This is a genomic window from Siminovitchia jepli (assembly GCF_047228825.1).
In the GTDB taxonomy this organism is placed as follows: domain Bacteria; phylum Bacillota; class Bacilli; order Bacillales; family Bacillaceae_C; genus Siminovitchia.
Genome location: NZ_JBFEGN010000003.1, coordinates 56,727 through 114,397 on the forward strand (window position 1 = coordinate 56,727; position 57,671 = coordinate 114,397).

Here is a 57,671-nt window from a genome sequence, read left to right on the forward strand (position 1 = left end):
CAAAACATCTCCTTTTCAATTGTAAAAAACAAGGAATTTCGCACGAATATCGGACTGGTGCTTGCTTATCCTTACGCCATCGACAAGGAAAATATTTATATCAGCAAAAAATCATCAAAAAAAGCCCCCAGTCAGCCAAAGAAGAAAAAAAGATTTTTTCTTTCCCTCCTTAAAAAATGGTTTAAAAGAAGCAAATCATGAATCTTTTTTTGCTTGATCCACACCCATTCTTATACTGGAAGGTCCATATTTTTTCGTAATTTCATCGATCGCATCATAGAGGGGCTCTTTTTTCGCTTCTTTTTTGTAGGAAAACAGATCAAGCTGTTCAAATGCTTGATCTGCCTTGATGATTTCCTGGCCGGTAATTCCCAACAGCCTGACCGGCTGTCCGCTCCAATGTTTGATGAACAAGGTTTTTGCCGCCAGATAAATATCCCCGGCTGCAGAGACCGGTTTTGCCTGCATACTGCTTCTTGTGACAGTATCCCAACTGTTGTAGCGAATCATAATCGCTATATTGTTGGCCACGTATGCTTTTCTTTTTAACCGGCCTGCCACTTTGTCCGCGAGTTCCTTCAGAACATGCAGCAGTTCCTCCTGGTTGGATATATCCCGGGGCAGCGTAATGGAGCTTCCGATGCTTTTGTTAACGTTTGCTGCCTCCGGGTCCACCTTTCTCATGTCATTTCCGTTTGCCCGTTCTTTTAACTTGATTCCCTGAATGCCGATGGCTGCCTGCAATTGGATGTCGTTGGCATGGGCAAGGTCTTTGATGGTAAAAATATTAATGGCTGCCAGTTTTTCCGCAGTTTTTTCGCCAATCCCGTGCATTTCAATTACCGGTAAAGGCCAAAGAACGCCCGGTATATCCCTTTTCCGGAGTACAGTAATGCCGAGCGGCTTTTTCATGCCTGAGGCCATTTTGGCCAAAAACTTATTGGGGGCAATCCCGATGCTGCACGGCAAATCCAATTGTTTCATGATCTCCGTTTGAACCTTTTCGGCTATTTGAACGGGGCTCCCCAATTCATGGCCATTGGTAATATCGATATATCCTTCATCGATCGATACGGGCTCTACAAGCCTGCTGAATGTACGCAAAATATCAAACATCGCCTTTGATACGATCCTGTATCTGTCAAAGTTCGGTTTTCTCACAATCAAGTGCGGGCAAAGCTTTTTCGCCTGCCAAACCGGCATCGTCGCTTTGACGCCATGTTTACGGGCCTCATAGCTGCACGTTACAATAATGCCCTTCCGCTGTTTCGCGTCTCCGGCAATGGCGAGCGGCTTGCCTTTAAGGGAAGGGTCGTATGCCATTTCCACTGATGCATAAAAACTGTTCATATCAACATGCAAAATGACGCGCCCGTTTTTCGGATAAAACGTCTTCATTTCCATCAGCTTTTTAACGATCTTCGGCCACGACTTGAACGATTGCCACGACCATTTCGGCAAGCTTCACGAGTTCCTCAATGGGCATCCGCTCATTTGTCGTATGAATTTCCTCGTAGCCCACAGCCAAGTTAACAGTCGGAATGCCAAATCCGGCAATCACATTGGCATCGCTTCCGCCGCCGCTCGTCAACAGTTTGGGCTCCCTGCCAATATTTACAGCCGCCTTTTTGGCCACTTCCACCACGTGATCCCCGTCTGAATATTTAAACCCGGGATACATAACTTCAATTTCAACATCCGCTTTTCCGCCCATTTTTTCGGCAGTTGCTTCAAAGGCGGTTTTCATTTTTTCCGTTTGGGCAAGCATTTTTTCTTCCACAAGCGACCTCGCTTCGGCCAAAATATCTACTCGGTCCGCGACAATATTCGTCGCTTTTCCGCCTTCAAACCGTCCGATATTGGCGGTTGTTTCCTCGTCAATGCGCCCGAGCGGCATATTGGCGATTGCTTTTGCCGCGATCGTTATGGCCGATACCCCTTTTTCAGGCGCCACTCCGGCATGGGCGGTTTTTCCGTGGATAACCGCTTTGATTTTTGCCTGGGTAGGCGCTGCAACGATAATATTGCCGACTTTTTCATCACTGTCCAGAGCAAAGCCGTATTTTGCCCGGATACGGTTCGGGTCCAGCACTTTTGCTCCGACAAGGCCGGATTCTTCCCCAACTGTAATAACGAACTGGATGTCCCCGTGTGATATGCTGTTTTCTTTCAGAATCCGGATGGCTTCAAACATCGCTGCCAGGCCGGCTTTATCGTCCGCTCCAAGAATGGTCGTTCCATCAGTGACCACATAACCGTCTTGAATGGACGGTTTTACACCATTACCCGGCACGACTGTATCCATATGTGAAGTAAAATAGATCGGGTCTGCTTCGTTCTTTGTTCCCGGCAATGTACAAATCAGATTCCCGGCTCCATGGCCCGTCACCTTTGCCGCATCGTCCTCAAACACCTCCAGGCCCAGGTCCTGAAATTTTTCAGTGAGCGCTTTTGCAATTGCAGATTCATTTTTTGTTTCCGAATCAATTTGCACCAATTCAAGAAAATCATCGAGCAGCCGTTTTTCATTCACTTTTGTCATATAAATAACCCTCCATTCATTAAGATTTGAATTATAAAGGTATATTGCCGTGTTTTTTCTTTGGCCTCTCTTCCCGTTTATGGCGGAGCATTTCCAGGGCCTGCACGATCTTGATGCGTGTTTCGCGCGGATCGATGACATCATCGACCATTCCCCTTGCCGCAGCAACATACGGGTTGGCAAATTTTTCCCGATATTCTTCAATCTTCTGGTTTCTCGTTTCTTCCGGGTTTGCACTTTGCTCAATTTCCTTGGAAAAGATAATATTTGCCGCTCCTTGGGGACCCATGACCGCTATTTCTGCGTTCGGCCATGCAAAGACCAGATCGGCGCCAATGGACTTGCTGTTTAATGCCACATAAGCCCCGCCGTAAGCTTTTCGAAGAATCACGGTAATTTTGGGTACTGTCGCTTCGGAATAGGCGTATAAAATTTTGGCGCCGTGCCTGATGATCCCGCCGTGTTCCTGCTTTACCCCCGGGAAGAAGCCTGTTACATCTTCAAAGGTGATGATCGGAATGTTGAATGAATCACAAAAGCGGATGAACCGCGCCGCCTTGTCCGATGAGTCAATATCAAGCCCGCCGGCAAGAAACTTGGGCTGGTTGCAAACAAGGCCGACCGCTTCACCGCGGATGCGGGCAAAACCGATCACAATATTTTTGGCAAACTCTTCCTGCACTTCAAAAAAAGACCCCTCATCAACAACCTGATTGACGACATTCCGGACGTCATAAGGCCTGATGGCATCATAGGGGACGGCATCGGCCAAATCGGGGCAAAAATCATCCTTTTCTTCCCAAGCGCTATGAAGAGGGGCTGCTTCATTGTTTTGCGGCAAATAGGAAAGAAGCTTCCTGACCATGGATAAGACTTCCTCTTCGCTTTTTCCCCGAAAATGCGCATTTCCGCTAACGGTATTATGTATTTTTGAGCCGCCCAAATCCTCTGAAGTGATTTTTTCACCCGTCACCGTTTCGATTACCTTCGGTCCGGTAATAAACATCTGGCTCGTCTTATCGACCATGAACACAAAATCGGTAATGGCCGGTGAATAAACAGCACCGCCGGCACAAGGACCCATAATAACGGAAATTTGCGGAATCACCCCGGAATAAATGGCATTTCGGTAAAAAACATGCCCATAGCCATCAAGCGATACGACACCTTCCTGGATGCGCGCGCCTCCCGAATCGTTTAACCCGATGAACGGTGCCCCGTTTTGGGCAGCCAAATCCATTGCCTTGGCAATTTTTTCGGCGTGCATCTCACCCAACGCTCCGCCGAAAACCGTAAAATCCTGGGAAAAAAGATAAACGGGCCGGCCGTTGATTTTTCCATAACCGGTAACGACCCCATCTCCCGGATATTTTGTCTTTTCCAGGCCAAAATCAGATGAACGATGTTCCGTAAATGGGTTTAACTCTACGAACGTTCCGGGATCCAATAAAAGCTCAATCCTTTCCCGGGCCGTCAATTTCCCTTTCTCATGCTGCTTGGCGATCCGTTCATCACCCCCGCCAAGCTGGGCTGCCATGCGCCGGTCATACAATTCATTTATTTTTTCGTATATATCTGTCATTTACTTTTCCCCCTGCTCCTCTTTTTCACAAAGTTCATACAGGACGCCATGCGCCGATTTTGGATGCATAAAGGCAACGAGAGCTCCGCCGGCTCCCCTTCTGGGGGACTCGTCTATCATCCGAATTCCCTTCTCCTTCAGATCATTGATTCGCTCCTGAATCGAACGGACGCCAAATGCGATGTGATGAATTCCTTCACCGCGCTTTTCAAGAAACGCGGCAATGGGGCCGGCGTTTCGAAGCGGTTCCAATAATTCAATCTTAACATTATGGGCATCAATAAATGCAACTCTTACCTGCTGCGCTGCCACTTCTTCGATGGCCATGCATTTGAGGCCTAGCTGTTCCGTGTAAAAAGGGAGGATAGCTTCGATCGACTGAACGGCTATTCCAATGTGATCCACTTTATTCATTTTGCAACCCCTACAATCATATTTTTTCCGGCCTGGGCTTACTTTGGAAAAAACCAAGCATGCTTGTCTCATTCAAACATTGGATATAAAATAAAGTTAAAGAATCGGGATTCAAGGAGTGAAAACATTTGTCGAATAAAAAAATCCAGCGTGTCATCATTTATCTCATGCTGTTTGCCATGCTTGCCACCACCGTTATGGCCGGATTGTCATTCATGCTCTAATGAAAAACAAGGCCTGCACCTGGGGAGGCCTTGTTTTTTCTATATTGCCCCACTTTCGCGGACCAGTTGTTCCATCGTCTTGCCGGAATGAACGACCCAAATTTTTGTACCGATCGGCACCCTTTCGTACAATTCCTCAAGCGTGCCCGCCGGCATTCGAATACAGCCTTGTGAAACATACATGCCGATTGAAAATGGATCGTTTGTGCCATGTATGCCGTACATTCTGCCATCCGTACCTTTGGCATCAAATCCAATCCATCGCGATCCGAGCGGATTGCGGGGATCTCCCCCTGGAATGTTCTTTTTCCGGTAATACGGGTTGACCGCTTTTACTTTTATCGTAAAAAATCCTTCGGGAGTCAGTTCATTCCTTGCACCTGTTGCCACTTTGGAAGCCAACACAATTTGTCCGTGATCTATTAAAACAAGTTCATTCGTTCTTTTGTTGACAATAATGAGCGTGTCCCCGGGCAACACTTCTGTTCCGAAAGGCCAGAAAACGGACCCGGCCAGCAAACATAAAACAAAGACCGTACGCAAAAGCCTTCACCCTTTTTTGTTAGCTTGTGCGAAAGATGAAGACTCATACTCTTCTAAGGCAATTAAACTTCAGCACAATATTGGTCAAAATAGCGTTGAAGCTTGTTGACAACAGACATCGGATCATGGCCTTCAATTTCGTGGCGCTCAACCATCGTGCAAATTTCCCCGTCCTTCAGCAAGGCAAAAGATGGAGAAGAAGGCGGATAATTGGTGAAATAACTTCTTGCTTTTGCAGTGGCTTCTTTATCTTGTCCGGCAAAAACCGTTACAAGATGGTCAGGACGTTTGTCATAATGGATGGCATGGGCAGCTGCCGGACGAGCCACCCCTCCGGCGCATCCGCATACGGAATTAATCATCACCAAAGTGGTGCCCTTTCTGCCCAGTGCTTTTTCCACGTCTTCAGGGGTTCTTAGCTGTTCATAACCTGCCTGTTCCATTTCTTCACGTGCTCTTTGAACTACATCGTTCATAAATATATTAAAATCCATGCTCATTTTTGTCGCTCCTTTTTGCGGGTTTCTATTGCTATCATAACAATTCGCCCAATATTATTTCAACTTCTGGACCTTTTGGTTTAACTTCTTGTAAAACGGGTATGATATAAATACATCTAGATCCATACCCCTAAACTCCCTAGATGTCTTTTGGACGGCAAGCTGCTGTCCCTTTTTTATGGAGGAGCGAATCTAGTTTCTGTTAAAAACGGAAAAAAGTTGATCACAGGCTCCTTTTACAGTTAACTCTTCATTCATGACTTGATGCTCCATCTTCGGCATCAGTTTTTTTATTTCTGCATGCTCAAAGAAGAGCTTTTGCAGCCGTTCATGAATCAGTGCGTGCAGCCAATCTTTTGCCTGTTTTTTTCGCCTGCTTTCAAACACCCCCGACAACTTCGTCTCTGTTGCAAATTGCTGAATCATTTCCCATACTTCTTTTATTCCCGTGCCTTTCAATGACGAGCAGGGAAGCGCCCGTGGCGTCCAGCCGTCGGTCGGCGATTGTACGAAATGCAAAATTTGCTTAAACTCCCTTGCTGTTTTTTTGGCAAGTTCCACATTACTCCCGTCTGCTTTATTGATAATGATGGCATCAACAAGCTCCATAATGCCTTTTTTCATCCCTTGGAGCTCATCCCCCGCCCCTGTGATCGCAAGCATCATGAAAAAATCAACCATTCCGCGGACGACCCCTTCACTTTGCCCGACACCAACTGTCTCAACAAGGATGACATCATAGCCTGCCGCTTCACAGGCTAGGATCGTTTCCCGGGTTTTTCGGTGGACACCGCCAAGCGTCCCTCCCGATGGAGAAGGACGAATAAAGGCATTGGGATGTTTTGACAGCTGTTCCATCCTCGTTTTATCCCCCAGAATGCTTCCGCCCCTGACAGTGGAACTCGGATCCACTGCCAGCACGGCTACACGATGGCCAAGGTTGCACAGCATTAGGCCAAATGTTTCAATAAAGGTGCTTTTCCCTGCCCCCGGCACACCCGTAATCCCGATTCTGATCGAGTTCCCGGTGTGGGGAAGCAGGCGCTGCATCAGTTCTCCCGCCGCTTTTTCATGACGGGGTGCATTGCTTTCGATGAACGTAATCGCCTTTGAAAGAAACATTCTGTCACCGTCAAGCACCCTCTTAAAAAGTTCATCCACATTTGGTTCCTGCTGGCTTCGTTTAATAAATTTCCTGTATTTCTGCTCACCCATCGATCTCGACCACTTCCTCATATCCAAGGCGCCTGTAAATTTCCTCGATTACCTTTTGGGCAGCAACAGGAATGACTGTACCGGGCCCAAAAATGGCGGAAGCCCCATGTTTTTTGAGAAACTCGTAATCTCCGGGCGGGATTACCCCGCCAATCACCACTACGATGTCTCCTCTTCCCAGTTTATTTAATTCCCCTACCAATTTGGGAAGGAGTGTTTTATGGCCGGCAGCCAATGAACTGAAGCCAATGACGTGGACATCGTTTTCCACAGCCTGTTTGGCTGTTTCTTCGGGTGTTTGGAACAATGGGCCGATATCTACATCAAATCCGAGATCCGCAAAGGCGGTGGCAATCACTTTTGCTCCGCGGTCATGGCCGTCCTGCCCCATTTTGGCAATCAGGATGCGGGGTCTCCTTCCTTCATTTTCGAGGAATTCATCCGCCATTTCCTTGACCATTGCCATTTCTTCTTCATTGGTATAATGGGAGCTGTATACGCCCGATACGGAGCGGATCATCGCTTTATGCCTCCCGCATGCTTTTTCAATGGCCCCCGATATTTCACCGAGCGTCGCTCTTGCCCTGGCCGCTTCAACGGCAAGCTCAAGCAGGTTGCCATTGTTTTGTTCTGCGCATTCGGTTAACGCCTGCAAAGCGGCCTGGACTTGTTCTTCAGAACGGTTTTGCTTTAATTGCTGAATCCGCTCAACCTGCCTTCTTCGCACCTCTTCATTATCAATGTCCAAAATGTCAATGTCTTCTTCTTCATCGACTTGATATCGGTTCACGCCGATAATCGTTTCTTGTTTCGAATCAATGAGCGCCTGCCTTCTTGCAGCGGCTTCTTCAATTCTCATTTTTGGAAGGCCGGTTTCAATCGCTTTCGTCATTCCGCCCAATTCTTCGATTTCGTTGATATGTTTCCACGCGCGGTCCATCAGCTCCTGAGTAAGCGATTCGACGTAATAGGAACCGCCCCAGGGATCAATGACATTCGTAATGCCCGTTTCCTCCTGCAAAAACAATTGCGTATTGCGGGCAATCCGCGCCGAAAAATCGGTCGGCAGAGCGATGGCCTCATCAAGGGCATTTGTGTGGAGAGATTGGGTGTGCCCCATCGCGGCGGCGTGGGCTTCAATAAGCGTCCGGACGACATTGTTAAAAGGATCCTGCTCCGTCAAGCTCCATCCGGATGTTTGGCTGTGCGTTCTCAACGCCAGCGATTTGGGATTTTTCGGCTTGAAGGGACTCATCAGCTGTGCCCACATCGTCCTGGCAGCCCGCAGCTTTGCCACTTCCATAAAATAATTCATCCCAATGCCCCAGAAAAATGATAGACGCGGCGCAAAGGAATCAATATCCAGGCCGGCTTGCAGGCCGGTTCTGACGTACTCCAAACCATCTGCAAGCGTATAGGCCAGTTCAATGTCCGCGGGAGCGCCTGCCTCCTGCATATGGTAGCCGGAAATCGAAATGCTGTTGAATTTAGGCATATTCTTTGAGGTATATTCAAAAATGTCGCCGATGATCCTCATGGACATTTCCGGCGGATAAATATACGTGTTCCGTACCATATATTCTTTTAAAATATCATTTTGGATTGTCCCGGCAAGCTGCTCTTTTTTGACGCCCTGCTCCTCCGCCGTTACGATATAAAAGGCCATGATCGGCAAAACGGCGCCGTTCATCGTCATCGATACCGACATTTGATCAAGCGGAATGCCGTCGAACAATATTTTCATATCGAGAATGGAATCAATGGCAACTCCCGCTTTTCCAACGTCGCCTTCCACCCGCGGATGGTCTGAATCATATCCGCGGTGAGTAGCCAGGTCGAATGCCACTGATAACCCTTTTTGGCCCATGGCCAAATTACGGCGGTAAAAGGCGTTGCTCTCTTCTGCGGTGGAAAAGCCGGCATATTGCCTGACAGTCCAAGGGCGATTGACGTACATTGTCGGATAAGGCCCCCGTGTATATGGGGGGATGCCCGGCAGCGTGTCAACAAACCGCAAGCCGTCAAGATCGTCTCTTGTATATAAAGATTTTACTTTTATTTGTTCATTCGTTTCGTAGCCATTTTCAAAGCTTGATTTGGAACCCGTGCTTTTTTCGCCAAATGTTGGTCGAATCGTTTGGAAATCTGGTTTTTTATGCATTGATCTCATCCTCCCAGCTGTCCAGAATCCCGGCCAGTTTCTTGTAAATGTTTTGCCCGGAGTACAGCGTGCCATCCAGTCCATATTCCGCCAATTCTTCAGCTGAAAAGCGGCCGGCGATATCGATATGGACGTCCGGAACGTTCTCCTTTATCCATCGCCCGATAGGGGCGGCCAACTGATCGTACAAGGCATCCGGACCACAAAGGCAATAATATTTATACGACTTTCTTTTTATAAAAGACTTTACATCAGAAAGCGAATGGCATTCACCGCTCCATTCTGATTGAATGCCCGCCGTGGCCAGCACTCCGGCCGCAAAGTCGGCACGCGGCTTAAATTCCTTTAATTTCCCAAGGCAAATAAGAGCGGCTTCCGGCATAAATCCGGTTTCAGCCAGATTCATCGATCTTTTCCTTAAGCTTTCAAACTGTTGTGCAAGACGCAGCCTGGGAAGCGGCTCTATCTGTCTTTTGTCAAATTCCGTTGGCTTTTTGGCCTTTAAAAGCGGCTCATCCGCTGTTTCCGAACTTAAAGCATATACATTTACACCAATGATCGATTGTTTTCGCGTCTCGGAATCTCTCATTCTTGCAAGGGCGGTTTCTTTTATTTGATGTTGCAGCCAGCCGGATGCAAGAGATTGCAGAATGCCCCCATGTTTGTCAATCTCCAAAAAGAACGCCCACCCTTTTTCAGCCAATTCTTTCGTTAACGACTCAATATAAAAGGAGCCGCCTGCAGGATCCATCACTTTATCTATATAGGATTCATCCTTGAGCAGCAGCTGCGTATTTCTGGCGATTCTTTCGGAAAAAGCGTTCCCTTCCACTGTCAAGTGATCAAAAGGAGTGACGTGAAGAAAATCTATGCCGCCAACAACAGCTGAAAACGCTTCACTTCCGGCACGAAGCATATTGACATACGGATCAATGACCGATTTTGTGAATTCCGAAGTCTCAGCGCTGACGAGAACTTTATTTTGATCATTCGGGATGCCATATGCATCTGCAACCGTCTTCCACAGCATCCGAAATGCGCGGAGCTTTGCGATTTCGGTAAAGAATTGGCTGCCAATCGCAAAATTAAATATGAATTTACCAGCTGTTTTTTCCGGCGGCCAGCCCATTTCCTTCATCTTTTCCACATAAAACACAGCGCCGGCCAAAGCGGCTCCCAGTTCGTGTCCGGCATGACCGCCACCGGCATTGAACGGCTCCAGATCAATCAGAATCGTTTTAAGCTCAGGGTATTGCGAATCCAATGCTTTCAGAACATCCAGCCAGCTTTTCATTTCTTCGCCGTGCTCATCAACAATGAGTCCGGCTTCAAGATGGGAACTGATCATGTCAGTGGCTGCGGCTCCGAAAATGCCGCTTGCATGAGCTTCCAACAGCTTTTTGGCGATTGCAGGATAATTTGATTTTGAAAAAATACATAATGGGACCTTGTTTAAAGCAGCAATCCCGTTTAATTCCGTAAAACTGAGTTCTGCCATATCGTTTAATCGGTCAGGATCAAAAGAGAGCGCATCCTGCCCCCGCTGAAGCGATAAACCGATTTGTTTTTTCAGCTCATTCCAGTCGGGATGGACCAGCCTTTGGGCAATGCGCCACCCTGGACGTTCAGTGCCATAAAAGCCCCGCAAATAAGAACCTTCTCCCGGGAATTGATCTGCAGGTACAGAATCTGCTTCCGTGTACAGAGGGCTTAGTGTAATGCCTTCATACGTTTTTCTGTACAAATGGCCGATCGTATCTTTGCGAAGCGATTTTTTGGCCGCCTCGGCCCACTCCTCCCGGCCGGCTCTCTGAAATGTCGTATTTCTCGCCTGTTCAGTATTCATGCAGCTCTTCCTTTCCCATGCCATCATTGATTACTGCCCGAAAATCATATTGTATATTATCTATATTAGTATAGTTGACACAATGAGACAACTCGCTAATTTTTGTTGTATAACAGATTTATTTTTTACATAAATATTCTAATAGTTACATAGTAACATTTACTTTAACTTCAATAAATGTTTTGTTTTCATACAAAAATGCAGGAAAAAATAAACAGCCTGTGTACTCATGAACACAGGCTACAGCGGATTTAATAAACCGGCGTATTTTCCTTTGACATACTTTCCAAGATTTCTTTCACACGTTTTAAAAAGCGGCCGCAAATGAGTCCGTCAAGGATCCGGTGATCCAAAGACAAACACATATTGACCATATCGCGAATGGCAATGGCGTTATCGCTTGTGACGATCGGCCGTTTGACAATCGACTCGATTTGCAAAATGGCTGCCTGGGGATGATTAATGATACCCATGGACTGGACAGAGCCGAACGCCCCTGTATTATTGACTGTAAAGGTGCCGCCTTCAACGTCTTCTTTCTTGAGTTTGCCTGTTCTCGCCTTATTGGCCAGCTCATAAATATTTTTGGCGATTCCCTTTATGGATTGTTCGTCGGCATGTTTAATCACCGGGACAAAAAGGGAATCTTCGCTCGCCACTGCAATGGAGATGTTTATCTCTTTTTTCTGGACAATCTTGTCTCCTGCCCACATGGAATTCATCACCGGGAATTCTTTTAACGCCTGGGCAACCGCTTTGACAAAAAAGGCAAAATACGTCAGGTTAAACCCTTCCTGCCGTTTAAAATCCTCCTTGATGGAATCCCGGTATTTGACAAGATTCGTCACGTCCGCTTCAATCATCATCCAGGCATGCGGAATTTCTTGTTTACTCCGGACCATATTGGCCGCAATGGCCTTTCTGATGCCGGCAACCGGAATTTCAACGTCCCCGGATGCAAGCGGAATAGCAGCGGTTTGTACTGATGCTGTTTGTGGACCGGTTCTTGTTGATGCGGCTTCTTTTTGTTCATCTTTGGCCGTTGGAATGTTGCCGGAATCAATCAGCATTTGCAAATTCTTGCGGGTAATCCTGCCATCTTTTCCGGTCCCTGCCACTTGGGACAAGTCAATGTTATATTCCTGGGACAGCCGGACGACAGCCGGAGAATAGCGGGCTTTTGCCGTCTGCTTTTTTGATTTTTTTTCGTCTGCCGTGTTTTTGGGAGAAGGAATGTCCTGCTTGGCAACTGGAGCAGCATTTTGGCCTTCCGTTTTGCTTACAGCCCCATCGCCTTCTGTTTCAATCGTGCAAATGATTTCTCCGACAGCCAGTGTTTCATCCTCTTCAGCGATCAGTTCCTTAATCGTTCCTGTAAAAGAAGAAGGGATTTCGGCATTCACTTTATCCGTCAGCACCTCGGCGATAGGATCATATTTATGGACGTGATCCCCCGGTTTGACGAGCCATTTGCTGATTGTTCCCTCCGTGACGCTTTCACCCAGCTGCGGCATTGTAATATTTTCTATTGCCAAAGATTCAGCCCCCTTTAAGCTTGATTTGAAAGCCTATTAATATTCGGCAAGCTCCCGCATTGCTTTTTCAACCTTGTCCGGGTTCACCATAAAATATTTTTCCATTGTCGGCGCATAAGGCATGGCTGGAATATCCGGGCCGGCAAGCCTTTTGATCGGTGCATCCAAGTCAAACAGGCAATGTTCGGAGATGATCGCCGCCACTTCGCTCATGATGCTGCCTTCTTTATTATCTTCCGTTACAAGCAGCACTTTCCCTGTTTTGGATGCAGCCTCCATGATGGCTTGCTGATCAAGCGGATAAATCGTCCGTAAATCCAAAATATGGGCTTCAATGCCGTCTTGTGCCAAACGTTCGGCAGCCTGAAGCGCAAAATGTACACACAGTCCGTATGTAATGACCGTTATGTCGTCTCCCTCGCGTTTCACATCTGCTTTTCCGATCGGCAGGACATACTCCTCTTCCGGTACATGCCCTTTAATCAGCCGGTACGCCCGCTTATGTTCAAAAAACATTACCGGGTCCTCGTCGCGTATCGCTGCTTTCAACAGACCTTTCACGTCGTATGGAGTCGAGGGCATGACGATCTTCAGTCCCGGCTGATTCGCAAAAATGGCTTCAACGGATTGAGAATGATAAAGTGCTCCGTGCACTCCGCCCCCATATGGAGCACGGATCACGATGGGACAGTTCCAATCATTATTGGACCTGTACCGGATACGGGCTGCTTCGGAAATAATTTGATTGACTGCAGGCATAATAAAATCGGCAAACTGCATCTCTGCAACCGGCCGATAGCCGTACAATGCAGCCCCTATTCCAACGCCGGCGATCGCTGATTCGGCTAGAGGCGTATCAATGACCCGTTCTTCCCCGAACTGCTCATATAATCCTTGGGTTGCTTTAAACACCCCGCCCTTCCTGCCTACATCTTCACCAAGCACAAATACCTTCTCATCACGCTCCATCTCTTCTTTAAGCGCACTCGTCACTGCTTCAATATAAGAGATTACTGCCATAAAAGTTCCCCCTGCTCCCCTTCGTGATACACATGTTTCAAGGCGTCTTCCGGGGCTGCATACGGAGCTTCTTCCGCATATTCCGTCGCCTCGTTAACTTGTTTCATGACCCGTTCATTGATTTCTTTTTCCATTTCGTCTGTCATTACGCCGCTTTCTTTCAAGTAGGCGCCAAATAAAATAATCGGATCTTCGCTTTTCGCCTTGGCCACCTCATCCGGAGACCGATAAAAACGGTCGTCGTCATCCGATGAATGTGCCGTAAGCCTGTTGCACATCGTTTCAATTAGTGTCGGCCCTTCCCCTCTCAAGCACCGCTCTCTTGCTTCCTTGATGACTTTGTACACTTCAAGCGGGTCTTTGCCATCTACGGTAATTCCCGGCATGCCGTAGCCGATGGCACGGTCTGATACCTTTTCACAGGCAAGCTGTTTTTCAACCGGAACGGAAATGGCATATTTGTTGTTTTCACACATGAAAATAACAGGGAGTTTATGAACTCCGGCGAAGTTGGCGCCTTCATGAAAATCACCCTGGTTCGACGACCCTTCCCCAAATGTGACAAAAGCAACAAGATCTTTCTTGTCCATTCGTGCGGCGAGCGCCACACCAACGGCGTGGGGAACTTGTGTTGTAACCGGCGATGAGCCTGTCACGATCCTGTTCTTCTTTTGGCCGAAATGTCCCGGCATTTGACGTCCGCCCGAATTTGGATCATCCGCTTTCGCAAAAGCGGAAAGAAGCACTTCCTTCGGCGTCATGCCGAACGATAAAACGACAGCGAGATCCCGATAATAAGGAAGTATGTAGTCTTGATTTCGATCAAGCGCGAAAGCCGCACCCACCTGAGCGGCTTCCTGGCCCTGGCAGGAAATGACAAACGGAATCTTTCCGGATCGGTTTAAAAGCCACATCCGCTCATCAATTCGCCGGGCGAGTATCATGGTCTCATACATGCTCACTACTTCCTGATCGCTCAATCCGAGCTCTTTATGACGATTTTTTGCCATTTATTTCTCCTCCCGTAATTTCCTTTTTATGAATGGATCGCCCGGCCATCAACAGCAAGTGCAGCTTCACCGATCGCTTCGCTTAATGACGGGTGTGGATGAATGGAGTTTGCAACTTCCCACGGTGTCGCATCAAGGACTCGTGCAAGTCCGGCTTCCGATATCATGTCCGTTGCATGAGGGCCAATGATATGTATTCCAAGAATATCATTCGTTTCCCCGTCGGCGATGATTTTTACAAAGCCGTCCGTTTCGCCGTAAACGAGAGCCTTTCCGATTGCTTTGAATGAAAAATTACCTGTTTTGACTTGATGTCCGAGTTCTTTCGCCTCTGCCTCCGTTAAACCGACACTTGCTATTTCCGGGTTGCTGTAGACGCACCTCGGTACATCTTTATATATGATCGGCGTTGGGTCTTGGCGCGCAATATGCTCGACTGCCTTCATTCCTTCATAAGAGGCTACATGGGCAAGCTGGAGGCCCCCGATCACATCTCCAATCGCATAAATATGCGCTTCCTTCGTTTGATAGTTTTCATTGACTTTAATGAAGCCGCGGTCAAGCTCAATATCCGTATTTTGCAGTCCAAGGTTTTCGGTGTTTGGCTGGCGCCCTACCGAAACGAGTATTTTTTCGGCCGCAAAAGTCTGTTCCTCCCCTTTAACAACGGAAGAAATGGAGGCCGATTCACCTGTTTTTTGAATTGATTCAGGCAGGACTTTAGCATTCGCAACAACCTTGACCTTCTTTTTCTTTAAAATTCTTTCCATTTCTTTGGAAATGTCACGATCCTCCGCAGGCAAAATCCGGTCTGCATATTCCAAAATGGTTACTTCCACGCCAAAATCCGATAACATGGAAGCCCATTCGATGCCGATTACTCCTCCGCCAATAATCAAAACCGACTTGGGTAGCTGCTCCATTTCCAGCGCTTCATCCGAGGTTAAAACAGTTGTACCGTCGATATCCAGCCCCGGCAGGGATTTTGGCCGGGAGCCGGAAGCAAGGATGACATTTTTTGGAATAAGCATTTCATTTTCTTCGCCACTGTCCATTTCCACAGAGACAGTGCCCGGCATTGGCGAAAAAATGGAAGGTCCCAAAATTCTGCCGATACCGTAATAAACGTCGATTTTCCCTTTTTTCATCAAATGCTGGACGCCTTGGTGCAGCTTTTGGATAATCCCGTTTTTCCGTTCCTGCGCTTTTGAAAAATTCAAGTGGACATTTTCGGAGGAAACTCCGAATTCAGCACTCCGTTTGGCCGTCGAATACACTTCTGCGGTACGAAGCAGCGCTTTGCTTGGAATGCAGCCTTTATGCAGGCATGTGCCGCCAAGCTGTTCTTTCTCCACAAGCGCCGTTTTCAAGCCTAACTGTGACGCGCGGATGGCGGCAACATACCCGCCCGTACCCCCACCGATGATAACGAGGTCATACTCTTTTGCCATTTTTTGTCCTCCTCATACCCCATTCACATTCAAATGCGGCGCTCCATTGGTTCCGATCCACGATTGGGTGCTCGGCACCGCGACCTTTTGGGAAGTTTGTCTATATACGATTATGGAGAATGTGCTTGTTATTCAATAAAAACTGGCTTCGGGAATTTTTGATCTTTTCTATTCTTTCTTCAGCCATGCGGTCTGCCGCCATATATGTAGGAATGTGATCCCGTTTTGAGATCATGATCACTTTCTCGACATTATTGTATATTGTTTCCACTTTCTTTAACGCCCGCTCTTTGTTATAACCGTAAAGTTCATCTGCTACATTGATGACTCCCCCGGCGTTGATGACATAGTCAGGGGCGTATACGATGCCCATTTCATGAATGATGTCTCCATGCCTATTTTCCTTTAGCTGGTTGTTTGCTGAACCCGCAATGACTTTCACTTTAAGCTGGGGAATCGTTTCATCATTGATCACGGCTCCGAGTGCACAAGGAGAAAAGATGTCAGCCTTTACGGCATAAATATCCCCCGGATCCACGACCTTTGCGCCAAAAGCTTCTTCCGCCCTGTTTACGGCATCTTTATTAATGTCCGTTACAATCAGGTGCGCGCCTTCTTCGGACAAATAGCGGCAAAGTTCAAAGGCAACGTTTCCCACTCCTTGAACCGCTACTGTTTTTCCTTCTAATGAATCAGTGCCGAATGCCTCTTTTGCGGCGGCTTTCATTCCGACATAGCAGCCATAGGCGGTGACCGGGGAAGGATTCCCGGAAGAGCCAAAGGCCGGGGAAATTCCGGTTACAAAATTCGTCTCTTCGTGGATTAGATCCATATCGTGTACGGTTGTCCCTACATCTTCAGCAGTAATGTAGCGTCCGTTCAACCCCTGTATATATCTGCCGAATGCCCTGAACATTTCTTCATTTTTGTCTTTTTTCGGATCACCCATGATAACGGCTTTTCCTCCGCCCAGGTTTAAACCGGCTGCCGCATTTTTATAAGTCATTCCCCTGGCAAGCCGCAGGGCGTCTTGAATGGCTGCTTCTTCACTGTCGTACGTCCACATTCTTGTTCCGCCGAGTGCAGGTCCCAACGTGGTGTCATGGATGGCTATAATTGCCTTTAATCCAGACTGCTCATCGTGACAAAATACCAATTGTTCATAGTCATGATCTGCCAGGCTTTTGAATACGTTCACAGAACAACCCCCAATATTCAAGTTTTGTTAAAAATAAGCTGTCTGCCGGTAAATAATACTTGTCACAATTGATTGTAACGAAAAGCTCCTTGCTTGACAAATGTTACCGATAGGATATGATTTTTTTGAAGTATTTTTTCAAGGAGATTTATATGGCACGGATTATTGCGCTTATTATATTATTGCTCCCAGGGCTTTTGGCGGGTTATGGCATTAAATTGATGAGGGATATGCTGTTCGGGATTTTACAGTCGCCTTATCCGGGTTTGGGGATTCAATTTCTTGCCGGGCTCGTTTATTTTATTGTCGGGTTCAGTTTTATCGGAGGTTTCATTTTGCACCGGGACCGAAAAAGAAACAAGGTACAGGACCGTTTTAAAAAAAGATAAAGTGAAGCTTCAAACAGTGGGGGATGAAAATCCCCCACTGTTTGTTTCGGTGCCCCCAGCCGGTCTCACAAATGAATATACCCAAGAAAAAGATCTGCGCAATATGCAGACCTTTTATGAGTATTGATTCCTGATTCGAAACGCTTTTCCCGGATAATCGGTTATAATGGCTGAACAATTGATGGCAAATAGTTTCTTCATGTCCCTTTCTTTATTGACCGTAAAGGGCCGAACCGCAATCCCGCAATCCATGGCCACCTGTATTGCTTCGGCGGAAATGGATTTCAGTTTGGGATGAATGCCGCTTGCCTGAAGTGATCTTGCATATTCCCAAGGCCGGAACAGAACTTCATTATACAGCGGGGCCGTTTGGATTTCAGGCGCCAAATGCACACAATGAACAAGTGAATAATGTTTAAACGAAGAAATGATTGTCCGCCTTTCAAAACAAAATTCCCTGACTAGATCAATCACTTTCTCTTCCAATCCTTTATACGCCTTTACGGCATTTTTCAGCTCGATATTGCATAGAAGGCCATTCCCTTCAAGCCACTCGAAAACTTCCCGCAAAGAAGGAATGCGTGTGGTTTTCTTAAAAAAATGGGTAGCATGGAAATTCGCTTTCAATTTTCGGATCTGTTCAAAAGTAAAATCTTCCACGTATCCGCTGCCGTTTGTCGTCCTGTCAACGGTAATATCATGGATGACGACGATCTCCCCATCCGCCGTTAATTGAACATCCAGCTCAATCCCGTCGGCTCCCGCTTTTTCCGCCGCAACAAAAGCCTCCATCGTATTTTCCGGGTGAGTGCCCGCAGATCCCCGATGTGCCAGTATATATGTCATCTGCCCACCACCTCAAAGGGTATTTAATTATTGATACCCTTATATATTCAAAACTCCCTTGTATGGGGTTTTATTCATCCCCCCTTTTGGTAAAAGCAATCGCATCCTGCACCCTGCCTCTCCGATTTTTTGAGGGCGGGAGTCTTGCGGCCAGCGAATATTAGGATGCTTTATGCTCCAGTCTTAATTTATCCGCAACCATGGCAATGAATTCCGAATTTGTAGGCTTGGCTTTGGACATGCTGATCGTATAGCCGAACAAGGATGAAATCGCATCAATATTTCCCCGGCTCCATGCCACTTCAATCGCATGGCGAATGGCTCTTTCAACACGGCTGGCTGTCGTGTTGTATTTTTTTGCGATGTCCGGATAAAGAACTTTTGTAATCGCACCAAGCAATTCAATATCATGATATACCATTGAAATCGCTTCCCTTAAGTACAGATAGCCTTTAATATGGGCAGGAACGCCGATTTCGTGGATAACGGTTGTAATGCTCGCTTCGAGATTTCTTGCTTTATCCTCGCCTTGCTTTTTCGTTTGGGATGATGCGGATTTTACGGTCCGGTTTCCTTTCCCGCTTACATTTCTTATATGGTTTGCTAAATATTCCATATCAAACGGTTTCAGAATAAAGTAGGATGCACCGAGTTCCACTGCTTTTGTTGTTACATCTTCCTGACCGAACGCGGTCAGCATGATGACATTCGGAAACGGAATTGTTTCTGATTCCCTGATTCTCTCCAAAACGCCAAGACCATCCAAATGAGGCATAATAATGTCCAGGATAAGAACATCAACATCGACTTTCTCCAGCAGGTTTAGGCAATCTTGCCCATTATGCGCTGTTCCTACAATTTCGATGTCGCTTTGGGTGGACATATATTCCACAAGCAAAGAAATTAATTCGCGGTTATCATCTACAAGTGCAACTTTTATTTTCGCCAATTTTAGTTCCTCCCTAAATCTTCACGGTTTATTATGAGTATATTTTTATTCTAACAGACAAATACGCCAAGAAAAGGTAAAATCCTTTTTATATTTCAAAAATAAGATAAAAAGACAAGGAAGGCTTTTATTTGCCAATTTTCTCTACTGTTTTCGACATAAATCGATAAGAATTTTCCTTAAAAGAAAAACGCTCCGCGTCTTTCTTAGAAGTAAGTGGCGGGAGGTTGGCTGGAATAGAATTTGATCGTATATTCCGTCAAACCCGATCGGGGGTTCCGGATCGTCTTTGTGTAAATACCGTTCGTATTTTTTACAAAAAAAAAGGGGGCATATGGCCCCCTAACCGGCTTTTTCCATTTTTTCTTGTTCATAAATATTGATGCCGGCTTCATGCAGCATCCATTCAATATGGACGCCATACCCGGAAGTTGGATCATTGACAAATACATGGGTTACCGCCCCGACAAGCTTGTTGTTTTGAATAATCGGGCTCCCGCTCATTCCCTGAACAATTCCACCGGTTTTGTTCAACAATCTTTTATCGGTTACCTTAATGACCATTCCTTTGGTAGCCGGGAATTTTTGCGGGATGGTACTAACAATTTCGATGTCATACGCCTCTACATCATTGCCGTTTGTAACAGTTAAAATTTTGGCAGGCCCTTCTTTTACTTGATGGGACAGGCCAATGGAAAGCGGCTTGTCCATCACGCCGTTCTTGATGTCTTTTTTTAACGTTCCAAAAATGCCAAATGGACTGTTTAACGTAATGTTCCCAATGATTTCTTTATTTCCGGAAAAGCGGGCCAGTTTTTCCCCGGGAGTTCCGTGCTTTCCTTTTTCAATGGCTGTTACCGTTGATTTCACAATTTGCCCATCTTCCACAACAATGGGTTTTTTCGTGTCCATATCAGATATAACATGCCCGAGGGCACCGTATTTTTTCGATTTTGGATCATAAAAAGTCATTGTTCCGATCCCTGCGGCAGAGTCTCTAATATACAGGCCCAATTTAAAGGTCTTTTCCTTTTCGTCCTTTATTGGGAGGAGTTTTGTCTCAAATTGCTCCTGTTCCCGGCGAATCACCATATTGAGCGGTTTTCCGTCCTTGCCGGCTCTTTCAACATAATTGGCTATTTCGTCCATGCTTTTAATTTTGTTCCCGTCGATCTCTGTTATCATATCGCCAACCTTGATCCCGGCATCTTCACCAGGGGAAACTTTTCCGTCCTTGTTGGTCACAAGATGATGTCCGACAACGAGAACACCCAATGTGTTCAATTTGACACCGATGGATTGGCCGCCTGGGAGTACCTTGAAATTTTTCAGTACGTTGACGTCCACCTTCTTCACGGGCAAACCGGCAAGTTGAAGGATCATTTCATCTTTGCCGCTGTTTTCCCCCGTTAATGAGACGGCATCATTCTGATCCTTAAGTGTGAACGTGTTCACCGCTTCAGTGGCTGCAGCAACAGCAGTTGACTTTGGAAAAACCTGCTTCTCCCCTTCGAACATCGTGATGCTTTGCGGAATGTGAACATATTGTTGGAACGGCTTGGAAAAGCCGATCATGAATAGAGATACAAGGAGAATTACACCTGTTAACTTTCTTAGTCGCTCTTTCATCAGTTTCTTTTTCACTCTCCTCGCCTTCTAGTCCACAGTTATAATGTGACCTCCGGAACGTGCAATTATAACTGGGGGCGAGAAAAAAAGATGTCCAATGGAGGATAGCTTTTCATTTTTTTTAAGACTTTTTCAGGGTATAGGCAGTTTGGAGCAATTCCTTTGCATGTCTTTTTGTAATTTCAGTTATCTCTGTTCCGGATATCAAGCGGCCAATTTCTTTTATTTTTTCTTTTTCATTCAGGCTTTTGATCGTTGTTCTCGTTCTTCCTTCAATGATTTCTTTGGAAATGAGCATATGATGATCCGCCATTGCAGCGACTTGGGGCAAATGAGAAATACATAAAACTTGCGAATTGACGGATATCTTATAAATTTTCTCGGCCATCGCCTGTGCGACCCGGCCGCTTACACCCGTATCCACTTCATCAAAAATGACGGAAGTGACCCTTGTGGAAAATATTGTTTTAAGCGCAAGCATCATGCGTGACAGCTCCCCGCCGGAAGCTACTTTAGACAAGGGTTTTAATGGCTCTCCGGGATTTGTTGAAATGTAAAATTGAATGCTTTCCAACCCGTGTCCATTTGGGGGCTGCTCATTAAAAATAACCGCAAAAACGGTCTGGTCCATATACAGTTCTTTTAATTCCCGGTGAATCGCGCTTGTTAACTTGTTTGCCCATTTTTTCCGGATTTCAGTCAATTGCCTGCCCTTTTCCATTAATTGTATTTTTAGCCTGTCAAGTTGTTTTTGCAACTCTTCGATGCGGTCTTCCTTGTTAAGGATCGATTCGATTTCTTCCTTGATTTTCTTATGGTAATCCAAAATGTTTTGTACCGAATAACCGTATTTCCTTTTTAGCTGGCTGATTTCATTCAGACGCGATTCAATTTCATTTAACCGCATGGGATCGTATTCAAGCAGATCAAGCTCGGTTCTGATCGTTGAAACGGCATCCTCCAGCATATAATAACTGTTGGATACAGTCTCGATGATGGATTGGTATTTATGGTCGATTTCCGCCGCTGTTTCCAATATGCTCATCGCATGGCCGATATAGTCAAGGCCGCGCTGGTCTCCCTGCAGCTGTTCGTAGCCGTCTTTTAAGGAGGCGAACAACTTTTCAAAATTGGCAAGCCGCTTCCTTTCTTCTTCCAGCAGCTCATCTTCATCCGCTTGAAGGTTTGCTTTTTCAATTTCCTGCACTTGAAATTGAAGCAAATCGAGGCGATGGGCCATTTGCTGCTCGTTTTTGCTTAGCTCATCAATTTTATTTTGTACATCCACATATTTTTCATAAACTTTGGCGTAACGCTCCCTTGCAGGCATGATTTCCTCTTTGCCGTATTGATCCAAAAGCAATAAATGCAAAGCGTCATTCATCAATTCCTGGTGCTCATGTTGCCCATGGATATCGATTAACGAACTGCCGATCTCACGCATGGCGGAGATCGTGACAAGCTTTCCGTTAATCCGGCACACGCTTTTGCCGGTATTTGAAATTTCCCGGCGCAATACAACCATCCCTTCTTCTGCGTCAATTCCAATTTCCTTTGCTTTCTCCATACAGGAATGTTCGTCATGGATATAAAACAGGCCTTCGATTTCCGCCTTTTTTTCCCCATGCCGCACAAACTCCGCTGATCCGCGCCCTCCGACCAACAAATGGACCGCGTCAATGATTATCGATTTGCCGGCCCCTGTTTCACCGGTTAAAACAGTCAATCCTTCCGAAAATGAAATGGATATTTTGTCAATGATGGCAAAGTTTCTAATCGACAATTCCTGTAACAAAGAATTCCTCCCCTTAAAGCATGTTGATAAACTTTTCATTGATTGTTTCCGCATATTCGGGTGCCCTGCAAATAATCAAGCACGTGTCATCTCCACAAATCGTACCCATAATTTCTTCCCAATCAAGGTTATCGATCAATGCGCCAATAGCCTGCGCATTTCCCGGGAGTGTTTTTAAAACAATAAAGTTATCCGTATGATCGATTCCAATAAAAGAATCCGTTAACAACCGTTTTAACTTTTGAAGCGGATTAAACCGCTGATCGGCTGGAAGGCTATATTTATACCGCCCGTCCGGAAGAGGAACTTTCACGAGATGCAATTCCTTGATGTCCCGTGACACGGTTGCCTGCGTAACGTTAAAGCCTTGATTTTTCAAGTAATCGACCAGTTCATCCTGGGTTTCGATTTCCCTTTTTCCGATCACTTCACGGATTTTCAAATGACGCCGTCCCTTGCTCATATTTTCCACCTCTTGCATTTGCATTAAATTGCATTTTTATGCTGTCCATCATTATTAGTATTATAATTTTTCATTGAAAAAAGGGCAATCTGGAACAGATTGCCCTTCGTTACTTGTTGAATTGATGATGCGCCTGTTGAACAATATCCGCCACCTTCACGCTTGTTTCGTCGCTGCCCGTTTCCTTTTTGCCTTCATACCGCAAATGAATGAGAAACTCAATATTCCCTTCACCGCCGGTAATCGGGGAAAAATCAAGGTTTTTGACATCGTAACCTTCGGAGATGGCAAACTCTTTTATTTTCATAATGACTTGTTCATGAGTTTTCGGTTCCCGTACGATCCCCTTTTTGCCAACCTGGTCTTTGCCGGCCTCAAACTGCGGCTTGATTAACGCAATGACATCACCACCGGGAACAAGTATGTTTTTTAAAACAGGCAAGATCAAGGTTAACGAGATAAAAGAGACATCTATCACTGCCATATCCGGCTTGACCGGAAATTCATCAGGCGTTACATGGCGAAAATTCGTCCTTTCCATTACGACGACACGTTCATCCTGCCTCAGTTTCCAGGCAAGCTGATTATACCCAACATCGAGGGCATAGGACATTTTTGCCCCGTGCTGAAGTGCACAGTCTGTAAAGCCGCCGGTCGAAGCACCGATATCAAGCACGGTTTTATCTTTCAAATGTAATTGGAAACGGCGAATCGCTTTTTCCAATTTCAAGCCGCCCCTGCTTACATAGGGAATGACATTCCCCTTCACGGTAAGAGGAATGTCTATGCCCACTTTCTCACCGGGTTTGTCGAGCCGCATTTCGTTCGTATACACGATTCCAGCCATAATCGCCCTTTTCGCTTTTTCCCTTGTTTCCATCAAGCCCCTTTCAACCAGGAGCAGGTCCAGCCTCATTTTTTTTGTTTTCATGTATTATGCCCTTTTTTGTTTTTTCGGCATCAGCGCCTTTATTTTCATGACAACATTCTCGGGTGTCATCCCGATTTCCTTCAGCAGCTCTTTGACGCTGCCATGCTCTATAAAGCGATCGGGGACGCCGAGCCTGTCAATGAAGGCATGGCGGTATCCGTGTTCACTGGCAAACTCAAGAACGGCACTGCCGAAGCCCCCCTGCAATACGGCCTCCTCAATCGTCAAGATCGGCATATTTCTCCGCAAAAGGCCGTGCAGGAGCTGATCATCAAGCGGTTTGATAAAACGGGCGTTGACCACTTGGACGGAAATGCCCTGTTTTTCAAGCCTGCTTGCGGCTTCAAGCGCCATGGGGATCGTCGTGCCAAATGTCAATATGGCAGCATCTGTCCCCTGCCTTAACACCTCCCACGAACCGATCGGGATTTGTTTCAGGTCCGAATCCATTGAAACACCGTAGCCATTTCCCCGCGGAAAACGCAGTGCGATCGGTCCGTCATCATATTTAATCGCCGTATTGACCATATGCTGGCCTTCATTTTCGTCTTTCGGCATCATGATCACCATATTCGGCAAATGCCGCAAAAAAGCAATATCGAATACGCCCTGGTGAGTTTCTCCGTCTGCACCAACGAGACCGGCCCTGTCTATCCCGATAAAAACATTTACATTTTGCCGGCAAATATCATGAAGTACTTGATCATACGCCCTTTGCAGAAAAGTGGAGTAGATCGCCAGGAAGGGCTTCATTTTTTGGGTAGCCAGACCGGCAGCCATTGTTGCGGCATGCTGCTCGGCAATTCCCACATCAAACATCCGGTCCGGAAATTCTTCGGCAAAACTTTCCAGCTTGGAGCCGACCGGCATGGCCGGGGTAATGGCGACAATACGCTCGTCGGTGCGGGCAAGTTTTCTGACCGTTTCACTGACCAATGAACTCCACGAAGGAGGGGCATTGACAGGTTTGATAATATCTCCCGTTTCTATTTTATATTGGCCCGTTCCGTGCCAGGTTCCGATCCTGTCATGCTCTGCCGGTTCATACCCTTTTCCTTTTTTTGTGATGACATGCAATAAAACAGGACCTTTTGTTTTCTTTGCGTACGACAGGTTTTCAAATAACGAACCAAAGTCGTGGCCATCCACGGGGCCCAGATAGGTAAATCCGAGTTCTTCAAAAAAAACGCCGGAAACCAGCATATATTTGAGGCTGTCTTTTACTTTTTCCGCTGTCGCTGCCAATTTTCCGCCAACAGCCGGAATCTTTTTCAATAAGTAATCAAGCTCTTCCTTGACCCACTGATACTTTCCTGCCGTTCTGAGCCTTCCGAGCACGTTGTGCAATGCACCGACATTGGGCGCTATGGACATCTCATTGTCATTAAGGACAACGATCATGTCCTTTTGCTCATGGCCGATATGGTTCAAGGCTTCAAGGGCCATGCCGCCGGTCAGTGCCCCGTCGCCAATAACCGGGATCACAAAATGGTTTTCCTTTTTTACATCGCGGGCAATGACCATGCCCATCGCCGCGGACAATGACGTGGAACTGTGCCCGGTCTCCCAAACGTCATGTTCACTTTCCGACATTTTGGGAAACCCGCATAACCCTTTATATTGGCGGAGGGTATCAAATTGGGACGCTCTCCCCGTTAAAATCTTGTGTACGTATGACTGATGGCCGACATCCCAAATAATTTTATCTTTCGGGCTGTCAAAGCATTGATGAAGGGCAATGGTCAGCTCTACTACCCCCAAATTCGGACCGATATGGCCTCCTGTCCTGGATAATGTTTCAATCAGGAAACGCCGGATTTCCGAGCTGAGTTCTTCCAGCTGCTGTATGTTAAGATCCTTTAAAAAAGAGGGGTTTTTAATTGACATGAGATCCAAACGGATCACTCACTTTCGTTTCTTGGATTTTTGCTTCGGCCTTTTTTTCTTTTTGTTTTTTATAATCGTGATATGGATTTTATCTTCCAGGAACTGCAATATTTTTCCTACATGAAAAATAATATCACGTGAGTATGTAATTGCAAAGGACTTGCCCAACGCCTTTCCTCCAACGGTCAAAGCGGCAATGAGACTCGTCAGGCCCACATTGATCGCATATTCGGCAGGTGATGCAGCCGGCAGGCGGACGGACTGGGCAATTTGAATGACGACAAGGGCGGACGCTGTTCCGCTTATGATTCCGGAAATATCGCCAATGACATCATTGCAAAAACTTGCCACCCTGTCCGCATTTCTTAATATCAAAATCGAATGCTTTGCCCCGTGAACCTTCCTTGCCGCCATTGAATGAAAGGGCGTTTCTATGGCAGCGGCCGCAGCAATCCCGATCATATCAAATAAAATTCCTATTAATACAATAATAAGAACAACAAGAAGGCCCAATGTCCAAGGTACTCCAATTAAAATGCCGTTTGAAGCAATTGAAAAAACAGCCGCTAACACAAAAGTGATAACGGCAATGCTTATACTCCATTTTATAGAATTTTTAATCAAATCATTCATAATCAGTTTTCATTCACCGTTTATCAGAATTAAGGCCGGATGGCCATCATAAGAGTAAAAATTACGGCTTAGGTCCAGTAGGTTTTCCCAAGCGGGTACCGCATGTCGCCATGGCGGCGGTTTCCCTTTAAACCCGCTTTGGCAGTGTCGCCATCTGCCAGACTGGATTGCCACTCAGTCCGCACTATAATCCTCTTATCATGTCCTTGGGAACAGTCTAGGAGATTTCCTCAACAACCTTTAACCAAGTTCTTAGCCTCTTTTGCAAAGCTGATTTCATATGGACGAAAAGAAACGGGACGATGGCCAACCGTTCCGTTTTCTTATAACCATAATCCCCTCAAGCTTCACGCAAGGCAGGCTACGCTGCTAGTGATGCCCCACATCACGTCGCAGGTCTATACTCCGCGTTCGTTCATATGCGCTTGTTAAGCCGGACGAACATGGCGAAGCCTCCGCGGTAAAGGGTCTACGCCCACATGCCTTTGTGGATCGCCCTTAAACCTTTACTCCCAGCTCCGACCCAAGGCTGGGCTCCTCAAGCCGGAACAAGGAACTTCATCGATGTGCCCTTTAGTGAATTTTTAGGCTCACCTTCAGAACCGGTAGGCTGACTAGAATACTGCACCATCCGATAATCTGCAAAAAATTATAACATAATCGCCTTGCCATATCAAATGATACAAAATTTTCCTAAAAAGTGCGGACCGCGATCAGGTCGGTGATTTGCTCCAGCAAACCGGTCGACAGCTTCGTCTCCCTTAACGCGGATTTTGCTTCGTCGATGTGGTACTCAAGCTGCTTTTTGGCTCCCTCCATCGAAAGTAAAGCAGGATACGTACTTTTATGTTTGCCCGTATCGCTTCCCACCGGTTTCCCCAGTAAATCTTCATCGCCTTCAACATCCAAAATGTCATCACTGATTTGAAACCCTAGGCCAAGATGATAGGAAAACTTTTGGAATGATCTGATTTGATCTTCCCGGGCTCCGCCGATTTGAGCTCCGGCCAAAATGGCGAACGATAATAATTTGCCTGTTTTACGATGGTGAATATGCTCAAGTTCATTGATTGCAAGAGCTTGATTTTCCCCTTCGAGATCGGCCACTTGGCCGCCTACCATCCCTTCGGGGCCGGCACATTGGGCCAATAGGCGAATCATATGGATGCGCGTGGCCGGATCTAACGAAGAATCAGCGGCGATCAGCTCAAAACCGTATGTCAGCAAACCGTCTCCGGCCAAAATGGCCATCGCTTCTCCATACACCTTATGGTTGGTGGGCAGCCCCCTTCTTAAATCATCGTTATCCATGCTCGGAAGGTCGTCATGGATCAAAGAATATGTATGGACCATTTCCAATGCCAGGGCGACGGGAAGTCCCAGCATCGGGTTTTTGCCGCATGACTCGATGACGGCGAATAATAAAAGCGGCCTGATCCTTTTTCCCCCGGCTTTTAAAGAATAGGCCATTGCTTCCTTCAGTTTGGGAGGAGCCTCAAGTTCCGATATTTTTTTTAGCAATTGTTCATTCAATATTTGCTTGTACTTATCCATAAATTGGTTCAACTCAATGGTCAATCTTGCTCCTCCTCATGAATGTGAAAATCTTTTTCTCCTTCTTCGGTCAATACTTTCGTCAATTTTTCTTCCGCAAACTTTAACTTGTCATGGCAAATCTTGGATAAGGCCATTCCTTTTTGGTACATCTCAAGCGCCTCTTCAAGTGGAATATCCCCTTCCTCCAACCGTCCGATAATGGTTTCAAGTTCTTCAAGCGCTTGTTCAAACGTCAGTTTCTCACTCATTTTTCCGCCCCCTTTTCCTTATCGTTTATCGTACAGAACAATTTTCCATCCACAAGCTGGAGTGCCAAATGGTCTCCTTTTTCCGATTGGTGAATGCTTTTTAGCAGCTTCCCTTCTTCTGTATAAGCGATATTAAACCCTCTTCTCAGGATATTTAACGGGTTTAGTGCTTCCAATGTGGCAACTTTCCCGGAAAATTCACCGGTTTTTGACTTGAATACGGTCCTTGATTCCTGCATGAGCCTGCGCTCGGCCCTTAAAACCCTGTCTCTTCCGGACTTCACAATGGAAAGCGGATGGTATCTCGCAAGCTGGTTGCTCAAATCTTCATAACGATGCTGTTTTCTGAAGAGAATATGCTTTTGGGCATGTTGAAGCCGTTCCGCCAGCCGGTCCAAATGGAGCCATTTTTGTTGATAGATGTTTCCGGGATTTCTGAACAAATAAGATTGTTCCAAATAATTCAGCTTGTTTTTCGCCGTTTTGACAATTGCCGCCATGCTTTGATAAAGTCTTGTATTCCGCTGCATGAACTGATCCAGCAAATCTTTCATGTGGGGGACGGCCATTTCTGCGGCAGCCGTCGGCGTTGCCGCCCTTAAGTCAGCCGCAAAATCGGCTATTGTAAAGTCAGTCTCGTGCCCTACCGCCGAAATAACAGGTATTTGCGAAGCAACAATGGCCCTTGCCACGATCTCTTCATTAAAAGCCCATAGCTCTTCAATGGAGCCCCCGCCCCGGCCGACAATAAGAACATCTGCCACATTTTCGCCGTTTGCCTTTTGAATGGCGGCGGCTATGGAATTCGCAGCATTTTTTCCTTGAACAAGCGCCGGAATGACAATGATTTGTCCAATGGGATAACGGCGTTTAAGCGTCGTGATGATGTCTCTTATTGCTGCTCCTGTAGGAGAAGTAATGACCCCGATCTTTTCGGGAAAAGCGGGAATCGGTTTCTTCCTCCCCTCATCAAACAATCCTTCTGTTTCAAGCTTTTCTTTTAATTGTTCATAGGCAAGGTAAAGTTCCCCGATTCCGTCCGGCCGCATTTCGGCCACATACATTTGGTACTGGCCGTTCATTTCGTAGACGGTGACATTTCCTTTGACGAGAACGTGCATGCCATTTTCCGGAGTAAACTTTAAACCGGAAGCCGCTCTTGAAAACATGACGGCCTTGATGCGGGCATGCTCATCTTTTAGCGTAAAATACATATGGCCGCTTGAATGTCTTTTAAAATTGGATATCTCTCCTTTAACGAGAACGTCCGTAAGATGCGGATCGGCATCGAATTTGCGCTTTATATATTTGGTTAAAGCTCTGATCGTTAAATACGTTGGTTTTTCCATTTTTCTACCCCTATTTCAGCAAAAAAGCTGCCCTGATGAATGATGACAGCTTTTCGTTCGATCGCATATATTCATTTTACTACGTCTTTATTTTGATTGCGATGATTTAAGGTCTTTTTTGCTGATTTAACGGTATTGTACAGCAGCATGGTAATCGTCATCGGCCCGACACCCCCTGGTACGGGTGTAATGAACGCAGCTTTTTCTTTTACATCGTCAAAGTCGACATCTCCGCACAGTTTCCCGTTCTCATCCCTGTTGATGCCGACATCGATGACGACGGCTCCTTCTTTGACATAATCCGCCGTAATCATTTTCGGCTTCCCGACTGCGGCCACAAGAATATCTGCCTGATTTGTCAATGATTTCATGTCCGAAGTTTTCGAATGGCAATAAGTGACGGTTGCGTTTTCCCGGAGCAGCAGCTGTCCCATCGGCTTTCCGACAATGTTGCTCCGGCCGATAATGACAGCATGTTTGCCTTCCGGATCAATTCCTGTGTATTTCAACATTTCCATGACTCCAAACGGCGTGCAAGGCAAAAAGGTGTCCTGGCCGGTCATCATCCTGCCAATGTTTACGGGGTGAAAACCATCGACGTCTTTTTTCGGTGCGATTGTTTGGATCACCTTTATTTCCGAAATATGAGAAGGAAGCGGCAGTTGCACCAAAATGCCGTGAATGTCATCGTTATCGTTCAGCTTTTTGATTTCAGCCAGCAGTTTTTCCTCCGAAGTATCAAAAGGCATTTCCATTAATATCGATTCCATGCCAATTTCCCGGCAGCTTTTTTGTTTTGATTTGACATACGTTTTGGATGCAGGGTTATCCCCCACTAAAATGACTGCCAACCCCGGCTTTACACCCTTATCGATAAGAGCCGCCACTTCCTTTTGCAATTTTCCCCTTATTTCCAGCGATATGTCTTTTCCATTAATCTCTTTTCCTGTCATTTCAATTCCTCCCGCCCTGATTTCTCTCCTTTTATTTTTGATAAAATCCCATTGATAAATGGACCCGATTTATCATCCCCAAATGTTTTCGCCACTTCTATGGCCTCATTAATCGCCACATTTGGCGGGACATCCGAGTACTTCAGTTCGTACGTCCCAATCCTGAGAATGTTTAAATCAACTTTTGCCAGCCGGTCAATCGACCAGCGTTCCAGGTGCTTGCTGATCTCTTGATCAATTTCCTCCCTGTTTTTGACAGTACCAAACAGAAGGTCCTCCAAAAAGGAATCAGTCGGCTGTTCGCCGAGAACATGATGCAATGCTTCATGTGCATCGGCACCGCTCATATCGATTTGAAAGAGTGCCTGTAGCGCCTTTTCACGCGCCGATCTTCTTTTCATCTTTTTATAAAACTCCTTTGTCAACTTATGGCTATATTTTTGTATTTATTTTACCACAACATGCAAAAATCAAGCCGGATTCGGCCACAATGCAAAAAGCCAAAGGGATTTCACCTCTGGCTCTTATTGATTTTCATATTCCTGGTCCTGCCCTTGTTTGGGGCTGTCAAACGTTACTCCCACAATATGGATGTTAACTTCTTCGACTTCAAGGGCGGTCATGTTCAAAAGGGCCTGCCTGATGTTATCTTGAACTTTTTGGGCTACTGTCGGGATGGAGACGCCAAATTTCATCAGGCAATACACATCGACCTTTATGCCATCTTCCGCCAGTTCGACACGGATGCCTTTTCCGTGGTTTTTCTTGCCGAGCCTTTCAACGACACCCGTCGCAAAGTTGCCGCGCATTTGGGCGACCCCGTCCACTTCGGAAGCTGCGATTCCGGCAATGACTTCTATTACCTCGGGGGCGATTTCAATTTTGCCGTGAGCCTGACCGTCGTCTTGTGTCATTTCCAACATGTTCAAGTTTTCTTCCATTTGTAACACCTCCGTTATTTTTCATTCATGATCGGATGCAGTTCGAGAAACTTTGTATTGAAATCTCCGTTCACAAAAGTTTCATGTTCCAACAGCTTTAAATGGAACGGAATAGTTGTATGAACACCTTCTATAATAAATTCTTCCAGCGCTCTTTTCATCCTTGCAATGGCTTCTTCCCGGGTAGATCCGTAAGAGATCAACTTCGCAATCATGGAATCATAATAAGGCGGGATCGTATAGCCCGGGTATACCCCGGAATCCACCCGGATGCCCATGCCGCCCGGAGGCAAGTACATTTCAATTTTGCCTGCTGAAGGCATGAAATTTTTTTCCGGATTTTCCGCGTTAATTCGGCACTCAATCGACCAGCCCTTCATTTCTACTTCCTCCTGGGCAAGTGACAACTCCTGGTTGGCGGCCACCCTGATCTGCTCCTTGATCAAATCAACGCCCGTTACCATTTCCGTGACAGGATGCTCCACCTGGATTCTCGTATTCATTTCCATAAAGTAAAATTTATTTTCTCTATGGTCAAAAATAAACTCCACTGTTCCGGCACCGGAATAGTTAACCGCTTTTGCAGCATTGATGGCGGCCTGCCCCATCTGTTCTCTTATTTCCTGATTGAGTGCAGGGGAGGGCGTTTCTTCGACCAGTTTTTGCAGCCTGCGCTGGATCGTACAATCCCTTTCCCCCAAATGAATGACATTTCCATGATTATCAGCCAGGATTTGGATTTCAACATGCCGGAAATCGGTAATATATTTTTCAATATACACTCCCGGGTTTCCGAAAGCGGTTAATGCCTCGCGCTGGGTAATTTCCATTCCCTTGATCAGCTCTTCTTCATTTTTCGCGGGCCTGATACCCTTTCCGCCTCCCCCGGCTGTTGCTTTGATGATGACCGGATAACCAATTTTCCCGGCAATTTTGATGGCTTCTTCCGTGCTTTCGACGATCCCGTCAGATCCCGGTACGATGGGCACCCCCGCTTCTTTCATTGTCGTGCGGGCAACGTCTTTTGTTCCCATTTTTGAAATAGCCTCGGGGCTTGGGCCAATAAAAATAATGTTGCATTCACGGCATAGTTCGGCGAAGTCCGCATTTTCCGCCAGGAATCCGTAACCGGGATGAATGGCGTCGCATCCGGTAAGTTTGGCAATGCTTACGACATTGGCCGAATTCAAATAGCTGTCTTTTGATGCCCGCGGACCGATGCAGTATGCTTCATCCGCCAGTTGGACATGCAATGCCTCCTTATCCGCTTCGGAATAGACTGCGACAGTTTCTATATTCATTTCCATGCAGGCCCGAATGATCCGTACAGCAATTTCTCCCCTGTTGGCAATTAACACTTTTTTGATCAATTTCATTCGCTCCTTACCTAGGCTTGACTAAAAATAACGGTTGGCCGTATTCTACGAGTTCACCGTCTTTCACTAATATTTGTACAATTTCCCCTTCGACTTCCGCTTCAATCTCGTTAAACAGCTTCATCGCTTCGACAATGCAAACTATTGTGTTTTCGCTGACACGGGATCCAACTTTCACGTAAGGTTCGCTGTCAGGGGAAGGAGCCTGATAAAACGTCCCGACCATTGGGGAAGTGATTTTATGCAAGTTGCTTTCGTCGGCAGTTTCCGGAGCAGGGGTTGGCTGCACGGCCGCGCTTTCTGCCTGTGTCTGTACGGGTGCAGGCTGCACGGCCGGCCCTTCACTTACAACAGGCTGTTCAGTCTGTGGCTGGACAGCTGCCTGGGGGTGTACCTCTTGAGCGATTTTATAGCCTTTTTTCTTCAGTTTGATTTTTGAACCGTCATGCTCATAAACAAACACGTCAATATCTGATTGATCCACCAACTTGATGATTTCACGTATTTCCTGAACCTTTAACATGTACGACACTCCTTCAAAGTTATGGGTAGCTCTTAATATCATAATATAACAGATATGATAAATTCAATGAAAGACCGCAAGAAGCATTCATTTTTTTGCCGCTCCGATCCTGCTGTTTGTATAGAAATTAAAAAGACGGACAGGATCGATTCCCTCCGTCTTTACATTAATTTGTATGGAATTCTACTGTAGCGACCGTATTGGTTCCGAGTTCCTCCCTCACCATTTGCAAAATGCGGACCGCATCTGCCCGTGAATGTTCTTTCGCTTTTACGGTAATCAAAAATTGGTCATTTTCGGCCCTGACTAAAGCATCCTCATAGCCAAGCGTTTTGATCAAACTTTCCAGCGTTTTCTCTTTCGTTTCGAGAGCAGCTAGTTCCTGCTTTTTTGTTACCAGTTCATTTTTCTCCTCTGCGCTTAGATCCGGTGATGCTATCTGGGTTGTCAAATCGGCAATTTCCTTGCTTCTTTTGTCCTGGACATCAAGCCGTACGGCTTCAAAAGCTTCATCCCCCGCTGCTTCAGTAAGGACCTTCATGTCTTTTTTACTTGCTTCTCCCGCTTCCCGGCCGCTGTTTTGATTGGCAGTGATCTCGTCTCTTGCCGGATCGGATGTTACATAATAAACAGACAACACCACTACAAGGCTCAGCATCGTCAACAACCAAACGGTTTGTTTTTTCAACAGCATTTACGAGTCCCCCTTAGACTTTTTCGGCATTACAGCCACTTTATGGCTTGGGACATCCAGCCCCCTTGTTACCGCCTCAACGATCCATTTTTTTATTTGTATATTTTCAGCTCCTCCCGCCACAATTAAAACGCCCTTTATTTCAGGCTTTTTCGTCTCCGAAATGAGCGGCACTTCTTTATCGCCTTCCCGGATGAGGACCAACTCGTCTTCGGTTGACTGGTCTTCTATTTTTCTCGTTCCGCCTTCTTTATCTTCTTCCACTGTCGTTTGATTTTTCAGGGCAGCATTTTTTTCATAGACGTTTTTCTTTGTTGCTTCTATATTGACAAAAACCTTGACGTCATGGACTCCGACAATTTGGTCCAAAACTTCCTTCAATTCGTCTTCATACTGCTTTTCCATCAACTTTATCGCATCTTCTGCAGATTTTTTGGAGCCGAATGTTTCCGCATATTTCCCATCTGTTTCATCCTCTTTAAATACTGTTGCCGGCTCGGGTTTTTTATCCGGTTTTGCCAAATCGGAAATGAGCATTAGCGCCACACCGGCCAGAACCAGGATGACCGCATAATAAAACTTGTTATTTTTGTTACGGGAACCATCTTTTTTGTTTCCGTCAAGCAGATTTTTCAACCAATCAAGAGGACCGTGTTTCATGAATTATTGGTTCCTCCCCTCACCTGCAACTTCTATTTTTTCCGCTGGTACATCCCAATGCTGTGACAGCATGGCTATTATGTCTTCTGCTGATTCCTGGGGCCGATCTGTTGACTGTTGTTTGAGATCAACCGTTACTTCCTGCACTTTTTCTACTTCTCCCGTTTTTGTTTCCGGTTCCAGGCGGACAGTAATCTTTTTTATGTTTTCAGGCACGTCTCCTGCCCCGGGTTCACTTTTTATGTTTATGTCGGTAATGACCATTCCATAGCGGTCAATCATCTCCTTCTCTATTGATTCTTTCATTTGGACAGCCATTTGCTTTAATATATATGCATGGTTGGATGTTTCTATTTCTTTTTTTTTCTCTTCTGTTTTTTCTTGAAGAAATTCTCCGGTTTCATCATCAGAATCCGAAAAGGCGGCAATGAGGTCGTCCACGTCGGCGGAAAATAGTTTGAAGACAGGCGTTATGACAATCGTAATGAGCAACAGCCCGGTTACGAGCTTGACATATTTTCTCATGCTGGAATTGGGCAGAAGCATATCAACAATCATGGCCAGCATGATAAAGATGACAATATTTGTGATCCACTCGGTTAAAAGTGCCAAGGCTGCTCCTCCTTTACCGGACAAACATCGTAATGTTGCCGGAGATGATCACGATGGTAATACTCAAAAAAAACATGAAAGAGATGATTGCCAGAGAAGCAAACACGTACAACATGCTTTTGCTGATTGCATCCAAACATGAGATGACCGGTCCGCTGCCGATAGGTTGCAAGAGTGCCGCAGCCAATTTATAGATAAATACAATTATTAATATTTTGACTGCCGGAAATGCGGCGATGATTAAAACAATGGCTACCCCGGCCAGCCCGACGGCGTTTTTTAACAGGAGGCCCGCCGTTAATACGGTATCGGCTGCTTCAGTAAACATCTTGCCAACAACCGGCACAAAATTCCCTGTTACAAATTTGGCCGTCCTGATCGCGACTCCGTCGGCAACTGCAGAAGCTGTTCCCTGCAGCGATATAACCCCAAGCAGAACAGTCATAAAAATCCCGAGGACGACGATGCTGCCTTTTTTTAATAATCCAGCCAGTTGGGTCACCTTATATTGTTCGTTCAAGGAACTGACGATATGAAGGATTAACGCCAACAATAAAAGCGGAAGGACGACATTTTTAACAAGCAGGCCGCTTGTATGAATCAAGAAAATCAATAAAGGGTGAAATAAGGCAGATGAAGTGACACCTCCGGACGAAGCAATTAAACCGAGAATAAGCGGAATCAACGCAAAAATAAATTGGGTCATGGAGTCGATTGCAGCAATAGTGTAATCAACCGCCACCCGGAAGCTATTCAGGGCCAATATGATCAGCACCATGAATATGACAGAATAGGCGACTTTTGATACGGAGCTTTGTTCAAATGCATGGTGAAGCGATTGCAGGAATGAGCTGAAAATCGTTAGCAATATCAACGTTCCAAGCAGTTTCCCGCTCATCGTCAGCTCCTGAAAAGCAAATGCTGCTATCCCTTTGATCCAACCTTCGATTGAAAAGGACTTGTCCCCCTGAAGAAACTCCAAAAGGGTTCCCCTCTGGCTTTCGGGCAAGTACCCGCCATATTCTTCCATAATCTGTTCCCAATGACTTTTCAATTCATCCAGCCCAAGCGTCTCCATTTGTTCTTTCACGATATTTGATAATAACTCGCTGCTTTCTTGCTCCTCATCTTGGGCAAGGGTAACGGCTGGTCCCGAAAAAAGAAAAGCGCACAAGAAAGGAAAAATTAATATTCGCCGCATCCTTTTCCCTCCGATTGGAACAGATTTTTACCCGACAGGAACCAAGTTGATAATAGTGTCTATTAATACAGTCAAGATTGGTACGGCCATTGCCAGTATGAGAATTTTTCCGGCAAGCTCCACTTTCGCTGCCATTGCTCCCATGCCGGCGTCCTTGCTGATATGGGCGGCAAATTCGGCCAAATAGGCGATGCCAATAATTTTTAAGATCGTCTTGACATAAACCGTGTTGACGTTTGCGCTGGCTGCCAAATTTTCAATCAGCATGATCATGCCGTAAATTTGATCTGCCAAGTATAAAAAAATGGAACAGCCCGTAAACAGGATCAGCAGGAAAGCAAAGGCGGGCTTCTGTTCCTTTATGATCAGGGCAAGGAAAGTGGCAATCAGGGCGAGGCCGGCTATTTGCAGCATAGCCATGTCTTTCCCCTCCCATCATTGAAATAAAAATACCGATTTTATCTTTTGAAAAAGGCCGTCAACAACCGTTACAACCATGAACAAAATATAGATAAACCCAAACAATGTCACCCACTGGGCATACTCCTTTTTCCCGACCTGATCCAGAATGGTATGCAGGAAAGCAACAACAATGCCAACGCCCGCTATTTTAAAAATGACATCCACCTCAATGCCCATTACCTCTCCTCCCACTTACAAAAGCAAAATAATGAATAGCAGGCCGGACAAGAAACCGAGGCTTTTCATTAATTTTTCATATTGCTTTTGTTTTTCACGAGCATCCGACTCCTCCCTTTCCAAATGGGTCAGGGTAAGAAGTATTTGTTTTTGCTGTGTAAATCGGTCATGCTTTCCGAGATTTTCCCCAAATTGGACGAGTATTTCATATTCACTCTGTTTCATGTCTGTTTGTCCCCATATTTCCGTCAAGCTTTCCTGCCAAGCGTTTTTCACCGTAACTTCAGGCTCTTTTAATCGATCGGAAAAGGTTTTAAAAAAAGTACCCACAGGGTGGGGTAACTGAGCAGCCAATTTTCTGCTGGCTTCCAAAAGGGGCGTATGATTGTACATGATCTCCGCATCAAGGGCCTGCAAAGATTCCCGGACTATCCGGAGCTGCTTCGTTCGCCTGATGAAATGATTGGAAGCTTCCATTCCCGCCCAAGTTGTTGCACATATAATGAGTACTGCCCCAATCAGTTTAAACATGGATTCCCACTGCCTGTCCGTCCATGTTTCTGATCGAATAAACCGTGCCGGGCTCGCCCTTGGAAGACAATTCAAGAAAGCGTTCAAATACTTGCTGATCAATAATTTCTTTTAAAAGGGGTCTTTTTTTAATATCTTCCAGGCTTTTGCCGTGCGTCGTCATCATCAGGGTGATGCCGGCATTTACCGCCTCCATGATGGCCGTTTTATCCTCCTGTCTGCCAATTTCATCCACGATCAGTACGTCGGGACTGAGCGATCGAATCATCATCATCATTCCTTCAGCTTTTGGACAAGCATCCAATACATCAATCCGGGGACCGAACTGAAGCTGGGGCACTCCCTGTAAACATCCGGCAATTTCTGACCTTTCATCCACGACCCCTGCCTTCATCGCCTGAATCCCCTTTTCAGGGCAGCCCCCGGATACTATCCGCGCAATATCCCTCAGCAATGTGGTTTTTCCCGATTGCGGAGGCCCGATGATCATTGTATGCTTCCAATTTCCATCAAATAAAAAAGGGAGAAATGGATTTGCGGATCCGATTTTTTCCCGCGCTATCCGAATGTTAAAGGAAGACAGGTGTCTCAGGGCTTTGACATTCCCGTTTTCCAAAAGGGTTTTCCCTGCAAGCCCGATGCGATGTCCGCCTTCGATAGTGACATACCCTCTTTTGAGCTCTTCATCCAATGTATAAAAAGAGTGATTGGCCAGTTTGCTGATCAGTAATTCTGCATCACTCTTGGTAAATAAGTATGGGAGAAAATGAGGGAGTCCCCTGGATGAAATTTCTACTGGCCGATTCACTCTTAACCGGATTTCTTCCGTCTCTTCCACAATATTTTCGGAAAGCCCTTGTACCAGTTCTTTCACCTTGGCCGGCAAAATATGAAATACCGCATCCATCCCAATCCTCCTTCTCCACCTTTCGCTACTAAAATATGTATTCGGTCAAGCAGTGAATAGAACAAAGGACAAAAATTAAACAGGCAAAAAAGCTCCCGTTTTTTTTAGCGGGAGCTTGGATGAAACTATGAACATTTTTCCTTTTTCCTGAAATCGGCAAACCTGACGGGGATAACGTTCAAAGTACTCCTTCGCCGATGGCAGACAGCAGCGGGCAAATTCTCCATAACCGAGCTCTTTGACACGTTCTGTATGCAGCAATTCGATTGAACACGGGATCTCGGGGGATTATTTATCCCCCACTGATAAGAAGTGGAATAAAGCCAAGACCGAATCGTCTTGTTGCTTCGGCTGGCACTGGTACATCCTGTCGGCCCGAACTAATCGTCATCTCCCACCCAGCCTCTCCTGTTTGCTATAGGTTTGAGGTGGGAGGGTTATTGACTGCAGGTTAAAGCGGGAGCAATTTACCAGGCCCTATCAACTGGTCCCGGCCTTTTTTCTTTGCCAAGTATAAATTAGTATCTGCCTCATGAATGACATCTTGTAACCGAGAACCATCTTCCAACTTGGCTAACCCAATTGACACTGTAACAGTGAGGGAAAGTTCATCATTTATTTGAAATGCAGCAGCACGGATTTCATCTTGAATTTTTTCAAGTGTTTTGATCACTTGGTCGGTGCTGATAGATTTTTGATAAAAGATAAATTCTTCACCGCCATATCTCGCAACCTTTACATTTTCACATTCGTACTTTTTAAATATGGATGCAATCTTTATCAAAATACTGTCTCCGGCCAAATGTCCATATGTATCATTTAACTGTTTGAAATGATCAATATCCATCATGGCAATATAGTGATTTATGTTTGCTTCATTCATTTTCTCTTCAACTATTTCGATAAACCGGCTTCTATTTAGCAGTTTTGTAAGAGGATCATGACTGGAGAGAAATTCCAATTGATTTTTTAAAGCCTCACTTTTATAGGCCAGTAAAATAAATGTATAATAGATGAAAGCCACTCCAATAAATGACATGTACCGTATTAAAAAAATATTTTTAAATACCTCCATTCCATTTGGGAGGATAAATATGATGGGAAAATCAGAAATAAACCAACATCCCGTTACGATCAGGAACTTTTTTACATTGACGTTTTGGACTTTATTTGAATTGTAAAATGCCAAAGCAAATAAGGTTGGGATGATCATCCCAAATATAATGCCAGGGACCGCACCATTTCCTCCCATGAATAAACGCCAAATGGAAACAATGATCAGGATGGGAAGCGTTGCCTTCCAACCTCTAAACAGGGCCAAAAATATAAGTGGAATCAACCTTAAATCGAATCTGTATTCCCCAAATTGAATCGGCAAATAAAACATCGTAATGATTACCCCTGAAAAAAGTAACACGATACAAATGAATACCAAGCTTTTCGATAAGCACTTTCGATAATTCATTAATGTGCTCATCAGTAAATGACCCAATAAAATAATGGCAAGATTGGATAAAATCGATTGAAACATAATCGCTGCTCCTTGCTGAAAGCTCCGTTATCAGCTTAGCATCAAAATATTTTGACATCTAAATTTTAAAAATTTTAACACCGGGGAAAACACGGCAAAAATACCGACCTCCAAAAAAAGCAGGTCGGTTGCACTACTTGCTCCCAGACAATCAAGTGCCCACATAAGGATTGTCTTTTCATGGCATCCATGTTCATTTAAATGAGGTTAATAAAAACTTATGCCGCTGCACTTATATCAAACTTATTCTATACTTTTTTCCCATTCTTGTCCATCACAAAAAAATAATGGCGGGGCCCCGATGCAGCCAGAGCCCAAAATTCGTTCTCCAAAAGGATGTTTCGTTATTATTATCAAATCTTTGATCAGTATGACCGGGACGTGATTGCCAGCGCATTGTTGACAGATGCTTCCGGCTATTTCCGGCCGAATATGTATCAACGCTCCTCATTTGGTACATTCTGTTTTGGCCGGCAAATATGCCAATGAAGCCAAACATGAAACAGAAATCATATCAGAGGAGGCGAAGGAATTGCTCTATCTCGATCGTAACAACTTGCCATTGAGTTGGTCCGAATGGGAAAAATAATAAGGGAGGAGGGCGTAGAAAAAGGCATAGAAAAAAACAACGGGAGATTGCCAAAAAACGTTGCAGGAAGGCTATTCAATGAAAGAGATTGTGAAAATGACAGCGCTTTCGGAAGCGGAAGTTCAGAAATTATAATACATTTTATAAGAAATAGACCGTTTATCAGGAATATGACGTCCAAGGAAATACATGGTGTTTTATAATGGAAAATGACATCAAAGAAGTAAGTTTCATTAACAAGTGGGTATAGGGAGTTTACGTTTTTTCCATGCTATAATATACTTTAATACATATTATAAACAACGCGGGAAAGAGTGTTCTATGTTGATAACAAGAGAAACCCCGTTAAGGGAGAAAAGCATTGTACTGATAGGCTTTATGGGTGTAGGAAAAACTACTGTCGGGGAAATGGTTGCCAAAAAGCTGTATCGCAGTTTTATTGACATCGATCAAGTCATCGAACGGGACTTTGGCCTGCCAACGACAGAAATTTTCAAAAAGTATGGCGAAGAAAAATTTCGGGAATATGAAAAAAATACCGTTGTTTCTTATTGCCGACAAAGATTAAAAGTTATTTCGCTTGGCGGCGGCGCTTTTATGAATGATGAGGTCAGGAAGGCCTGCCTTACAAATTGCATTGTTTTTTATCTAGATGTTGCTTGGGAAGAATGGAAAAAGAGGTTAAACATTTTAATTGACAGTCGGCCTGTTTTACAGGACCGCAGCATAGATGATATTCAAAAGCTCTTTTATGAGCGCCAAGGATTATATGCAGTCAATCACTCAAAATTAAGAGTTGACGAAAGATCAGCGGAAGAAGTGGCGGATTATATTGTCGAGTCTTTAAAGTTGTCATGGGAAATTCATGATCCCCAATGAGAATGAAAATGAAGCAGGTGGAAAATAGTATCGTTTTTTCCACCTGCTTTTGTATTTATTTACTCATAATGTAAAAGATGCTTATTTATACCCCATCGTTTTTTTTAACATTTTCAGCATTTGTTGCAATTCCTCAATTGGGATCTGACCAGGTGCAGAATTTTTGACTCCAAAACCAAAAGTAACAACTGATCCATATAACCATCCGATCATTCTGCTAAGAGCCCCCAGGCTCCCCATTGACATGGTAATGATAGGTATATTCATGGCTTCGTCGGCCTTTTTGGTAACTTGCAACAGTCTGAATACATCATCTTTATTCGTGGGCATAACTGCAGCCTTGGCAATGTCTGCCCCATAAAATTCTGCCTGAAACAGCTTTTTTAACAGTTCTTCATTTGGCGGGGTATTGTCGAAGTTGTGATAAGAAAGGACCAGCTTTTTTTCATTTACTCGTGTTTGCCTTCTTAACTCCTGGACGTATGCTGCTTCATTTGAAACTTCATAGTCAATCAAGTCGACATACTTGCTGTTGCTTATTTCGCATAATAAAGCTACTTTTTTTTCTTCGGACAGCGAAATTCGCTGACCGCCTTCTTTTTCCGAACGAATTGTAAATAGAAGGGGGAGCCCCGCCTTGAATTTAATATCTTCAAGGATGGAGACGACATATCCACTGTCATGAATGTCCTCCAGGAAGTCGGCTCTCCATTCAATTAAATCCGGATTTCGGGGAAGAATTTTTTCCAGCTCTTCCATCATTTCTTCTCTGTTTTTCCCTATTAGAGGTGTACATATATAGGGAATCTCTTTACCTTCAAATAACTCCCTTAACATTTGACCACCTCAATGAAAGATTTTAACCGTGCAAATTTCAATTGGTCGTCCGTGATTGAGTGTTCCGGTTAAGCCGCAAATCTGTCTTTGGCCGACCCCATGACAACAACACTTCAGACGATCCGCCTGAAGTGTTGTTGAAAAACGGAATCTACGCCCTGGATACATACGAGCCGTCCGAAGTATTAATCACCAATGTATCCCCTTCATTGATAAAAAACGGCACTTGGACAACGAACCCGGTTTCAAGTGTTGCCGGTTTGGATCCTCCCGAAGCGGTATCGCCTTTAATGCCGGGTTCTGTGGAAACCACTTTTAACTGCACGGTGTTGGGCAAATCGATTCCAAGCGTTTCCCCGTTATACATGATGATATGCACTTCCATATTTTCGAGCAGGAAGTTTAATTCATGCTCAATTTGTGCAGACGATAATTCAATTTGTTCATATGTTTCCTGGTCCATGAAAACGTGTTGGTCCCCGCTCGCATACAAATACTGCATCGTTTTGTTATCAATTTGGGCCCGGTTGACTTTTTCCCCGGCACGAAACGTTTTTTCTGCAATGGCCCCCGTCCGTAAATTTCTTAATTTGGATCGGACAAAGGCTGCGCCTTTCCCGGGCTTGACATGCTGAAATTCCAAGACACGCCAAATGCCCCCATCTACTTCAATCGTTAACCCTGTTCGAAAGTCGTTAACTGAAATCATATTTCTTCCTCCTGCTGCAAGTTATAAAATAATTAGTTCTTTTGGTGCATGCGTTAATGTTTCATTCCCGTTTTGAGTAATAAGTATGTCATCCTCAATGCGTACTCCGCCAATATCCGGCAAATAGATTCCCGGTTCAACTGTTACAACCATTCCGGGAACAAGTTTTGTTTCAGATCTGCTCGCCAAACCGGGCCCTTCATGTACTTCCAAGCCAATGCCGTGGCCAAGGGAGTGGCCGAATTTGTCTCCATACCCTTTTTCATTTATGTAATCCCGGGCAATTGTATCGGCTTCCCGCCCCGTCATGCCGGGCTTGATTTTGTCCACAGCCTGAATTTGGGCTGCCAAAACAATGTCATAAATTTCCTTTAATTGCCTAGATGGATTTCCGACGGCAACTGTGCGGGTAATGTCGGAAACATACCCTTGATACAGTGCGCCGTAATCCAATGTGACGAAGTCGCCGCTTTCAATCAATTTGCCGCTTGCCACTCCATGTGGCAATGCCGATCGTTTGCCGGAGGCCACAATAATATCAAATGAAGAAGAGGTTGCGCCATTTTTGCGCATAAAAAATTCCAGCTCATTGGCGATATCCAACTCCGCAACACCCGGTTTTATGTAGTTTAAAATGTGGTTAAAGGCCGCATCCGCAATTTTCGCGGCTTCTTTGATCACATGGATTTCCTCTTCCGTTTTAACCATGCGGAGTTCTTCAATCATGTTTGATATGGGAACCGTCTCGGCTTCTATTGATTGTTCGAGCTTTTTCCACGTTGAGTAAACTATGTGGTCCTGTTCAAAGCCTAGTTTGCTGATTTTCGCCTCATTTACGATTTTGGCCACTTCTTCTATGAGCGACTTGTTATGCTGTACGATTTCATACCCGCTCGTTTGGGATTTTGCCTGTTCTACATAACGAAAGTCCGTAATAAAATAGGCCTTGTCCGAAAATAATAACGCCGCTCCGGCCGAGCCGGTAAAGTTTGTCACGTATCGGCGGTTGTATGGGCTCATAATGAGCACACCTTCAATGCCGTGCTGCGATAATAATTGCTGCACTTTTTTTACATGTTCCATCCCGATCTCACCCGCTTTCATACAGTGAACTTTTTTTGATTGATGAATGTTCAGCATGGGATCAGTTTAACATAAAAATCCAGAAAAAACATTGCCCAGGAATGTCTTTTTCACTTTTTTACATATAGCGATTCTTCATACTCGTACGATATCGAATATCCGATAAAGACACCATATAAAATAAAGGAGGTTAGTCCAGTCAAAATCGTGTTGATATCATATGATAATATGGACTTCGCATTTGGATACAGGGGGTGCAGCACAAAAAAAATGACGATAAACAATGCAGCACCATAAACCGCACCCCATACAAATGATTTCTTTTTTCTCAATAAAGCATAATAAACAAGGGCAACGATAATCGAGATAACCCCGTATATCATAGAAACGATAATGATCCCGATCCAGTTGCTTTTCCAGCTCCCGGCAACAGGCGTCAAAATGACTTCAGGACTAATTTCCGTAAAGTTAAAATAATATAACAGGTAGCCCATTAAGCCTCCGAATATGCCGGCAACCAGTCCTGTCACAACCGCCAATGTCAAAAGGGATATATTATAGTAAGTTTCATTTGCCATAAAAAGCACCTCCATCATTATCATGTCCTTACTTTTCATTTCTTTTCATACAGATCATTTATCTGGTTATATTTTCATTAATTTAGTAAAATATAAGCGAGAACAAAATTGTCACGCCTCACTTTTTTCATTCCTTTTACAGAAATTGCACAATCTGCCGGCATCATTATTTTTACGGAAACATAAAGCAACCAATGGGTATCGGGAGTACATCGTCATTTTTGCAGGCATTATTATCATTTGTTGCCAATGATTGCCAGGTTTACGGGCTTTTAAGCCGAATCTCCGAATTCCCGGCAAGGCATGAAAGCCTGCCCCGGCTACGAAATAATACAAGCAATCCATCTCTTGCGCTGCGGGGATGCGTTCTGTGCGTGCTGTTCCTTCTTTCTCACTCAATCATACGGTGTCCCCGGCCTGCTTTTCCAAAAATGTTTTGTCTGAGTGTCCCGCAAAATACGGGTTAAAAAACGGGGCTTTGGGCTTCGTTTAAATATTTGCAGCTGGTGGAAAAGAAGAGTGAGAAGAGTATGAATATAAATTGCGTTGTTCATTAATGTATAAATGCATTGCTTTTGGGGAAAGATGTCCATTACTCCCGAGGAGGTGGCGCTCTTGAATGTACGGAATTGGATCGTAGGAGGAATCTTTCTCTTTGCTGTCGTGGGACTCGGTTCCTATTTGTTTACCAACCCGGCAGGCCTGCTCAAGCAACTGTTCATTATTGGGATTACGGTGGTTGCCATTTTGGTGATCTTCCGGTTTTGGAGCAACCGGTCGCAAAGCGGAAGAGAAAGACATGCATTTGCCAAAGCGGCAAAGCAATCTAAATTACGGGCAAAACGGCGCAAGGGTCAAATAAAGGCAAAGAGCCATTTGCGAAACCGGCCGTTGCGCAAAAGATCCACTGCCCATTTAACAGTCATTGAAGGAAAGAAAAGCAAGAAAAAAGACAGGGCGATTTTTTAATCGGCTCTGTCAAACGAATACTTAAAATACTTAATACCTCCAGGATGTTAAAAACATCTTGGTGCGTTTCCGCCCTTTTTCGATAAGGGCTTCTTTTTTTTTGTTATCAATTGAAAATTCGATCGAAAAAGTTTCTTTTATGGGGATAAAAATTATGTTTTTTTCATGTTTCCGGGAAATATATTTTGCATCGTGCGCGTCTTTCATCGTTGTAAATAATGCTTCAACGAGCTGCAGCCCGTTTTTAATATTTCTTTCCGGCTGTTTCTCTGTATGATGGCTCAGTTTTACCCCGAGAACCGGCCTTTTTGGCTTTTGGCCATCTTTTTGAAACAGCCATATGGGAAAGTTACTTAATAAACCACCGTCCACGACGATATTGATCCCGGATAATGACCGGAGTTTGACAGGCTCGAAGAAATAAGGAATTGCACAGCTCATCCGTATGGCCCGTGCCACCGGAAACGTTTCTTTTGGAACTCCATATTTATCCAAATCATCCGGAAGGACGAGCAATCTGCCCGATGATAAATCAGACGCAATAACCCGCAGTGACTCCGGCGGCAAATCCTTAAAGGTATAGACACCTTTGAGTGCCAATTTTTTTCCGAGCCAGTCCTCCAATAAATCGCCACGGTAAATCCCCATTCTGAAGTAAAGCAGCAGCCATTTGGCCATTTGAAAAGGAAGGAGTGTTTTTCTGCGGTCCAGGAATATTTTCATATCCATTTTTTTCATCAAATCAATGATTTCCTTGCTGGAATACCCCGCTGCCACTAAAGCGGAAATGACCGCCCCTGCACTCGTTCCGGCAAGCCGCCTGAATGTAAATCCCCTCTCCTCCAATACTTCAAGTGCCCCGAGCAAAGCAAAACCCTTTATTCCTCCTCCCGAAAACACACCATCAATTTCCATATTCTGCCCCGCCTTTCACGATGCCGTTTATATTGATATATGTTTTATAAAAAGACAATTAGAACCAATATCGGAATGTCCGGTGGCAGATGATGGCCCCACATAAAAAGCCGACCCGAAATAAGGGTCAGCCAATTTCTTTCATCACAGCCCGCATTTTAACTGGGCGTTGCAATTATCGCATGTATTGCATCCGCCGATCTCTTTTACCTGTCCTTTGCGGCAGACGGGGCATGTATTGCCCAATTCGGAGCCGATTGTCACACTGGTTGAGCGGACATCTTGAATCGTATCAACCAATACGACAGGACGTTCCGGCTCCTTGGTTTGCTGCTTTTCCTCAAAGCTGTTGTCTTCCGCTTTTAATGTAAGCACCTGTGAATCACGGCTTCCGTCCACATATACGGTACCGCCTTTTGCACCGCCTTTATAGAGCCGTTCGTATACTTTTTCAACCTGCTCGACGGTATATCCTTTCGGCGCGTTGACCGTTTTGGATATGGAGCTGTCAATCCAGCGCTGGATGACGCACTGTACATCCGCATGCGCTTCCGGGGGAAGATCCATTGCCGTTACAAACCAATGCGGCAGTTTGTCCTTATCGGCATCCGGGTGCTCCTTCAAATACTCTTCAACAATGTCGGCCTTCACTTCAATGAATTTTCCGAGCCGGCCGCTGCGGTAGTACGTAAATGAGAAATATGGTTCAAGCCCCGTTGAACAGCCGATCATTGTTCCGGTGGAACCCGTTGGGGCAACCGTCAGAAGGTGCGAGTTGCGAATGCCGTGTTTTTTGATCGATTCACGGATTTCTTCGGGCATTCCTTTCATGAAGCCGGTTTGGGTAAATGCTTCGCGAAGCTCTGCTGTTTCCGCCTCTGTTTTTCCTGCCAAAAACGGGAAGCTGCCCTTTTCTTTTGCCAATTCGATGGATTCCTCGTAGGCAGTTGTGGCAATCACTTCAAACACTTTATCGACAAGTTCGTTTCCTTCCTTGGAGCCGTATTCCTTTTCACAATATATGAGCAGATCTGCCAATCCCATGACGCCAAGGCCGATCCGGCGCTCGCCGAGTGCCTGTTTTTTATTTTCCTTCAAGAAGTATGGTGTTGCATCAATGACGTTGTCCTGCATTCTGACACCGACTTTTACGGTTTGTTTCAATTTGTCAAAGTCGACGGTCTTTTTCTTTTTATCAGCCATTTGCGCCAGGTTAACAGCCGCCAAATTACACACGGAGTAAGGGGCCAATGGCTGCTCCCCGCAAGGGTTGGTTGCTACGACTTTTTGTCCGTACGCTTTTGCATTCGTCATTTCGTTTGCATTGTCTATAAAGAAAATGCCCGGTTCTGCCGAGTAGGTTGCACAAATGTTGATAAGATTCCACAGTTCGCGGGCTTTCATTTTGCGGTAGACACGCACTTTATGCCCCATTTTTTTCCATTCGCGGACATCCCCCACCTTGTGCCATTGCTCATTGTAGATGTTCATTTCTTCTTCATCGTAGTTCTCAACATCCGGGAAGCAAAGTTCATAATCGGTATCATTTTCAACAGCTTCCATAAATTCTTTCGTAATGCATACGGAAATATTGGCTCCTGTCAAAAATTCCGGATTATGAACCGAATATGTTCCTCCTTCCCGCAATTTTTCTTCGGCATTCCGGAAAATCTCTTCGCTGAATCCCCCATACCCCGGCATATTGCGGTAGTTGAGAACGCCTTGATACATCGCTTTTTCCGCTTGCGTAAGCGGGGTAAATTTCAATTTATCTTTTGCGTGCTTTTTAATGACCGGATCTGTTGTGTTTTCGATTAAAAAGCGCAGAATTCGCGGGTTTTGCATTTTTGAAATGATAAATTCCACGATATCCGGGTGCCACGAAGCAAGCATGATCATTTGCGCTCCCCGGCGGGAGCCTCCCTGCTCGACAAGGTGGGTCAATTTCGCAATATCGTCCAGCCATGAGACAGAGCCGGAAGATTTGCCATTTACCCCGCGGGCGAGTGTATTGCGCGGCCTTAACGTGGATCCGTTTGTTCCGACACCTCCGCCGCGGCTCATAATTTCCATGACTTGCTTTCTATGTTCGGAAATGCCCTCCCGCGAATCGGCGACAAATGGCATCACATAACAGTTAAAATAGGTGACATCCGTACCGGAGCCTGCTCCATACAAGACCCTTCCCGCCGGTATGAAATGCAAATTAACGAGTTCTTCATAAAATTTTTGGAACCATTCTTGTCTTTTTTCTTCCGTTTTTTCGACAGAGGCAAGACCTGTTGCATTCCTTTTTGCAATTTGCTCGTAAAAAACTTCAAGCGGTTTTTCTATAATATCAAGCGGGCGGACGATTACGCCTGATTCTCTCTCTTCCCCGTCCTCCAAAGCACTGCGGTATTCCTCTTCAACGATGACTTCGGCTGTTTTTGCCTCCCAATCAATGGATTGGATGAAGCCCAATCCCCTTGCCGGAAACTTCGGATCTTCCTTAATCGTCAAAACGACGAAGTCACCTTCCGTCAAAGTGATTTTTTCCGTATCCTTATACGCATACCGGTCAATCATGACAAGCCTTGAGACCCCTTTGTGGGTAATCCGCATGTCCGGTGTGATGGGGTGAACGTGCTTGAACAATTGAATGTCTTCATTCAGCCTTTCAATATTTAAACTCGTTTTTTTTGTAAATGCAACAGACATTTTGCCAACTCCTTCTTAAAACTTTATCGGATAAGTTACCTTATTTATGTATCCTGTCATAGATACGTTACCATATATTTATCCATAAAATCAATCCTTAAACACAATATGTTGATTTTATTTCTGAATTTCTCCACTATATATTGTGTTTAGGAACTGAATAATTGTAATTTGTCAAATCTAAAATCAAGAGATTCGGGGAGATAAAAGAAGATAATAATCGAAAGTTCAACATAAATCGTTGATTTTCAACAAATTTAACCTTTTACTTTTTTGATGGAGTGGATTAGAGGGAAAATCTTTGATTCATCATGATTTGAAGAATATAATAGAGTGTAGCGCTATTATCGGAAAGGGGCTATGGATTTGGGACTGCTGTACACAATAATTGTCTTGTTGGGAGCCATTATTGCATTTTCCCTTTATAACTACTTCCAACAGAAAAAAATATTAAAGACTCTGACGGAAGAGGAATTTCGTGCCGGCTATCGCAAGGCACAACTGATCGATGTCCGCGAACAGAAAGAATTTGAAGGCGGCCACATCCTTGGGGCGAGAAATATTCCGATGTCTCAGCTGAAAATGAGAATGAAGGAAATTCGTCCGGATAAACCGGTCTATTTATATTGCCAAAGCGGGATGCGAAGCGGAAGAGCCGCCCAAATGCTTTACAGAAAAGGGTACCGTCAGCTTTATCATCTGCAAGGCGGCTTTAAAAAATGGACGGGAAAAGTTAAGACGAGATCATAAAATAACTCAGCCCTTGAAGGGCTGAGTTATTATTTTGCTTTTTCATAGCGGAGAATCGGCGTTCTGGCTGCCTTGGTTTCATCCAGTCTTTTTACAATTGTATTGTGTGGAGCTTCCTGCACTATTTCCGGATTTTCTTCTGCTTCCTTTGCAATTTGGATCATTGCGTCAATAAATCCGTCGAGCGTTTCTTTCGATTCCGTTTCAGTCGGTTCAAACATCATGCACTCTTCAACGTTGAGCGGAAAATAGACCGTCGGCGGATGATAGCCAAAATCAAGGAGACGTTTGGCGATATCAAGCGTCCGGACACCCAATTTTTTTTGGCGTTTTCCGCTTAAAACAAATTCATGCTTGCAATGTCTGTCATACGGCAAGTCAAAATACGGTGCCAGCCTTCTCATCATATAGTTGGCATTAAGGACCGCGTATTCCGTTACCGCCTTCAAGCCATCCGGACCCATGGAACGAATATACGTATATGCCCTGACGTTGATTCCGAAGTTGCCGTAGAAAGGTTTTACCCTGCCGATGGAGTTGGGGCGATCATAGTCTATGACAAATTGATCGTCGCGTTTCGTAATGACCGGCTTTGGCAAATATGGGATTAAATCTTTCTTGACGCCGACAGGGCCGGATCCGGGGCCGCCGCCTCCGTGCGGGCCTGTAAATGTTTTATGAAGATTCAAATGGACAACGTCAAATCCCATATCGCCGGGGCGGACTTTGGACATTACCGCATTTAAGTTTGCGCCGTCATAATATAGTTTTCCTCCCGCTTCATGAATGATTTCCGCCATCTCCACAATCTGTTCTTCAAATAACCCAAGCGTATTGGGATTTGTAAGCATCAGTGCCGCTGTATCCGGGCCCACAAGTTCTTTTAAGTGATCCAGATCAACCAGTCCGTCTTCACCCGAACGGACAGTAATGGTCTCTAAACCGGCTACTGTCGCCGACGCAGGGTTCGTCCCGTGTGCCGAATCCGGAATGATGACTTTCGTCCGGTTCATATCGCCTTTCGCTTCATGATATGCCCGGATCATCATCAAACCGGTCCATTCCCCATGTGCCCCCGCTGCCGGCTGCAATGTCACTTCATCCATCCCGGTAATTTCTTTCAAATGCTCCTGTAAATCATACATAAGCTCAAGCGCACCTTGAACGGACGACTCCGGCTGCAAAGGATGAATATGGGCAAACCCCGGAAACCGGGCGACCTGTTCGTTGATTTTCGGGTTATATTTCATCGTACAGGAACCGAGCGGATAAAACCCCGAATCGATTCCATGGTTGTGATTTGACAGCTCTGTAAAGTGCCGGATAATGTCCAATTCCGATACTTCGGGGAGTTCCGGTTCTTCCTCCCGCAAATAATCCGACGGGATATATTGATGGACGTCAACCTCGGGAACATCCAGTTCCGGCAGGCTGTATCCGACGCGGCCCGGTGTCGACATTTCAAAAATAAGAGGCAAGTTCTCTTGACTCATGATAATCCCCCCAATTCTTTTACGAAGTGATCGATCTCTTCTTTTGTTCTCAGCTCTGTTACGGCGACAAGCATATGATTTTTCAGCTCCGGAAAGTCGCGGCTTACATCATAGCCGCCGATGATCCCTTTTTCCAAAAGCTTTTTATTTACTTCACTGACAGGCTGATGGAGTTTTACGATAAACTCGTTGAAATGGGGGCCGTCAAATGGAATAGAAAAACCGTTTTCCTTAAACACATTTTTCGCGTAATGTGCTTTTTGAATATTTTGAACAGCCATTTCTTTAACGCCTTTTTTTCCGAGTGCCGTCATGGCTACAGATGCGGCCAGGGCGTTCAGTGCCTGATTGGAACAGATGTTGGATGTGGCTTTATCACGGCGGATATGCTGCTCGCGCGCCTGCAGGGTTAAAACGAAACCTCTTTTGCCGTCTTCGTCTGTTGTCTGGCCGACAAGCCTTCCCGGAACTTTTCTCATCAGCTTTTTCGCAACGGCAAAGTAGCCGCAGTGCGGCCCGCCAAAAGAAGCAGGAATGCCAAAGGGCTGAGCATCACCGACAACAATATCTGCACCAATGGTTCCCGGAGGTGTTAAAACACCTAAAGAAAGCGGGTTGCTTGAAACGATGAACAAACCTTTAGCGTTATGGATGAGCGGTTCGATTTCCTTAAGCGGCTCAATTTGGCCAAAGAAGTTCGGGTATTGGACAATCACAGCCGCTACATCTTCGTCTATCTCGGCTTTTAACGCATCCAGGTCTGTCAAACCGTCTTTATTCGGAACTTCTATGACTTCGACCGCCTGGCCTTTGGCATATGTTTTTAATACATCGCGGGCTTCGGGATGGACCGTCCTTGAAACAAGGACTTTTTTCCTTTTCGTCTGCCCCGCAGCAAGCATCGCCGCTTCCGCAAGGGCCGTTCCCCCATCATACACGGAAGAGTTCGCAACATCCATTCCCGTCAGTTCGCAGATCATGGTTTGGAATTGAAAAATGGCCTGGAGCTCGCCTTGGGAAATTTCCGGCTGATAGGGCGTGTATGCCGTGTAAAATTCTGATCGTGATATGACATGGTCAACGATTGTCGGGATGTAATGGTCGTACACGCCGGCTCCCAAAAAGGAGACATGCTGTTTTAAATCCGCGTTTTTGGCCGCAAGCCGCGACAATTCCTTCAACAGGCCGGGTTCGGATTGAGCTTTTTTAATATTGTACTCCCCTTTGAATCGAACTTTTTCGGGTATATCCGAAAACAATTCTTCGATTGAATCTACCCCGATCGTTTGGAGCATTTCGTTTTTGTCTTCTTCGGTCATCGGCAAATAACGATGTTTGATCATCTTTTTCTCTCCCATCCTCATTTTTTTGGACGTTGATAAAATGGCGTTTGGATGATTTTCGCTTTTAAGCGCTTTTTGCGCACTGCCACTTCCAGTTCCTTCCCGGCTTCACTATATTCGGCCTTAATCAGGGCAAGGCCGATATTTTTTTGCAACGTGGGAGATTGTGTTCCCGATGTCACGAACCCGATTTCTTCATCATTGCAAAAAACGGGGTAGCCATGCCTCGGAATGCCCCGGTCCAGCATTTCGATTCCCACAAGCCTTCTTGAAATGCCGTTTTCCTTCTGTTTTGACAGCGCTTCTTTTCCGATAAAGTCTTCTTCTTTATTGAATTTTACGGCAAACCCGATGCCGGCTTCCAAAGGAGAAATTTCCGGGGACAATTCCTGTCCATAAAGCGGCAAAGACGCCTCAAAACGAAGCGTATCCCTTGCACCGAGCCCGCAAGGCATCATCCCCTCATCTTTGCCTGCTTCCAGCAAATCCTCCCATATTTGAACGGAATCTTTCGGTTTGCAGTAAATTTCAAATCCGTCTTCACCCGTGTACCCCGTCCGGGAAACAAGCGCTTTCGCTCCGTTTAGATCTACGTTTTGTTGGAATTTGAAAAATTTGATTGCGCTTAAATCCGCATTATTGACAATTTTTTGCAAAATCCGCTCCGCTTTCGGTCCCTGAATGGCAATCAAGGCATATTCGTCCGAGACATTTTCAACTTCTACATCTGCGACCCTATGCTGTTTCATCCAGTCAAAATCTTTATCCGTGTTGGCGGCATTTACGATCAGCAAATAATCTTCTTCATCCAGCCGATATATGAGCAAATCGTCTACGACTCCGCCATCTTCATAACACATCGCCGTATACTGCGCTCCGCCCTTCTTTAGTTTGGACAAATCATTCGTCATCAGCTTTTGAAGAAACGATTCACTTGCCTTGCCCGTCACCAGAATTTCCCCCATATGGGAAACATCAAAGATGCCCGCTCTTTCTCTGACGGCTTCGTGTTCTTCTTTGATGCTGGAAAACTGGACAGGAAGATCCCATCCGCCAAAATCAATCGTCTTTGCCCCGTATTTTTCGTACAAAGCATACAAAGGCGTTCGTTTTAATCCTGCCATTGTCCTTCCTCCTTGTCATCTTTTATGTAACATCAGGCAACAAAAAAAGACAGAAAAGCCTTATGAAAAGGTTCTCTGTCTTGGGACCTGAAAGTTTGACCGCTTTAAAATCGGCTTTCTTCTTTGGTGGTTTTCTTGTTTAAAGAAAACGCTCTCCAGAGTTGCGTCAAACAAGAGTCTTTTTGCCTGAGAGATTCGCACGTTTCGTACTTGCTCCTTCGGCGCCGTCAATCCATTCGGTCTCTCCTCTTGTCTTCATTCGCCTATATTCTGTTTGGGACTGGTTATACTATAAATGTGTGAAACTGGCTAGTTACACACATCGTACCATTCTTTCTCCAATTGTTCAAACATTTTCCTTAAAAATATAAAGAAAGGAGAGGAGATTCGCAATGAAAGTACCTATTCAATTTGATGGCCAATGGCTTCCGGGTTTCCTGGAGCGAATCGAACAGGATGGCCCCTGGGCCAATCAGCAATTGTTCAAGCTCGCATTGATGGCTGAAAAGCATCTGCTCGTTCCTGACTTTGAGGGCCTTGTTGCACCGAATCATTTGCCCCAGCTAACATTATTGCCCCATCAATTGGAAACGGCCACTGTTGTTGTGGAAAACATGCACGGCAAAGCGATCTTGGCCGATGAAGTGGGGCTTGGAAAAACAATTGAGGCCGGCTTGATCTTAAAAGAATACATGATTCGCGGCCTTGTCAAACGGGCATTAATCCTTGTCCCCGCCTCTCTCGTTTCCCAATGGACATACGAGTTGAATTCAAAATTCCATATTCACGCCGTACCGGCAACGAAAAGCTATGTATGGGGCCAATATGACTGCATCGTTTCATCGATTGATACGGCAAAACGAAGTCCCCATTGTGATATCATTTCCGAACAGTCTTTTGATTTCATCATTGTCGATGAGGCTCACAAGCTCAAAAACCATAAAACGAAAAATTATCAGTTCGTCCAATCTCTCCGGAAAAAATTTTGCCTGCTGCTTACGGCAACACCGATACAAAATAAAATCGAAGAGATTTTCTACCTTGTCTCCCTGTTAAAACCCGGGCATCTCGGGAGCCAAAACAGTTTTTTGGAGAAATATAAAAATAAAAATTTATCAAAGCAAGAAAATGAGTATTTAAAAAGCCTGGTAAATAAAGTCATGATTCGGAACAGAAGAGCCGACACCGGAATTGAATGGACGAAGCGCCATGTTGAAACGATTCCGATTGAATTCAGCAAAGAAGAACGCGAGCTATATAACGGGATTGATATATTAAGGGAGTCCGGTGAACAGTATGCGGCAAATGCTTTTTCGATTATTACGTTGCAGCGGGAGGCATGCAGCAGCAGGGAAGCCGTTTATTTAACGTTAAAAAACATGCTGCAAAAACATGAAAACCCGTCAGATGGATATGTGGAAAAACTAAAGTTTCTGCAAACGAAAATAGATGCCGTATCGCAAAACTCCAAGGCATTGAAAGCCCTCGAGCTGATCAAAAAAATCAATGATAAAGTGATTATTTTTACGGAATATCGTGCCACCCAATTATATTTGCAGTGGTTTTTGCAGCAGCACGGGATTAAGTCCGTTCCGTTTCGCGGCGGCTTTAAGCGCGGGAAAAAGGATTGGATGAGGGAGTTGTTCAAAAATCGCGTCCAAGTGCTCATCGCCACCGAAGCCGGGGGAGAGGGGATCAACTTGCAGTTTTGCAACCAGGTCATCAATTTCGACTTGCCATGGAATCCGATGCGCCTGGAACAAAGAATCGGCCGTGTACACCGGCTCGGGCAGGAAGAAGATGTATATATATATAACTTTGCCGTAAAAAATACCATTGAAGAGCACATTGTCAATTTGCTTACAAAAAAAATAAAGCTCTTTGAGCGCGTAATCGGAGAACTGGATGATATTTTGGCCAAGCTGGAGTTCGGCAGTATCGAGGAACATATGCTGGATATTTTCAGGGACTCGAAATCGGAAGGAGAGCTCAAGGTGAAAATGGCCAACCTTTCCGCCTTGATCGAGTTTGCCGATTCCATTAGAGAGGAACGTGAAAATAATGCTTCAACAAGAAATTCATCAATATCTTGAAAGCTTCTTTGATGCGACGCAATGTACCATTCTGGAAAACGGCCCCGGTTTTTTAACCGTACAGCTTACGATAGAGATGGACAAAGAGCTAATGAACCGGCCATTTTATTGGACATATTTGGAAAAGACGGGTGGAACGCCCAATCCGGAAAAACTGACATTCATCACAGATGAGGAAAAAGCCCCCGAGAGCATAAAGGGCGAATATATACATTTCGGCGCACCCCGCCTTCACCAATTATTCCGGACAGCCAAAAAAATGGCTGCCTATATCCGGTTGTACGAACAGCCCGATACCCCTCCTTTTCAGTCGGTTCCGCTTTATCCGTGGCTGAATGTAAATATGAAAATATCATACTGCTCCGACAGGAAACGGGATGTCCTGAGGTCCTTCGGGCTCCATTTGATCAACGGCATGCTGGTAGACCATTTTATCGAAAAAATGCAAAGCCGCCGGCTCGTCCCAAAAATACCCGACTATTGTTTTACGATATCCCCAATCATCAAACCCGGCAGCGGTTTAAAAAGGATTGAAACATTTGTCACAAATGACATTGCGGCCAGTGACCATTCTTGGGCCGAAGCGGCCAAAAAAAGGCAGGAAGAAGATTTAAAGCTTCTGGACCAATTTTATGCCGATCAAGTTGAAAAGCCGGAAACGTACGAGATTGAGAAAAAAGCACTGATTGAGCAATATGAACCTGCAATTCATATTGAAATTGTAAACGGCGGCATTTTTTACCTTGCCTCGCCAATTTGAATCTTTCATGGCTCGATGTTAGGAACAGAGGGTATGACACTGCGGCTAGCGGTGCTCTTATTTGCCAAAGCTATTCCGCAGGTCCTGTTCCCGGCCACAAAGAAGATGCAGCAGGCCAATCAATGGATTGGAAGATGTGCAAGTTGAACATTAGTACAGTTTCGAAATCAAAATCTCCTCGATTGATTCAATATGGAAATTATATAAAATGAACTTTTGAATGCAACATTAAAATCTGACAAAAAGCCATTGCGTCCAGTCATTGGTCTTCCATCTTTTTTTGACTATTCGTATTCTATACCCGAAAAGATCGGTAATGGGATTCCGTTTCTTTGACCGTTTTCAGGGAAATAGTGCCAGCGCG

Annotated in this window: 57 protein-coding genes and 2 riboswitches (1 of these 59 only partly in view); of the genes, 9 read left to right on the forward strand and 48 right to left on the reverse strand. The window is 45.2% G+C overall.

What is annotated here, in order from left to right; translation table 11 throughout:
• Positions 1-201, forward strand: partial view of a YueI family protein gene (locus AB1L08_RS03110; protein ID WP_413063215.1) — the final stretch only. 258 nt of this gene lie to the left of the window's left edge; the window shows 201 of its 459 coding nt (coding positions 259-459); the start codon falls outside the window, past its left edge; the stop codon is at positions 199-201.
• Here the strand turns inward: AB1L08_RS03110 and AB1L08_RS03115 are convergent.
• From AB1L08_RS03115 to mce, 4 genes are read right to left on the reverse strand one after another with little or no spacing between them, the layout of a single operon-like run.
• On the reverse strand, positions 196-1,398 hold the full coding sequence (locus tag AB1L08_RS03115; RefSeq protein WP_413063293.1) for a DNA polymerase IV: 1,203 nt from the start codon (positions 1,396-1,398) through the stop codon (positions 196-198). The two genes, AB1L08_RS03110 and AB1L08_RS03115, sit on opposite strands and share 6 nt — an antisense overlap.
• Positions 1,399-1,411: 13 nt before the next feature.
• Positions 1,412-2,542, reverse strand: coding sequence for a M20/M25/M40 family metallo-hydrolase (locus AB1L08_RS03120; protein WP_413063216.1), 1,131 nt, complete (start codon positions 2,540-2,542; stop codon positions 1,412-1,414).
• A 31-nt stretch (positions 2,543-2,573) separates the two neighbouring features.
• On the reverse strand, positions 2,574-4,124 hold the full coding sequence (locus tag AB1L08_RS03125; protein WP_413063217.1) for an acyl-CoA carboxylase subunit beta: 1,551 nt from the start codon (positions 4,122-4,124) through the stop codon (positions 2,574-2,576).
• Positions 4,125-4,538 (reverse strand): methylmalonyl-CoA epimerase, encoded by a 414-nt coding sequence (mce, locus tag AB1L08_RS03130; RefSeq protein ID WP_413063218.1) that lies wholly within the window; start codon positions 4,536-4,538, stop codon positions 4,125-4,127.
• Between the two features lie 128 nt (positions 4,539-4,666).
• Between mce and prli42 the strand changes: the two genes are divergently transcribed.
• Positions 4,667-4,762 (forward strand): stressosome-associated protein Prli42, encoded by a 96-nt coding sequence (gene prli42, locus AB1L08_RS03135; protein WP_413063219.1) that lies wholly within the window; start codon positions 4,667-4,669, stop codon positions 4,760-4,762.
• A gap of 39 nt (positions 4,763-4,801) precedes the next feature.
• Here the strand turns inward: prli42 and AB1L08_RS03140 are convergent, their stop codons facing one another.
• The 10 genes from AB1L08_RS03140 to bcd all read right to left on the reverse strand — a co-directional run bounded on the left by AB1L08_RS03140 (position 4,802) and on the right by bcd (position 17,241).
• Positions 4,802-5,305 carry a L,D-transpeptidase gene (locus AB1L08_RS03140; RefSeq protein ID WP_413063220.1) on the reverse strand — a complete coding sequence of 168 codons (504 nt, stop codon included), beginning with the start codon at positions 5,303-5,305 and terminating at the stop codon, positions 4,802-4,804.
• Between the two features lie 62 nt (positions 5,306-5,367).
• Positions 5,368-5,805 carry a BrxA/BrxB family bacilliredoxin gene (locus AB1L08_RS03145; RefSeq protein ID WP_413063221.1) on the reverse strand — a complete coding sequence of 146 codons (438 nt, stop codon included), beginning with the start codon at positions 5,803-5,805 and terminating at the stop codon, positions 5,368-5,370.
• Between the two features lie 192 nt (positions 5,806-5,997).
• A complete protein-coding gene (meaB, locus tag AB1L08_RS03150) occupies positions 5,998-7,041 on the reverse strand; it encodes a methylmalonyl Co-A mutase-associated GTPase MeaB (protein ID WP_413063222.1) in 1,044 nt (347 codons plus the stop codon).
• The gene (gene scpA / locus AB1L08_RS03155; RefSeq protein WP_413063223.1) at positions 7,013-9,181 is read right to left on the reverse strand and encodes a methylmalonyl-CoA mutase; all 2,169 of its coding nucleotides are present in this window, start codon (positions 9,179-9,181) and stop codon (positions 7,013-7,015) included. The genes meaB and scpA overlap by 29 nt, the downstream gene beginning before the upstream one ends.
• Positions 9,174-11,027, reverse strand: a complete 1,854-nt coding sequence (locus AB1L08_RS03160; RefSeq protein ID WP_413063224.1) for a methylmalonyl-CoA mutase family protein — start codon at positions 11,025-11,027, stop codon at positions 9,174-9,176. The genes scpA and AB1L08_RS03160 overlap by 8 nt, the downstream gene beginning before the upstream one ends.
• A gap of 251 nt (positions 11,028-11,278) precedes the next feature.
• Positions 11,279-12,562, reverse strand: coding sequence for a dihydrolipoamide acetyltransferase family protein (locus tag AB1L08_RS03165; protein ID WP_413063225.1), 1,284 nt, complete (start codon positions 12,560-12,562; stop codon positions 11,279-11,281).
• 36 nt (positions 12,563-12,598) lie between these two features.
• Positions 12,599-13,582, reverse strand: coding sequence for an alpha-ketoacid dehydrogenase subunit beta (locus AB1L08_RS03170; RefSeq protein WP_413063226.1), 984 nt, complete (start codon positions 13,580-13,582; stop codon positions 12,599-12,601).
• Positions 13,573-14,592, reverse strand: coding sequence for a thiamine pyrophosphate-dependent dehydrogenase E1 component subunit alpha (locus AB1L08_RS03175; RefSeq protein ID WP_413063227.1), 1,020 nt, complete (start codon positions 14,590-14,592; stop codon positions 13,573-13,575). Before AB1L08_RS03175 ends, AB1L08_RS03170 begins: the two co-directional genes overlap by 10 nt.
• Before the next feature lie 26 nt (positions 14,593-14,618).
• Positions 14,619-16,043: a dihydrolipoyl dehydrogenase gene (gene lpdA, locus AB1L08_RS03180; RefSeq protein WP_413063228.1), complete on the reverse strand. Its 1,425-nt coding sequence runs from the start codon at positions 16,041-16,043 to the stop codon at positions 14,619-14,621.
• A 100-nt stretch (positions 16,044-16,143) separates the two neighbouring features.
• Complete coding sequence (gene bcd, locus AB1L08_RS03185) at positions 16,144-17,241, reverse strand: branched-chain amino acid dehydrogenase (RefSeq protein WP_413063229.1); 1,098 nt, start codon at positions 17,239-17,241, stop codon at positions 16,144-16,146.
• A gap of 152 nt (positions 17,242-17,393) precedes the next feature.
• On the opposite strand from bcd, the gene AB1L08_RS03190 reads away from it, so the two are divergent.
• Entirely contained in the window at positions 17,394-17,630 is a 237-nt protein-coding gene (locus AB1L08_RS03190; RefSeq protein WP_413063230.1) for a DUF2627 domain-containing protein, read from the forward strand.
• Between the two features lie 114 nt (positions 17,631-17,744).
• On the opposite strand, the gene AB1L08_RS03195 is transcribed toward AB1L08_RS03190, so the two are convergent.
• From AB1L08_RS03195 to AB1L08_RS03315, 25 genes are all read right to left on the reverse strand, one after another.
• Positions 17,745-18,476 carry a glycerophosphodiester phosphodiesterase gene (locus tag AB1L08_RS03195; protein ID WP_413063231.1) on the reverse strand — a complete coding sequence of 244 codons (732 nt, stop codon included), beginning with the start codon at positions 18,474-18,476 and terminating at the stop codon, positions 17,745-17,747.
• A gap of 160 nt (positions 18,477-18,636) precedes the next feature.
• Positions 18,637-19,425 carry a sporulation transcription factor Spo0A gene (gene spo0A / locus AB1L08_RS03200; protein ID WP_413063232.1) on the reverse strand — a complete coding sequence of 263 codons (789 nt, stop codon included), beginning with the start codon at positions 19,423-19,425 and terminating at the stop codon, positions 18,637-18,639.
• 342 nt (positions 19,426-19,767) lie between these two features.
• Entirely contained in the window at positions 19,768-21,054 is a 1,287-nt protein-coding gene (gene spoIVB / locus AB1L08_RS03205; RefSeq protein ID WP_413063294.1) for a SpoIVB peptidase, read from the reverse strand.
• Between the two features lie 121 nt (positions 21,055-21,175).
• Complete coding sequence (gene recN / locus AB1L08_RS03210) at positions 21,176-22,849, reverse strand: DNA repair protein RecN (protein ID WP_413063233.1); 1,674 nt, start codon at positions 22,847-22,849, stop codon at positions 21,176-21,178.
• 13 nt (positions 22,850-22,862) lie between these two features.
• The gene (ahrC, locus tag AB1L08_RS03215; RefSeq protein WP_413063234.1) at positions 22,863-23,312 is read right to left on the reverse strand and encodes a transcriptional regulator AhrC/ArgR; all 450 of its coding nucleotides are present in this window, start codon (positions 23,310-23,312) and stop codon (positions 22,863-22,865) included.
• Positions 23,313-23,421: 109 nt separating this feature from the next.
• A complete protein-coding gene (locus AB1L08_RS03220; RefSeq protein ID WP_413063235.1) occupies positions 23,422-24,243 on the reverse strand; it encodes a TlyA family RNA methyltransferase in 822 nt (273 codons plus the stop codon).
• A 3-nt stretch (positions 24,244-24,246) separates the two neighbouring features.
• The gene (dxs, locus tag AB1L08_RS03225; protein WP_413063295.1) at positions 24,247-26,130 is read right to left on the reverse strand and encodes a 1-deoxy-D-xylulose-5-phosphate synthase; all 1,884 of its coding nucleotides are present in this window, start codon (positions 26,128-26,130) and stop codon (positions 24,247-24,249) included.
• Positions 26,131-26,148: 18 nt separating this feature from the next.
• Positions 26,149-26,763 (reverse strand): hypothetical protein, encoded by a 615-nt coding sequence (locus AB1L08_RS03230; protein ID WP_413063236.1) that lies wholly within the window; start codon positions 26,761-26,763, stop codon positions 26,149-26,151.
• 693 nt (positions 26,764-27,456) lie between these two features.
• The gene (locus tag AB1L08_RS03235; RefSeq protein ID WP_413063237.1) at positions 27,457-28,341 is read right to left on the reverse strand and encodes a polyprenyl synthetase family protein; all 885 of its coding nucleotides are present in this window, start codon (positions 28,339-28,341) and stop codon (positions 27,457-27,459) included.
• A complete protein-coding gene (gene xseB / locus AB1L08_RS03240; RefSeq protein WP_413063238.1) occupies positions 28,338-28,568 on the reverse strand; it encodes an exodeoxyribonuclease VII small subunit in 231 nt (76 codons plus the stop codon). Before xseB ends, AB1L08_RS03235 begins: the two co-directional genes overlap by 4 nt.
• A complete protein-coding gene (gene xseA, locus AB1L08_RS03245) occupies positions 28,565-29,917 on the reverse strand; it encodes an exodeoxyribonuclease VII large subunit (RefSeq protein WP_413063239.1) in 1,353 nt (450 codons plus the stop codon). The genes xseB and xseA overlap by 4 nt, the downstream gene beginning before the upstream one ends.
• A gap of 71 nt (positions 29,918-29,988) precedes the next feature.
• Entirely contained in the window at positions 29,989-30,870 is an 882-nt protein-coding gene (folD, locus tag AB1L08_RS03250; RefSeq protein ID WP_413063240.1) for a bifunctional methylenetetrahydrofolate dehydrogenase/methenyltetrahydrofolate cyclohydrolase FolD, read from the reverse strand.
• Positions 30,867-31,271 (reverse strand): transcription antitermination factor NusB, encoded by a 405-nt coding sequence (gene nusB / locus AB1L08_RS03255; protein ID WP_413063241.1) that lies wholly within the window; start codon positions 31,269-31,271, stop codon positions 30,867-30,869. The genes folD and nusB overlap by 4 nt, the downstream gene beginning before the upstream one ends.
• Before the next feature lie 123 nt (positions 31,272-31,394).
• Positions 31,395-31,811, reverse strand: coding sequence for an Asp23/Gls24 family envelope stress response protein (locus tag AB1L08_RS03260; protein WP_413063242.1), 417 nt, complete (start codon positions 31,809-31,811; stop codon positions 31,395-31,397).
• 14 nt (positions 31,812-31,825) lie between these two features.
• Positions 31,826-33,181: an acetyl-CoA carboxylase biotin carboxylase subunit gene (accC, locus tag AB1L08_RS03265; protein WP_413063243.1), complete on the reverse strand. Its 1,356-nt coding sequence runs from the start codon at positions 33,179-33,181 to the stop codon at positions 31,826-31,828.
• Between the two features lie 13 nt (positions 33,182-33,194).
• On the reverse strand, positions 33,195-33,710 hold the full coding sequence (accB, locus tag AB1L08_RS03270; protein WP_413063244.1) for an acetyl-CoA carboxylase biotin carboxyl carrier protein: 516 nt from the start codon (positions 33,708-33,710) through the stop codon (positions 33,195-33,197).
• Between the two features lie 166 nt (positions 33,711-33,876).
• Positions 33,877-34,404 carry a SpoIIIAH-like family protein gene (locus tag AB1L08_RS03275; protein WP_413063245.1) on the reverse strand — a complete coding sequence of 176 codons (528 nt, stop codon included), beginning with the start codon at positions 34,402-34,404 and terminating at the stop codon, positions 33,877-33,879.
• Positions 34,405-35,064: a stage III sporulation protein AG gene (gene spoIIIAG, locus AB1L08_RS03280; RefSeq protein ID WP_413063246.1), complete on the reverse strand. Its 660-nt coding sequence runs from the start codon at positions 35,062-35,064 to the stop codon at positions 34,405-34,407. It lies immediately after the preceding gene.
• 3 nt (positions 35,065-35,067) lie between these two features.
• Positions 35,068-35,676, reverse strand: coding sequence for a stage III sporulation protein AF (gene spoIIIAF / locus AB1L08_RS03285; RefSeq protein ID WP_413063247.1), 609 nt, complete (start codon positions 35,674-35,676; stop codon positions 35,068-35,070).
• A 13-nt stretch (positions 35,677-35,689) separates the two neighbouring features.
• Complete coding sequence (gene spoIIIAE / locus AB1L08_RS03290) at positions 35,690-36,877, reverse strand: stage III sporulation protein AE (protein ID WP_413063248.1); 1,188 nt, start codon at positions 36,875-36,877, stop codon at positions 35,690-35,692.
• Between the two features lie 27 nt (positions 36,878-36,904).
• A complete protein-coding gene (gene spoIIIAD, locus AB1L08_RS03295; protein ID WP_413063296.1) occupies positions 36,905-37,291 on the reverse strand; it encodes a stage III sporulation protein AD in 387 nt (128 codons plus the stop codon).
• Between the two features lie 21 nt (positions 37,292-37,312).
• Positions 37,313-37,516: a stage III sporulation protein AC gene (spoIIIAC, locus tag AB1L08_RS03300; RefSeq protein ID WP_413063249.1), complete on the reverse strand. Its 204-nt coding sequence runs from the start codon at positions 37,514-37,516 to the stop codon at positions 37,313-37,315.
• A gap of 15 nt (positions 37,517-37,531) precedes the next feature.
• Positions 37,532-38,047 carry a stage III sporulation protein SpoIIIAB gene (spoIIIAB, locus tag AB1L08_RS03305; RefSeq protein ID WP_413063250.1) on the reverse strand — a complete coding sequence of 172 codons (516 nt, stop codon included), beginning with the start codon at positions 38,045-38,047 and terminating at the stop codon, positions 37,532-37,534.
• Positions 38,040-38,954 carry a stage III sporulation protein AA gene (gene spoIIIAA / locus AB1L08_RS03310; RefSeq protein WP_413063251.1) on the reverse strand — a complete coding sequence of 305 codons (915 nt, stop codon included), beginning with the start codon at positions 38,952-38,954 and terminating at the stop codon, positions 38,040-38,042. The genes spoIIIAB and spoIIIAA overlap by 8 nt, the downstream gene beginning before the upstream one ends.
• 451 nt (positions 38,955-39,405) lie before the next feature.
• Positions 39,406-40,485: a diguanylate cyclase gene (locus tag AB1L08_RS03315; RefSeq protein ID WP_413063252.1), complete on the reverse strand. Its 1,080-nt coding sequence runs from the start codon at positions 40,483-40,485 to the stop codon at positions 39,406-39,408.
• 113 nt (positions 40,486-40,598) lie between these two features.
• Positions 40,599-40,683: riboswitch (cyclic di-GMP riboswitch) on the reverse strand.
• Between the two features lie 378 nt (positions 40,684-41,061).
• On the opposite strand from AB1L08_RS03315, the gene AB1L08_RS03320 reads away from it, so the two are divergent.
• Both AB1L08_RS03320 and AB1L08_RS03325 read left to right on the forward strand, forming a co-directional pair.
• Positions 41,062-41,277, forward strand: coding sequence for a hypothetical protein (locus tag AB1L08_RS03320; RefSeq protein WP_413063253.1), 216 nt, complete (start codon positions 41,062-41,064; stop codon positions 41,275-41,277).
• A gap of 118 nt (positions 41,278-41,395) precedes the next feature.
• Positions 41,396-41,953 carry a shikimate kinase gene (locus tag AB1L08_RS03325; protein WP_413063254.1) on the forward strand — a complete coding sequence of 186 codons (558 nt, stop codon included), beginning with the start codon at positions 41,396-41,398 and terminating at the stop codon, positions 41,951-41,953.
• Positions 41,954-42,034: 81 nt separating this feature from the next.
• Here the strand turns inward: AB1L08_RS03325 and aroD are convergent, their stop codons facing one another.
• From aroD to AB1L08_RS03345, 4 genes are all read right to left on the reverse strand, one after another.
• Positions 42,035-42,790, reverse strand: a complete 756-nt coding sequence (gene aroD / locus AB1L08_RS03330; RefSeq protein WP_413063255.1) for a type I 3-dehydroquinate dehydratase — start codon at positions 42,788-42,790, stop codon at positions 42,035-42,037.
• A gap of 151 nt (positions 42,791-42,941) precedes the next feature.
• Entirely contained in the window at positions 42,942-43,499 is a 558-nt protein-coding gene (gene efp / locus AB1L08_RS03335) for an elongation factor P (protein ID WP_413063256.1), read from the reverse strand.
• A gap of 21 nt (positions 43,500-43,520) precedes the next feature.
• Positions 43,521-44,582 (reverse strand): M24 family metallopeptidase, encoded by a 1,062-nt coding sequence (locus AB1L08_RS03340; RefSeq protein WP_413063257.1) that lies wholly within the window; start codon positions 44,580-44,582, stop codon positions 43,521-43,523.
• A 110-nt stretch (positions 44,583-44,692) separates the two neighbouring features.
• Complete coding sequence (locus AB1L08_RS03345) at positions 44,693-45,160, reverse strand: YqhR family membrane protein (RefSeq protein WP_413063258.1); 468 nt, start codon at positions 45,158-45,160, stop codon at positions 44,693-44,695.
• A 606-nt stretch (positions 45,161-45,766) separates the two neighbouring features.
• Between AB1L08_RS03345 and AB1L08_RS03350 the strand changes: the two genes are divergently transcribed.
• Positions 45,767-46,129, forward strand: coding sequence for an SA1362 family protein (locus AB1L08_RS03350; RefSeq protein ID WP_413063297.1), 363 nt, complete (start codon positions 45,767-45,769; stop codon positions 46,127-46,129).
• A 30-nt stretch (positions 46,130-46,159) separates the two neighbouring features.
• On the opposite strand, the gene AB1L08_RS03355 is transcribed toward AB1L08_RS03350, so the two are convergent.
• The gene (locus AB1L08_RS03355; RefSeq protein WP_413063259.1) at positions 46,160-47,044 is read right to left on the reverse strand and encodes a patatin-like phospholipase family protein; all 885 of its coding nucleotides are present in this window, start codon (positions 47,042-47,044) and stop codon (positions 46,160-46,162) included.
• Between the two features lie 144 nt (positions 47,045-47,188).
• The gene (locus tag AB1L08_RS03360) at positions 47,189-49,744 is read right to left on the reverse strand and encodes a vitamin B12-dependent ribonucleotide reductase (RefSeq protein ID WP_413063260.1); all 2,556 of its coding nucleotides are present in this window, start codon (positions 49,742-49,744) and stop codon (positions 47,189-47,191) included.
• Between the two features lie 360 nt (positions 49,745-50,104).
• Here AB1L08_RS03360 and AB1L08_RS03365 point away from each other — a divergent pair, with 360 nt between their 5' ends.
• Positions 50,105-50,494 (forward strand): rhodanese-like domain-containing protein, encoded by a 390-nt coding sequence (locus AB1L08_RS03365; protein ID WP_413063261.1) that lies wholly within the window; start codon positions 50,105-50,107, stop codon positions 50,492-50,494.
• Between the two features lie 29 nt (positions 50,495-50,523).
• Here AB1L08_RS03365 and gcvPB read toward each other — a convergent pair whose 3' ends face one another.
• Genes gcvPB through gcvT form a run of 3 tightly spaced genes read right to left on the reverse strand, consistent with a single transcriptional unit; the run spans position 50,524 to position 54,454 of the window.
• Positions 50,524-51,987 (reverse strand): aminomethyl-transferring glycine dehydrogenase subunit GcvPB, encoded by a 1,464-nt coding sequence (gcvPB, locus tag AB1L08_RS03370; RefSeq protein ID WP_413063262.1) that lies wholly within the window; start codon positions 51,985-51,987, stop codon positions 50,524-50,526.
• Positions 51,984-53,327, reverse strand: coding sequence for an aminomethyl-transferring glycine dehydrogenase subunit GcvPA (gene gcvPA, locus AB1L08_RS03375; protein WP_413063298.1), 1,344 nt, complete (start codon positions 53,325-53,327; stop codon positions 51,984-51,986). Before gcvPA ends, gcvPB begins: the two co-directional genes overlap by 4 nt.
• Before the next feature lie 20 nt (positions 53,328-53,347).
• Positions 53,348-54,454, reverse strand: a complete 1,107-nt coding sequence (gcvT, locus tag AB1L08_RS03380; protein ID WP_413063263.1) for a glycine cleavage system aminomethyltransferase GcvT — start codon at positions 54,452-54,454, stop codon at positions 53,348-53,350.
• 164 nt (positions 54,455-54,618) lie between these two features.
• A riboswitch (glycine riboswitch) is annotated at positions 54,619-54,713 on the reverse strand.
• A gap of 133 nt (positions 54,714-54,846) precedes the next feature.
• Between gcvT and AB1L08_RS03385 the strand changes: the two genes are divergently transcribed.
• Both AB1L08_RS03385 and AB1L08_RS03390 read left to right on the forward strand, forming a co-directional pair.
• Complete coding sequence (locus AB1L08_RS03385) at positions 54,847-56,547, forward strand: DEAD/DEAH box helicase (RefSeq protein ID WP_413063264.1); 1,701 nt, start codon at positions 54,847-54,849, stop codon at positions 56,545-56,547.
• The gene (locus AB1L08_RS03390) at positions 56,516-57,307 is read left to right on the forward strand and encodes a YqhG family protein (protein WP_413063265.1); all 792 of its coding nucleotides are present in this window, start codon (positions 56,516-56,518) and stop codon (positions 57,305-57,307) included. The genes AB1L08_RS03385 and AB1L08_RS03390 overlap by 32 nt, the downstream gene beginning before the upstream one ends.
• Positions 57,308-57,671: the final 364 nt, after the last annotated feature.

Excerpts from the sequence above, each read along its gene's own strand:
- AB1L08_RS03115 (WP_413063293.1), bottom strand. The coding sequence starts at position 1,398 with ATGAAGACGTTTTATCCGAAAAACGGGCGCGTCATTTTGCATGTTGAT.
- AB1L08_RS03120 (WP_413063216.1), bottom strand. The coding sequence starts at position 2,542 with ATGACAAAAGTGAATGAAAAACGGCTGCTCGATGATTTTCTTGAATTG.
- AB1L08_RS03125 (WP_413063217.1), bottom strand. The coding sequence starts at position 4,124 with ATGACAGATATATACGAAAAAATAAATGAATTGTATGACCGGCGCATG.
- mce (WP_413063218.1), bottom strand. The coding sequence starts at position 4,538 with ATGAATAAAGTGGATCACATTGGAATAGCCGTTCAGTCGATCGAAGCT.
- AB1L08_RS03145 (WP_413063221.1), bottom strand. The coding sequence starts at position 5,805 with ATGAGCATGGATTTTAATATATTTATGAACGATGTAGTTCAAAGAGCA.
- meaB (WP_413063222.1), bottom strand. The coding sequence starts at position 7,041 with ATGAGGAAGTGGTCGAGATCGATGGGTGAGCAGAAATACAGGAAATTT.
- scpA (WP_413063223.1), bottom strand. The coding sequence starts at position 9,181 with ATGCATAAAAAACCAGATTTCCAAACGATTCGACCAACATTTGGCGAA.
- AB1L08_RS03160 (WP_413063224.1), bottom strand. The coding sequence starts at position 11,027 with ATGAATACTGAACAGGCGAGAAATACGACATTTCAGAGAGCCGGCCGG.
- AB1L08_RS03170 (WP_413063226.1), bottom strand. The coding sequence starts at position 13,582 with ATGGCAGTAATCTCTTATATTGAAGCAGTGACGAGTGCGCTTAAAGAA.
- AB1L08_RS03175 (WP_413063227.1), bottom strand. The coding sequence starts at position 14,592 with ATGGCAAAAAATCGTCATAAAGAGCTCGGATTGAGCGATCAGGAAGTA.
- lpdA (WP_413063228.1), bottom strand. The coding sequence starts at position 16,043 with ATGGCAAAAGAGTATGACCTCGTTATCATCGGTGGGGGTACGGGCGGG.
- AB1L08_RS03190 (WP_413063230.1), top strand. The coding sequence starts at position 17,394 with ATGGCACGGATTATTGCGCTTATTATATTATTGCTCCCAGGGCTTTTG.
- AB1L08_RS03195 (WP_413063231.1), bottom strand. The coding sequence starts at position 18,476 with ATGACATATATACTGGCACATCGGGGATCTGCGGGCACTCACCCGGAA.
- spoIVB (WP_413063294.1), bottom strand. The coding sequence starts at position 21,054 with ATGAAAGAGCGACTAAGAAAGTTAACAGGTGTAATTCTCCTTGTATCT.
- ahrC (WP_413063234.1), bottom strand. The coding sequence starts at position 23,312 with ATGAGCAAGGGACGGCGTCATTTGAAAATCCGTGAAGTGATCGGAAAA.
- AB1L08_RS03220 (WP_413063235.1), bottom strand. The coding sequence starts at position 24,243 with ATGAAAACAAAAAAAATGAGGCTGGACCTGCTCCTGGTTGAAAGGGGC.
- dxs (WP_413063295.1), bottom strand. The coding sequence starts at position 26,130 with ATGTCAATTAAAAACCCCTCTTTTTTAAAGGATCTTAACATACAGCAG.
- AB1L08_RS03230 (WP_413063236.1), bottom strand. The coding sequence starts at position 26,763 with ATGAATGATTTGATTAAAAATTCTATAAAATGGAGTATAAGCATTGCC.
- xseB (WP_413063238.1), bottom strand. The coding sequence starts at position 28,568 with ATGAGTGAGAAACTGACGTTTGAACAAGCGCTTGAAGAACTTGAAACC.
- xseA (WP_413063239.1), bottom strand. The coding sequence starts at position 29,917 with ATGGAAAAACCAACGTATTTAACGATCAGAGCTTTAACCAAATATATA.
- folD (WP_413063240.1), bottom strand. The coding sequence starts at position 30,870 with ATGACAGGAAAAGAGATTAATGGAAAAGACATATCGCTGGAAATAAGG.
- nusB (WP_413063241.1), bottom strand. The coding sequence starts at position 31,271 with ATGAAAAGAAGATCGGCGCGTGAAAAGGCGCTACAGGCACTCTTTCAA.
- AB1L08_RS03260 (WP_413063242.1), bottom strand. The coding sequence starts at position 31,811 with ATGGAAGAAAACTTGAACATGTTGGAAATGACACAAGACGACGGTCAG.
- accB (WP_413063244.1), bottom strand. The coding sequence starts at position 33,710 with ATGTTAAAGGTTCAGGAAATACGTGAAATCATCAAGTTGGTGGATCAA.
- AB1L08_RS03275 (WP_413063245.1), bottom strand. The coding sequence starts at position 34,404 with ATGCTGTTGAAAAAACAAACCGTTTGGTTGTTGACGATGCTGAGCCTT.
- spoIIIAG (WP_413063246.1), bottom strand. The coding sequence starts at position 35,064 with ATGAAACACGGTCCTCTTGATTGGTTGAAAAATCTGCTTGACGGAAAC.
- spoIIIAE (WP_413063248.1), bottom strand. The coding sequence starts at position 36,877 with ATGCGGCGAATATTAATTTTTCCTTTCTTGTGCGCTTTTCTTTTTTCG.
- spoIIIAD (WP_413063296.1), bottom strand. The coding sequence starts at position 37,291 with ATGCTGCAAATAGCCGGCCTCGCCCTGATTGCCACTTTCCTTGCCCTG.
- spoIIIAC (WP_413063249.1), bottom strand. The coding sequence starts at position 37,516 with ATGGGCATTGAGGTGGATGTCATTTTTAAAATAGCGGGCGTTGGCATT.
- spoIIIAB (WP_413063250.1), bottom strand. The coding sequence starts at position 38,047 with ATGTTTAAACTGATTGGGGCAGTACTCATTATATGTGCAACAACTTGG.
- spoIIIAA (WP_413063251.1), bottom strand. The coding sequence starts at position 38,954 with ATGGATGCGGTATTTCATATTTTGCCGGCCAAGGTGAAAGAACTGGTA.
- AB1L08_RS03315 (WP_413063252.1), bottom strand. The coding sequence starts at position 40,485 with ATGTTTCAATCGATTTTATCCAATCTTGCCATTATTTTATTGGGTCAT.
- AB1L08_RS03320 (WP_413063253.1), top strand. The coding sequence starts at position 41,062 with ATGGGAAAAATAATAAGGGAGGAGGGCGTAGAAAAAGGCATAGAAAAA.
- AB1L08_RS03325 (WP_413063254.1), top strand. The coding sequence starts at position 41,396 with ATGTTGATAACAAGAGAAACCCCGTTAAGGGAGAAAAGCATTGTACTG.
- aroD (WP_413063255.1), bottom strand. The coding sequence starts at position 42,790 with ATGTTAAGGGAGTTATTTGAAGGTAAAGAGATTCCCTATATATGTACA.
- efp (WP_413063256.1), bottom strand. The coding sequence starts at position 43,499 with ATGATTTCAGTTAACGACTTTCGAACAGGGTTAACGATTGAAGTAGAT.
- AB1L08_RS03340 (WP_413063257.1), bottom strand. The coding sequence starts at position 44,582 with ATGGAACATGTAAAAAAAGTGCAGCAATTATTATCGCAGCACGGCATT.
- AB1L08_RS03345 (WP_413063258.1), bottom strand. The coding sequence starts at position 45,160 with ATGGCAAATGAAACTTACTATAATATATCCCTTTTGACATTGGCGGTT.
- AB1L08_RS03355 (WP_413063259.1), bottom strand. The coding sequence starts at position 47,044 with ATGGAAATTGATGGTGTGTTTTCGGGAGGAGGAATAAAGGGTTTTGCT.
- AB1L08_RS03360 (WP_413063260.1), bottom strand. The coding sequence starts at position 49,744 with ATGTCTGTTGCATTTACAAAAAAAACGAGTTTAAATATTGAAAGGCTG.
- AB1L08_RS03365 (WP_413063261.1), top strand. The coding sequence starts at position 50,105 with ATGGATTTGGGACTGCTGTACACAATAATTGTCTTGTTGGGAGCCATT.
- gcvPB (WP_413063262.1), bottom strand. The coding sequence starts at position 51,987 with ATGAGTCAAGAGAACTTGCCTCTTATTTTTGAAATGTCGACACCGGGC.
- gcvT (WP_413063263.1), bottom strand. The coding sequence starts at position 54,454 with ATGGCAGGATTAAAACGAACGCCTTTGTATGCTTTGTACGAAAAATAC.
- AB1L08_RS03385 (WP_413063264.1), top strand. The coding sequence starts at position 54,847 with ATGAAAGTACCTATTCAATTTGATGGCCAATGGCTTCCGGGTTTCCTG.
- AB1L08_RS03390 (WP_413063265.1), top strand. The coding sequence starts at position 56,516 with ATGCTTCAACAAGAAATTCATCAATATCTTGAAAGCTTCTTTGATGCG.